The organism is Massilia cavernae, from assembly GCF_003590855.1.
GTDB lineage: Bacteria > Pseudomonadota > Gammaproteobacteria > Burkholderiales > Burkholderiaceae_D > Telluria_A > Telluria_A cavernae.
Genome location: NZ_QYUP01000154.1, coordinates 1 through 48464 on the forward strand (window position 1 = coordinate 1; position 48464 = coordinate 48464).

The 48464-nt window shown below is 64.9% G+C and carries 45 protein-coding genes and 6 pseudogenes; 16 read left to right on the top strand and 35 right to left on the bottom strand.

Annotated features, from left to right (window positions below; genetic code table 11):
• The 9 genes and pseudogenes from D3872_RS21150 to rfbB all read right to left on the bottom strand — a co-directional run.
• Positions 1–962: pseudogene (locus tag D3872_RS21150) on the bottom strand (phosphomannomutase/phosphoglucomutase); the annotation flags it as partial.
• A gap of 189 nt (positions 963–1151) precedes the next feature.
• Positions 1152–1462: pseudogene (locus D3872_RS21155) on the bottom strand (H-NS histone family protein).
• Between the two features lie 80 nt (positions 1463–1542).
• A pseudogene (locus D3872_RS27665) lies at positions 1543–2629 on the bottom strand (MraY family glycosyltransferase).
• A 323-nt stretch (positions 2630–2952) separates the two neighbouring features.
• Complete coding sequence (tnpC, locus tag D3872_RS26745; protein ID WP_229459454.1) at positions 2953–3951, bottom strand: IS66 family transposase; 999 nt, start codon at positions 3949–3951, stop codon at positions 2953–2955.
• Positions 3882–4523, bottom strand: coding sequence for a DUF6444 domain-containing protein (locus D3872_RS26750; RefSeq protein ID WP_229459455.1), 642 nt, complete (start codon positions 4521–4523; stop codon positions 3882–3884). The genes tnpC and D3872_RS26750 overlap by 70 nt, the downstream gene beginning before the upstream one ends.
• 157 nt (positions 4524–4680) lie before the next feature.
• A complete protein-coding gene (rfbD, locus tag D3872_RS21175; protein WP_119812654.1) occupies positions 4681–5535 on the bottom strand; it encodes a dTDP-4-dehydrorhamnose reductase in 855 nt (284 codons plus the stop codon).
• Positions 5532–6077, bottom strand: a complete 546-nt coding sequence (gene rfbC, locus D3872_RS21180) for a dTDP-4-dehydrorhamnose 3,5-epimerase (protein ID WP_119812594.1) — start codon at positions 6075–6077, stop codon at positions 5532–5534. Before rfbC ends, rfbD begins: the two co-directional genes overlap by 4 nt.
• Positions 6078–6971 (bottom strand): glucose-1-phosphate thymidylyltransferase RfbA, encoded by an 894-nt coding sequence (rfbA, locus tag D3872_RS21185; protein ID WP_119812655.1) that lies wholly within the window; start codon positions 6969–6971, stop codon positions 6078–6080.
• The gene (gene rfbB / locus D3872_RS21190; RefSeq protein WP_119812656.1) at positions 6968–8035 is read right to left on the bottom strand and encodes a dTDP-glucose 4,6-dehydratase; all 1068 of its coding nucleotides are present in this window, start codon (positions 8033–8035) and stop codon (positions 6968–6970) included. Before rfbB ends, rfbA begins: the two co-directional genes overlap by 4 nt.
• A 96-nt stretch (positions 8036–8131) precedes the next feature.
• On the opposite strand from rfbB, the gene D3872_RS21195 reads away from it, so the two are divergent.
• A complete protein-coding gene (locus tag D3872_RS21195) occupies positions 8132–8983 on the top strand; it encodes a symmetrical bis(5'-nucleosyl)-tetraphosphatase (protein ID WP_119812657.1) in 852 nt (283 codons plus the stop codon).
• On the opposite strand, the gene D3872_RS21200 is transcribed toward D3872_RS21195, so the two are convergent.
• From D3872_RS21200 to D3872_RS21225, 6 genes and pseudogenes are all read right to left on the bottom strand, one after another.
• Positions 8984–9718, bottom strand: coding sequence for a lysophospholipid acyltransferase family protein (locus tag D3872_RS21200; RefSeq protein ID WP_119812658.1), 735 nt, complete (start codon positions 9716–9718; stop codon positions 8984–8986).
• 66 nt (positions 9719–9784) lie between these two features.
• Entirely contained in the window at positions 9785–11089 is a 1305-nt protein-coding gene (locus D3872_RS21205) for a dihydroorotase (protein ID WP_119812689.1), read from the bottom strand.
• Between the two features lie 9 nt (positions 11090–11098).
• Positions 11099–12049: pseudogene (locus D3872_RS21210) on the bottom strand (aspartate carbamoyltransferase catalytic subunit); the annotation flags it as partial.
• Entirely contained in the window at positions 12042–12560 is a 519-nt protein-coding gene (pyrR, locus tag D3872_RS21215) for a bifunctional pyr operon transcriptional regulator/uracil phosphoribosyltransferase PyrR (protein ID WP_119812659.1), read from the bottom strand. The gene pyrR and the pseudogene D3872_RS21210, both read right to left, overlap by 8 nt.
• Positions 12544–12939: a Holliday junction resolvase RuvX gene (gene ruvX / locus D3872_RS21220; protein ID WP_119812660.1), complete on the bottom strand. Its 396-nt coding sequence runs from the start codon at positions 12937–12939 to the stop codon at positions 12544–12546. Before ruvX ends, pyrR begins: the two co-directional genes overlap by 17 nt.
• Positions 12939–13517, bottom strand: a complete 579-nt coding sequence (locus tag D3872_RS21225; protein WP_229459456.1) for a YqgE/AlgH family protein — start codon at positions 13515–13517, stop codon at positions 12939–12941. The genes ruvX and D3872_RS21225 overlap by 1 nt, the downstream gene beginning before the upstream one ends.
• Before the next feature lie 239 nt (positions 13518–13756).
• Between D3872_RS21225 and D3872_RS21230 the strand changes: the two are divergent.
• Positions 13757–15198 (top strand): annotated as a pseudogene (locus D3872_RS21230) (cryptochrome/photolyase family protein).
• Here the strand turns inward: D3872_RS21230 and D3872_RS27305 are convergent.
• From D3872_RS27305 to D3872_RS21270, 8 genes are all read right to left on the bottom strand, one after another.
• Positions 15177–17975: a response regulator gene (locus D3872_RS27305; RefSeq protein WP_119812662.1), complete on the bottom strand. Its 2799-nt coding sequence runs from the start codon at positions 17973–17975 to the stop codon at positions 15177–15179. The pseudogene D3872_RS21230 and the gene D3872_RS27305 overlap by 22 nt on opposite strands.
• Positions 17975–18160, bottom strand: a complete 186-nt coding sequence (locus D3872_RS27310; protein WP_119812663.1) for a hypothetical protein — start codon at positions 18158–18160, stop codon at positions 17975–17977. Before D3872_RS27310 ends, D3872_RS27305 begins: the two co-directional genes overlap by 1 nt.
• A 150-nt stretch (positions 18161–18310) precedes the next feature.
• Positions 18311–20629 (bottom strand): FimL-related protein, encoded by a 2319-nt coding sequence (locus D3872_RS27315; protein WP_119812690.1) that lies wholly within the window; start codon positions 20627–20629, stop codon positions 18311–18313.
• A 37-nt stretch (positions 20630–20666) separates the two neighbouring features.
• Positions 20667–23000 carry a methyl-accepting chemotaxis protein gene (locus D3872_RS21250; RefSeq protein ID WP_119812664.1) on the bottom strand — a complete coding sequence of 778 codons (2334 nt, stop codon included), beginning with the start codon at positions 22998–23000 and terminating at the stop codon, positions 20667–20669.
• Between the two features lie 69 nt (positions 23001–23069).
• A complete protein-coding gene (locus D3872_RS21255; RefSeq protein WP_119812665.1) occupies positions 23070–23633 on the bottom strand; it encodes a chemotaxis protein CheW in 564 nt (187 codons plus the stop codon).
• Between the two features lie 4 nt (positions 23634–23637).
• The gene (locus tag D3872_RS21260) at positions 23638–24006 is read right to left on the bottom strand and encodes a response regulator (protein WP_119812666.1); all 369 of its coding nucleotides are present in this window, start codon (positions 24004–24006) and stop codon (positions 23638–23640) included.
• Between the two features lie 25 nt (positions 24007–24031).
• A complete protein-coding gene (locus D3872_RS21265; protein WP_119812667.1) occupies positions 24032–24436 on the bottom strand; it encodes a response regulator in 405 nt (134 codons plus the stop codon).
• 175 nt (positions 24437–24611) lie between these two features.
• Complete coding sequence (locus D3872_RS21270; protein ID WP_119812668.1) at positions 24612–24764, bottom strand: rubredoxin; 153 nt, start codon at positions 24762–24764, stop codon at positions 24612–24614.
• A 95-nt stretch (positions 24765–24859) separates the two neighbouring features.
• Between D3872_RS21270 and thiD the strand changes: the two genes are divergently transcribed.
• The 4 genes from thiD to D3872_RS21290 are packed head-to-tail and all read left to right on the top strand — an operon-like array spanning position 24860 to position 28857.
• Entirely contained in the window at positions 24860–25693 is an 834-nt protein-coding gene (gene thiD, locus D3872_RS21275; protein WP_119812669.1) for a bifunctional hydroxymethylpyrimidine kinase/phosphomethylpyrimidine kinase, read from the top strand.
• 3 nt (positions 25694–25696) lie between these two features.
• Positions 25697–26989, top strand: a complete 1293-nt coding sequence (gene hemL / locus D3872_RS21280) for a glutamate-1-semialdehyde 2,1-aminomutase (RefSeq protein ID WP_119812670.1) — start codon at positions 25697–25699, stop codon at positions 26987–26989.
• Between the two features lie 9 nt (positions 26990–26998).
• Positions 26999–27346, top strand: coding sequence for an alpha/beta fold hydrolase (locus D3872_RS21285; protein ID WP_119812671.1), 348 nt, complete (start codon positions 26999–27001; stop codon positions 27344–27346).
• Positions 27343–28857 carry a hybrid sensor histidine kinase/response regulator gene (locus D3872_RS21290; RefSeq protein WP_229459457.1) on the top strand — a complete coding sequence of 505 codons (1515 nt, stop codon included), beginning with the start codon at positions 27343–27345 and terminating at the stop codon, positions 28855–28857. Before D3872_RS21285 ends, D3872_RS21290 begins: the two co-directional genes overlap by 4 nt.
• A gap of 92 nt (positions 28858–28949) precedes the next feature.
• On the opposite strand, the pseudogene D3872_RS21295 reads toward D3872_RS21290, so the two are convergent.
• The 8 genes and pseudogenes from D3872_RS21295 to mpl all read right to left on the bottom strand — a co-directional run bounded on the left by D3872_RS21295 (position 28950) and on the right by mpl (position 37182).
• A pseudogene (locus D3872_RS21295) lies at positions 28950–29926 on the bottom strand (CorA family divalent cation transporter).
• Positions 29927–30039: 113 nt separating this feature from the next.
• Positions 30040–30762 (bottom strand): monofunctional biosynthetic peptidoglycan transglycosylase, encoded by a 723-nt coding sequence (gene mtgA, locus D3872_RS21300; RefSeq protein ID WP_119812672.1) that lies wholly within the window; start codon positions 30760–30762, stop codon positions 30040–30042.
• Between the two features lie 11 nt (positions 30763–30773).
• A complete protein-coding gene (aroE, locus tag D3872_RS21305; RefSeq protein WP_119812673.1) occupies positions 30774–31580 on the bottom strand; it encodes a shikimate dehydrogenase in 807 nt (268 codons plus the stop codon).
• Positions 31580–32464 (bottom strand): energy transducer TonB family protein, encoded by an 885-nt coding sequence (locus D3872_RS21310; protein WP_119812674.1) that lies wholly within the window; start codon positions 32462–32464, stop codon positions 31580–31582. Before D3872_RS21310 ends, aroE begins: the two co-directional genes overlap by 1 nt.
• Before the next feature lie 116 nt (positions 32465–32580).
• A complete protein-coding gene (locus D3872_RS21315; protein WP_119812675.1) occupies positions 32581–34635 on the bottom strand; it encodes a ribonuclease catalytic domain-containing protein in 2055 nt (684 codons plus the stop codon).
• 8 nt (positions 34636–34643) lie between these two features.
• Entirely contained in the window at positions 34644–35216 is a 573-nt protein-coding gene (locus D3872_RS21320) for a chorismate--pyruvate lyase family protein (RefSeq protein ID WP_119812676.1), read from the bottom strand.
• Complete coding sequence (locus tag D3872_RS21325; RefSeq protein ID WP_119812677.1) at positions 35213–35806, bottom strand: YqiA/YcfP family alpha/beta fold hydrolase; 594 nt, start codon at positions 35804–35806, stop codon at positions 35213–35215. The genes D3872_RS21320 and D3872_RS21325 overlap by 4 nt, the downstream gene beginning before the upstream one ends.
• Positions 35803–37182, bottom strand: coding sequence for a UDP-N-acetylmuramate:L-alanyl-gamma-D-glutamyl-meso-diaminopimelate ligase (mpl, locus tag D3872_RS21330; RefSeq protein WP_119812678.1), 1380 nt, complete (start codon positions 37180–37182; stop codon positions 35803–35805). Before mpl ends, D3872_RS21325 begins: the two co-directional genes overlap by 4 nt.
• 79 nt (positions 37183–37261) lie before the next feature.
• On the opposite strand from mpl, the gene D3872_RS21335 reads away from it, so the two are divergent.
• The 8 genes from D3872_RS21335 to D3872_RS21370 all read left to right on the top strand — a co-directional run bounded on the left by D3872_RS21335 (position 37262) and on the right by D3872_RS21370 (position 44301).
• Positions 37262–37891 (top strand): hypothetical protein, encoded by a 630-nt coding sequence (locus D3872_RS21335; protein ID WP_119812679.1) that lies wholly within the window; start codon positions 37262–37264, stop codon positions 37889–37891.
• 3 nt (positions 37892–37894) lie between these two features.
• On the top strand, positions 37895–38455 hold the full coding sequence (locus D3872_RS21340) for a TlpA family protein disulfide reductase (protein ID WP_229459459.1): 561 nt from the start codon (positions 37895–37897) through the stop codon (positions 38453–38455).
• A gap of 98 nt (positions 38456–38553) precedes the next feature.
• Positions 38554–38991, top strand: coding sequence for a type II 3-dehydroquinate dehydratase (gene aroQ, locus D3872_RS21345; protein WP_119812680.1), 438 nt, complete (start codon positions 38554–38556; stop codon positions 38989–38991).
• A gap of 91 nt (positions 38992–39082) precedes the next feature.
• On the top strand, positions 39083–39547 hold the full coding sequence (accB, locus tag D3872_RS21350; protein WP_119812681.1) for an acetyl-CoA carboxylase biotin carboxyl carrier protein: 465 nt from the start codon (positions 39083–39085) through the stop codon (positions 39545–39547).
• 94 nt (positions 39548–39641) lie between these two features.
• Entirely contained in the window at positions 39642–41030 is a 1389-nt protein-coding gene (gene accC / locus D3872_RS21355) for an acetyl-CoA carboxylase biotin carboxylase subunit (RefSeq protein ID WP_119812682.1), read from the top strand.
• Positions 41027–41977: a 50S ribosomal protein L11 methyltransferase gene (gene prmA / locus D3872_RS21360; RefSeq protein WP_119812683.1), complete on the top strand. Its 951-nt coding sequence runs from the start codon at positions 41027–41029 to the stop codon at positions 41975–41977. Before accC ends, prmA begins: the two co-directional genes overlap by 4 nt.
• A 3-nt stretch (positions 41978–41980) precedes the next feature.
• On the top strand, positions 41981–43351 hold the full coding sequence (locus tag D3872_RS21365) for a zinc-ribbon and DUF3426 domain-containing protein (protein WP_119812684.1): 1371 nt from the start codon (positions 41981–41983) through the stop codon (positions 43349–43351).
• 8 nt (positions 43352–43359) lie between these two features.
• A complete protein-coding gene (locus D3872_RS21370; protein ID WP_119812685.1) occupies positions 43360–44301 on the top strand; it encodes a carbohydrate kinase family protein in 942 nt (313 codons plus the stop codon).
• Positions 44302–44411: 110 nt separating this feature from the next.
• On the opposite strand, the gene D3872_RS21375 is transcribed toward D3872_RS21370, so the two are convergent.
• Together D3872_RS21375 and D3872_RS21380 are read right to left on the bottom strand one after the other, a co-directional pair.
• Entirely contained in the window at positions 44412–44729 is a 318-nt protein-coding gene (locus tag D3872_RS21375) for a DUF167 domain-containing protein (RefSeq protein WP_119812686.1), read from the bottom strand.
• Positions 44726–45256: a YggT family protein gene (locus D3872_RS21380; RefSeq protein WP_274381754.1), complete on the bottom strand. Its 531-nt coding sequence runs from the start codon at positions 45254–45256 to the stop codon at positions 44726–44728. Before D3872_RS21380 ends, D3872_RS21375 begins: the two co-directional genes overlap by 4 nt.
• Before the next feature lie 244 nt (positions 45257–45500).
• Between D3872_RS21380 and D3872_RS25840 the strand changes: the two genes are divergently transcribed.
• Positions 45501–46493, top strand: coding sequence for a hypothetical protein (locus D3872_RS25840; RefSeq protein ID WP_182915886.1), 993 nt, complete (start codon positions 45501–45503; stop codon positions 46491–46493).
• 368 nt (positions 46494–46861) lie between these two features.
• On the opposite strand, the gene D3872_RS25365 is transcribed toward D3872_RS25840, so the two are convergent.
• The gene (locus D3872_RS25365; protein ID WP_147373953.1) at positions 46862–47182 is read right to left on the bottom strand and encodes a hypothetical protein; all 321 of its coding nucleotides are present in this window, start codon (positions 47180–47182) and stop codon (positions 46862–46864) included.
• Positions 47183–47238: 56 nt separating this feature from the next.
• Between D3872_RS25365 and D3872_RS25370 the strand changes: the two genes are divergently transcribed.
• Complete coding sequence (locus D3872_RS25370) at positions 47239–47613, top strand: hypothetical protein (protein ID WP_147373954.1); 375 nt, start codon at positions 47239–47241, stop codon at positions 47611–47613.
• On the opposite strand, the gene D3872_RS21395 is transcribed toward D3872_RS25370, so the two are convergent.
• Positions 47599–48464 (bottom strand): tetratricopeptide repeat protein (locus D3872_RS21395; protein ID WP_147373955.1); only part of this gene is annotated, 866 nt, incomplete at its 5' end. The two genes, D3872_RS25370 and D3872_RS21395, sit on opposite strands and share 15 nt — an antisense overlap.

The following is a 48464-nucleotide window of genomic DNA, read 5'->3' on the forward strand; positions in this document are numbered from 1 at the left end:
TCACCGCCCAGCGGTGCGCCGGTTTCGCGCAGCTTGGCCTTGACCAGCGAGTGGCCGGTCTTCCACATCAGCGGCTTGCCGCCGTGCTTCGCGATCCACGGCGCCAGGTGGCGGGTGCATTTCACGTCGTACAGGATCTCGGCGCCGGCGTTGCGCGACAGGACGTCGGCCGCGAACAGCATCATCTGGCGGTCGGGATAGATGATCTGGCCGTCCTTGGTCACCACGCCCAGGCGGTCGCCGTCGCCGTCGAAGGCCAGGCCGATCTCGGCGTCGGTCTCCTGCAGGCAGCGGATCAGGTCCTGCAGGTTTTCGGGATGGGCAGGGTCAGGGTGTGGTTCGGGAAGGTGCCGTCCACTTCGCAGAACAGTTCGATCACGTCGCAGCCCATGCCGCGGTAAAGCTCGCCCGCGAAGGCGCCGGCCACGCCGTTGCCGCAATCGACCGCGATCTTCATCGGGCGCGAAATCTTCACGTCGCCCACGATGCGCTCGATGTATTCGGCGCGGATGTCATGGGTGCTGTAGCTGCCCGCGGTGGCCGCGGCGGCGAAATCGCCGGCGGCGATGGCGTGGTACAGCGCCTGGATGGTCTCTCCGTGGATCGCTTCGCCGGCCAGCACCATCTTGAAACCATTGTAATCCGGCGGTTGTGGCTGCCGGTGACCATGATGCCCGACGCCGCTCCCAGCACATTGGTGCCGAAGTAGACCATCGGGGTCGCCACCATGCCCAGGTCGATCACGTCGACGCCGGCTTCCTGCAGGCCGGCGGCCAGCGCCGCGGACAGGCCGGGACCGGACAGGCGGCCGTCGCGGCCGATCACCACCTTGCGCTCGCCCTTGGCCAGCGCCGCCTTGCCGAAGGCGTGGCCGATCTGGCGCGCCACGCCCTCGTCGAGGGTGCTGCCGATGACGCCGCGATGTCATAGGCTTTGAAAATCGTCTTGGAAAGGGAAACCATGTTGTTTTTTTACCTTGAATGAGCGTGGCGCGATCGGCCCGGCCGCCCCGGCCTGGAAACCGGCGACGCTGGAGGAAAACCGTCGTAAGCCTGGGGGAGTTGGATTGAATGGAACACATCATATTGTAGCGGCAAGCGGGGCGCTTGGGAATTGCGCCCGCAGCTCTCGCCGCTACATTCGGGCCGGGATCAGACGCGCAGCTTGTCCAGCGACTTGCCGCCTTCGACCCACTCCTTGACCCATTTCGGCTGGCGGCCGCGGCCGGTCCATTGTTGCGCCGAATTGTCAGGGTGGCGATAGCGCACCGCACGCTGCCCGTTTTACCGCCGCGTGCTCCGGTGGCAATCAGGTCTTTCAGGGGAACGCCCACGCTTTGGGCGATTGCCATGATTTGTTCACGCGCTTTCGCGACTTCCTGGTGTTCGCGCTTCTTCATTTCCTGCTTGATTTGCTCCTGCAGGTTACGCAAATCACCAACGGACATATTTGACAGATCCATCATGGTTCCTTAGTTGTGGGTTTGAACGAATAAATGAAATATCACCAATTGTCGCAATATACTACATTTCCGATCAAATGCTAGTCCTTCCTGTACATAATCAACCAGCGCGGTGACTTGAATCGAACAATACGCGCATACAACCATGTAGCTGATAACGAACAATAAACAGAAACAAATCAAAATGCCGGTACTCTTCCAGAACACCGTGGCCGGGATAACCGCCATCAGGGAGAACGTCCACAGGTAGGGCGATGTTAGCGAATTGCGGCGCATCAGCGCGCGCGCTTTTTTCGACCTACCGCCCATTGCACAATGCGCCGGAAAATCAGGCTATGCAAGTGGATACCGTCCGGCATTGCCGGGGATTTGCCGCGCACAAACATGCGGCGATAGGCCGAGAATATCGTTTCGAAAGCGGGATAAATCAGCAGCAGCGCCGCGTACCAGGTCGACACCTCGGATTGCGCATCACCAGCAGCAGCGCCAGTTCGCCCAGCATGAAGCCAATGAAATAGGCGCCGCCGTCGCCCAGGAAGATAAGCCCGACCGGGTAATTCCATATCAGGAACCCGGCTGTGGCGCCCCCACCATCAGTGCGGCCACCAGCACAAACACATCGCCGACCTGGAATGCGACATAAGCCAGCGAAATTAACATGCATATGGTAACGACGCTGGCCAGGCCATTGAACCCGTCGATGATATTGACCGCATTCGCAATACCGGCGACCGCCAGCACCGGTGACCGGCAGCGCCAGCCAGACATAATCGAACACGAATACGCCGAATGCGTATCCAGGCGCGCCAGCTTGGCGTCGAGCAGGAAATAACCGAGCAGTGCGGCCGCCATGGTCAATATCAGGCGGCGCAGCGCGCTGACATTCCCCGTATAGTCCTCGACGATACCGCCGATGAAAGCAAGCGAGGAACACAGCATTAGCGCCAATACCATTGCGCCATCTGCGGCACGCGCCACACCGAAATGCAGGCGCTGGTCAGCACCGCCAGAAAGATGGGAAGCCCGCCAATGCGCGCCACCTCGTGCGAATGCACCTTCTGGACGCCAAGGAAGTCGGAATCGAGGCGGGACCGTGCAGCTTTGCCTGCTTGATTACAAGAAGGGTCAGCAGGCGGAGGCGACGAAACTCACGAGGAAAGAAAACATTATTATCTTATTATTCTAATGACGACATTTCCGACAGCTCGTGTGCCCCGCCGTGCGCAACTGGAGTTCGAATGACGCGGGCATTTGCCTGCCCGCTATTGCCGTGATTGTACCGGATGGGGACAATAACCCCAGCCGCAATAACTCTGTATAGACCAACTGGTAATCACTATTGTTTCTGGGTAACTGTTCAGCCTGAATGGCCAAAGCAATCCGCGTCATCCGCATCGGTGAACGCGATGTCGCCTTGTTCGGCCTCAGCTATGCATTCCCACAGGCCGTCTTGATGCAGCGCGATCGAATCGGCATTTCGCAAGTAGAACTCATCGGGATCCAGGCCATCGATCAGGACCGGACGACGTACCCGCCTTTGTTTTCCGTTGATGAAGATAGTCATGAACTGTGCCTTCTCCCTCTTCTGGGCGACGGTCAGTTTGCGCTTCGGGGCCATGGTATTGAATGCGATTGTTAACTGTTCGGCCGCTACGCAGCTGCATGATCGGATCGCCAGTAAATGCGCGGCGTAGCACTTCCAGCATGCTGTGCCCCTGTTTGCGTAGCGTGTCGAGGCAGGAGCGAATGATGCAGAAATTGTCGGCGCCGGCAATGGTGCGGAAGCATCCCGATATTTTTTGTTTGACCTTGGGCATGCGGACGGCCCGCTCGGCAATATTGTTGGAGAACGGGACGGTCGGATCGGCGATGAAGCGCAAGATAGCATCGGCGTGCAGCCGGAAGCGGCGCAGCAAGTTATAGGCGTCGGATTGCTTGCAGCGACCGGATGATCCGTCTGGTTTGAGTTGGGGAGGGTTCAATTGCTCCCCTTGGCGCACGATGTCGTTGTAGACGATGGTGAAGGCGGCGATGGCATCGGCATCAAATGGCCGGCCCTGCTGTCGCGCCGCCGCGCTCAGTCGTTGGGCGTTGAGCAGCAGTTCCGTCATGGCGGTCGGCCATTGCTGGCCAGTCACTTCCTGCGCATACACCAGTTCTCGAAGGAGATGGGCATTGCACAAGGCATGCAGGCCATCGTCGAGTTTCCAGTAAGGGGCCCAGCAATCATGCACCAGAACGCCGATGCGTTTGGGGAGAATGCCATGCGCGACGATGGCATCCAGGCCGCGCTTTGCGTGCATGCCATACCAGGTCAGTTCCGCCGTGGCCGCCACATGCATCCAGTGCAGTTTGCCATCCACGCGCAAGCCCGATTCGTCGGCGCACAGCACTGGCGCGTGGTGCAATTGCCGCGCTATCAGGTCGGCTGTACCCTGCAGGGCCAGGCTCGCTTCGCCAACCCAGGCAAGCAGGGTTGCTGGCGACACAGACAGCCCGTCATCTCGCCAATCAACTCGGCGGCGCGGGCATATGGCAGCATCTGGCCCTGGGTCAGATGCACGCCCAGTGCGCGCACGTTCGGGCCGTATTGCGCAAGGTCGCCGACCGCAGCCGGGAATACGCTGTCGTGCCGCTGACCGCAGGCGCAGACCACCGTGTAGACACGGTGTTCCACCACCTCGAAGCTCATCGCAGGCACATCGAATACCTGGCGGCGCTCCAGCACCTGCGCCTGTTCGAGCGCCAGCGCACTGTGGCAGCGGTTGCAATGCGACGGCGGCGGATAATCCTTCGTACTGGTGGGCTCGGCCACCCGCTTGAGTGTACTGCCTTTATGGCCCGGTTGGCCGCCAACCGCCTTGCCAGACTTGCCGCGCAACGAGCTAGTCTTCTGCTTCTTGGCCAGTCCATCCGAGGATGGTGGCTTGCTCGAATTCTGGCTGTTCATTCCCAGCTTTGCCTCAAGCGCATCCATGCGTGCAAAGAGCACGTCGATGAGACGATCCTTGTCGGTATCGGACAGCTGCGTGAGGTCGGGACGAGGCGGTTTCGGTGGCATGCCGACATGATGCGGCAATAGCCAATAGTTTACAACTGCTCATTGCCGTGTTCATTCAGGCTGAATAGTTACGTTTCTGGCAACCAACGATTGTGCCCGGATCATCGGGCCATGCCGAGGTTATTTACATTTGGAAATATTGAACCGGCAGCAGCAGCTAGGTCATGCACAGCGCCAGCGCTTCACGCCAGTGCGGCAGGCGGCAGATCGCCCCAAGCTTTCCGGTATCCAGCCGCGAATTGCGGGGGCGGCGTGCGGGTGCGCCATACTCGGCGGCGGTGATCGGCGTGACCCGGCACTCCAGTCCGGCGATATCGACAATCGCTTGCGTGAATTCGCACCAGCTGGCCTCGCCCTGGCTGCTGAGGTGATAGATGCCGCCGTGCGCGTCCCACCCGGCGCTCCCGCCGGCATGCACGTGCGCCAGCAGCAAGGCGGTGGTGTCCGCCACCGTCCGGCTCCAGGTCGGTGCGCCGTGCTGGTCGCACACCACGCGCAGCACGTCGCGTTCCTGCCCGAACTCGAGCATCGTACGCAGGAAGTTCTTACCGCGCATGCCGTACATCCAGCTGGTGCGCAGGATCAAGTGAGGGATGCCGGCCGCGGCGACCGCCTGTTCAGCCTCGAGCTTGGTGACGCCATAGACATTGACCGGATTGGCCACGTCGCTTTCCAGGTAGGCGCCCTGCTTGTTGCCATCAAACACGTAATCGGTGGAATACTGGACCATGGCGGCGCCCAGCTTGCGCGCCTCGTCCGCCATGACGGCGGGCGCCTCCGCGTTGATGCGGCGCGCCACGGCCGGCTCGGTTTCCGCCTGGTCTACCGCCGTGTATGCCGCCGCATTGACGACCAGGCCGGGGCGGACGGCGCGGATCACCGCGCGCACCTGCGCCAGGTCGGCCAGGTCCATCTGCGCACGTCCGGGCGCGACGACCTCGCCCAGCCCCTGCAGGCTGCGCTGCAGCTCGTAGCCAAGCTGTCCGCTACCGCCGGTCAGCAATATCTTCATGCGAATACTTCGGCGTCGGCAAGCAGCACGCCATGGCTGTCCTTGCCGGAAAGCATAGGCTCGCCAGACAGCGGCCAGTCGATGGCGAGTTCGGGATCGTTCCACAGGATCGAGCGTTCATGCTCGGGCGACCAGTAATCGGTGGTCTTGTACAGGCATTCGGCGCTGTCGCTGGTGACCACGAAGCCGTGCGCGAAACCCGGCGGCACCCACAGCTGGCGGCAATTCTCGGCCGACAGCTCGACGCCGATCCAGCGGCCGAAAAATGGCGAGGAGCGACGGATATCCACCACCACGTCGAAAATCGCGCCGTGGATAACCCTGATCAGTTTTCCCTGCGGCTGGCGGATCTGGTAATGCAAGCCGCGCAGGACATTCCTGGCGGAGCGCGAGTGATTATCCTGCACAAAATTTGCGTTCTGGCCGGTCTGTTCGAAAAACTCGCGCGCATTGTAGCTTTCGTAGAAAAAGCCGCGGCTGTCGCCAAATACCTTCGGCTCAAAGACCAGGACTTCCGGCATCGCGGTTGGCGTAGCTTTCATTTAGAACACCCTATCGTTGAGGACGCGCAGCAGGTATTGGCCGTAGCCGTTATTCTTCAGGGGTTCGGCCAGCTTGGCCAGCGCGGCGGCGTCGATATAACCCTTGCGGTAAGCCATTTCTTCAGGCACGGCCACCTTCAGGCCCTGGCGTTTTTCGATCGTCGCGATGAATTGCGACGCTTCCAGCAGCGATTCGTGGGTACCGGTATCGAGCCAGGCCATGCCCCGGCCCATTACCTCGACCGACATCGATCCGGCATCGAGATAAGTCCGGTTAACATCGGTAATTTCCAGCTCGCCGCGCGCCGATGGCCTGATGCCGGCCGCGATATCGCACACCTGCCCATCGTAGAAATACAGGCCCGTAACCACGTAATTCGATGTCGGCGCCAGCGGTTTTTCCTCGATCGACACCGCGTTCTGGTGGTCGTCGAATTCGACCACGCCATAGCGTTCAGGATCGAGCACATGATAGGCAAACACGGTGGCGCCATCGATGCGCGCATTTGCCATGGCCAGTTTCTGTTCCAGCCCATGGCCATAATAGATGTTATCGCCGAGGATAAGCGCCGACGGCTTGCCGCCGAGGAAATCGCGGCCAATCACAAAGGCCTGTGCTATCCCCTCCGGCGCCGGCTGCACCGCATACGACAGGCTGATTCCCCACTGCGAACCATCGCCCAGCAATTCCTGGAAGCGCGGCGTATCCTGCGGCGTCGTAATAACCAGGATATCGCGGATGCCGGCCAGCATCAGGGTCGTCAGCGGATAATAAATCATCGGCTTGTCGTAAATCGGCAGCAGCTGTTTCGACACGCCCACAGTGACGGGATACAGGCGCGTGCCGGAGCCTCCCGCCAGGATGATTCCCTTGCGCGCTGCCTGGCTGATCATGCATTCCCCCGGTTCACATAGTTTTTCTCGACCCAGGACATATACGCGCCGGTTTGTACATTGGCCACCCATTGCTGGTTATCGAGGTACCACTGCACGGTCTTGCGGATACCCGACGCGAAAGTCTCAAGCGGGCACCAGGCGAGTTCGCGCCCTATCTTGCCCGCATCGACAGCATAGCGGCGATCATGGCCGGGACGGTCGGGAACAAAGCTGACCTGGCTCGCATAACTGCCTTGCGCTTTCGGCGCCAGCGTATCGAGGATAGCGCACAAGGCGTGCACCACATCGATGTTTTTCATTTCGTTCCCGCCGCCCGCGTTATACACCTCGCCCGGCCGTCCCGCTTCCAGCACGCGGCGGATTGCGCGGCAATGGTCGCCCACATACAGCCAGTCGCGCACCTGGCCACCGTCGCCATATACCGGCAAAGGCTTTCCGGCGAGCGCATTGGCGATCACCAGCGGAATCAGCTTTTCGGGAAACTGGAATGGCCCGTAGTTATTCGAGCAGTTGATGGTCAGCGCGGGTAAACCATATGTGTGGTGGTATGCCCGCACCAAGTGGTCGGACGACGCTTTCGACGCGGAGTAGGGGCTGTTGGGCGCGTAGGGCGTGGCTTCGGTGAATGGCGGGTCGCCAGGGCCGAGCGAGCCGTACACCTCGTCGGTCGAGATATGCAGGAAGCGGAAGGCGCCGCGCTGCCCAGCATCCAGTCCGCCCCAGTAGGCGCGCGCCGCCTCCAGCAAGGCGAAGGTGCCGTTGACATTGGTGGTGATGAAGTCGCCCGGCGCGTGGATCGAACGGTCGACGTGGCTTTCGGCCGCGAAATGGACAATGGCGCGCGGTGTGTGCCGCTGCAGCAGCGCCAGCACGGCATCGCGGTCGCAGATATCGCCGCGCACGAACTGGTGGCGCCGGTCACCCTCAAGCCGCGCCAGGTTGTCCATGTTGCCGGCGTAGGTGAGCTTGTCGAGGTTGAGCACCAGCTCATCCGACTGTTCCAGCCAGTCGAGGACGAAGTTCGACCCGATAAAGCCGGCGCCGCCGGTAACAAGAATCATGGAATATGCCGCCCGCGTGTGTGATCCGAAGGCATAATTCTATGCGAAACTTGCGGACTTCTTAATATTCTCATCACGCGCGCGGGCAGGAACGACATGAAGACTTACGCCATCGGCGATTTGCAGGGCTGCGCCCACGAGGCCGGGGTGCTGCTGGAACGGATCCATGCCGATGCCGGCGGCGAGGCGCGCGTGCTCTACGTGGGAGACCTGATCAATCGCGGCCCCGACTCGCTGGGCGCGCTGCGCCGGGTGCGTGCGCTGCAGGTACAGGGTGGCGGCCGCGTCGAAGCCCTGCTCGGCAACCATGACCTGCACCTGCTGGCGGTCGCCGCGGGCGCCCAGGCGGTGTCGCCATCGGACACGCTGGACGAGATCCTGGCCGCGCCCGACCGCGAGGAGTTGATCGCCTGGCTGCGCCAGCGCCCGCTGGCGATGTTGGCCGGTGGCCACCTGCTGGTGCACGCCGGCGTGCTGCCGCAATGGACCGCCGCGCGCACGATGGAGCTGGCCGGCGAAGTGCAGGATGCCTTGCGCGGTGACGGCTGGGTCGAATTCCTCCGCCAGATGTACGGCAACAAGCCGGACCGCTGGGACGAATCGCTGGCCGGCTACAACCGCCTGCGCTGCATCGTCAACGCCCTCACGCGGATGCGCCTGTGCACACCGGATGGCGTGATGGACTTCAAACAGAAGGAAAGCGCCGGCGCGCCGGAAGGATCCGGGCTGGTGCCGTGGTTCGAGCTGCCGGGGCGGCGGACGCAGGACGTGACGGTGGTGTTCGGCCACTGGTCCGCGCTCGGCCTGCTTTTGCGCGACAAGGTCATCGGCCTCGACAGCGGTTGCGTCTGGGGCGGCAAGCTGACCGCCATCTGCCTCGACGACCGCAGCCTGCTGCAAGTCGACTGCCCCGAGTACAAACCGCACAGCGGCAAGCAGAAAAAATAGTCAGGCGGCTTTCAGCGCGCCGGCAATGGCATCATGCGCCTGTTCGGCCACCGCGCGGCGATGGGCGCCGGCGCCGTCGATTGGCTGCAGACAGGTTAGCTGCGCGCGGATCGGCGGGCTTGACAGGATCTTCACCACGCTCTGCACAAACGTCGTGCCGCCAGTGTAGTCGACCGCCTCATGCAAGGCGCCGCGCGCGTCGACGTACTTCAGCGCGTAAGGCTGCACCATCACCTTCGAATCCACCGCCGCCTCGAACAGGTTGGCGTGGAACGGCAGCACCGTTCCCTGCGGCGCGGTGGTCCCTTCCGGGAAGAAGGCGACGCGCTGGCCCATTTCGAGCGCGGCCACCAGCCCCTTGAACACGTGGCGCAAATCGCGCCGGCTGCCGCGCGCGATGAAGACGGTGCCTGCCTGCGCGACCAGCCAGCCGAGCACCGGCCATGCGCGGATCTCCGACTTTGCGACAAAGCGGCAGGGATGCACGGCGTTGATGACGAAGATGTCGAGCCACGACACATGGTTGGCGACGATCAGCGCGTGCTGCAGTGCCGGCACGCCGCCCGGCGCTTCGACCGTGACGTTGCAGATCGCCAGCAGGCGGCGCGACCAGTTCAGGATGCGCGCGTTGCGGCGCCCCGTTCCCACCCACGGGAACAGCAGCGCGCAGGTCGCGAGGCCCTCGAACAGGTGCACGAGGATACGGAAAAGGCGGAAGGCGAAGATTGGTTTCAAGATGCACCGACTGGGCGCGCATCGGCGCGCCGCCCGGTGGCGTGCGCGGCGATGCGTGCCTGAGGATTACTGGCGTTCGAAGGCGACGTGCCCGGCGACGATGGTTGCCTTCACCTGCCCCGCCAGCTCGTAGCCGACGAATGGCGTGTGCTTGCCCTGGCTGGCCAGCGCCTGCGCTTGCACCGTCCAGCGCGCGCCTGCGTCGAACAGCACCACGTCGGCGGTTGCGCCCGGCGCCAGGTGGCCGGCATCGAGTCCCGCCACGCGCGCGGCGTCGCAGGTGATGCGTGCCAGCGCGCGCGACAGCGGCGCCTGTTCTTGTGCCCCGCCCTGCCCGGCCGCATGGTCGTCGGCCCATTTCAGCGCCAGCGACAGCAGCAGCTCCAGACCGGTGGCGCCGGGCGAAGCTTCCGCGAACGGCAGCAATTTCTCGTCGTCGTCGACCGGCGTGTGGTCGGAGCACATCGCATCGACGGTGCCGTCGAACAGCCCGGCGCGGATCGCGTCGCGGTCGCGCTGGCTGCGGAACGGCGGATCGATGCGCGCCCGCGAATCGAAGAAGCCGATGTCGGCGTCCGTCATGTGGACGTGGTGGGCGCCGACGTCGCAGGTCACCGGCAGGCCTTCCTTCTTGGCCGCCCGCACCAGCTCCAGCCCCGCCGCGGACGACACGCGGCACAGGTGCACGCGTGCGCCGGTGCCGCGGACCAGTTCGAAGATCGTATGCAGCGCGATGGTCTCGGCCATCACCGGCACGCCGGACAGGCCCAGGCGCGATGCCAGCGGGCCGGCGTGCGCGATGCCGCCCTTGCCGATGTGGGCGTCCTGGGGGCGCAGCCAGACGGTGTAGCCGAAAGTTTTCGCGTACTGCATGGCGCGCATCAGCACTGTGGTGTCTTCGATCGGATGCTCGGCCTGGGCGAAGCCGATGCAGCCGGCTTCGGTCAGTTCCGCCATCTCGGTCAGCGCCTGGCCCTTCAGGCCCATGGTCAGGGCGCCCAGCGGGTGCACGTGGGCCTGGTTCAGGTTGCGCGCGCGGTACTTGAGCATCTCGACCAGGCCCGGCTCGTCCAGCACCGGGTCGGTGTCGGGCGGGCATACCAGGCTGGTGACGCCGCCCTGCACTGCCGCCTGCATCTCCGATTCCAGCGTGGCCTTGTATTCGTAGCCCGGCTCGCGCAGGCGCGCGGACAGGTCGACCAGGCCGGGAGCGACCACCAGGCCGGTGGCGTCGATGATGCGGTCGGCGGCGAAGCCGGCCGGCGCGGTCCCTAGGGCGGCTACCTTGCCGTCGGCGATGAACAAATCCCTTACCGCGTCAATCTTGTTTGCCGGGTCGATCAGCCGGCCGTTCTTGATATGTAGTTTCATCCGTGTGTACGCCAAAATACTCATCACCGCCATGCGGACCGCGATACCGAAGGTTACCTGCGGCAGGATCACCGCCTGCGGGCCGTCCGCCACCGCCGAGTCGATCTCGACGCCGCGGTTCATCGGGCCGGGGTGCATCACGATTGCGTCCGGCTTCGCCAGCGCCAGCCGCTCGGGCGTCAGGCCGTAGCTCTTGAAGTACTCCTGCGCCGACGGCAGCAGCGCGCCGCTCATGCGCTCGTTCTGCAGGCGCAGCATGATGATCACGTCGACGTCCTTCAGGCCTTCTTCCATGTTGGTGAACACGCGCACGCCCATCTGTTCCAGGCCGCCCGGCAGCAGCGTATGCGGGCCGATGGCGCGCACTTCGGGCACGCCCAGCGTGGTCAGCGCGTGGATGTCCGAACGCGCCACGCGGCTGTGCAGGATGTCGCCGACGATCGCCACCCGCAGGTTGGTGAAGTCCTTCTTGTAGTGGCGGATCGTGTACATGTCGAGCAGGCCCTGGGTCGGGTGCGCGTGGCGGCCGTCGCCGGCGTTCACCACGTGGACGTGGGTCTGCTTCGTGTCGACCAGGTGCTTGGCGATCAGGTAGGGCGCACCGGACTGCGAGTGGCGCACCACGAACATGTCCGCACTCATCGCAGACAGGTTGTCGATCGTGTCGAGCAGCGACTCGCCCTTGCTGGCCGAGGAAGCCTGGATGTTCAGGTTGATGACGTCGGCCGACAGGCGCTTCGATGCGATCTCGAAGGTGGTGCGGGTGCGGGTGGAGTTTTCGAAGAACAGGTTGAACACGCTCTTGCCGCGCATGAGCGGTACCTTCTTCACTTCGCGGTCCGAGATGCTCACGAAACTCGACGCGGTGTCGAGGATGTGATTGATGATCGATATCGGCAGGCCCTCGATCGTCAGCAGGTGCTGGAGTTCGCCGTTCTTGTTCAGTTGCGGGTTAAGCATTGTCGTCTTCAATGGTTAGCGTAAGTTGTCCTTCAGGGCCGCGCGCCAGCGCCAGCGACTGGTTCGCGCCCAGCGTCACGCGGGTGGCGACGAACTCGGCGGCCACCGGCAGCTCGCGCCCGCCGCGGTCGGCCAGCGCCGCCAGCATGATGCGCGCCGGGCGGCCGTAGTCGAACAGCACGTTGATCGCCGCGCGCGTGGTGCGGCCGGTGTACAGCACGTCGTCGACCAGCACGATGGTGGCGCTGTCGACCGGGAAGCCGATGTGGGTCGGCTTGACGTCCGGGTGCAGGCCCTTCTTGGCGTAGTCGTCGCGGTAGAACGAAACGTCGATGAAGCCGAGCCGGTTTTCGACGCCTAGGTCGTGGGCGAGGCGCTGGGCCAGCCAGGCGCCGCCGGAGTGGATGCCGACGATGGCGGCGTTCTCCACGTCCTGCAGGCCGGTGCGCACCTGCTGCAGGAGCTCGCGGTACAGCGCCTCCGCGTCGAACTGTTCAGTTGTTGTTGGCATGATCGTCAAAGTATTGTTGCAAAATGATGGAGGCCGCTTTCGCGTCGATGACTTCGCCGCGCCTGGACGATATCACGGCCGACGAGTAGCGCTCGTCGACCAGTTCGACCGGCAGCTTGAAGCGGCCATGCAGCTGGTTGGCGAAGCGGCGGCAACGCAAGGTCATGTCGTGCTCGGCGCCGTCGGGATGGCGCGGCTCGCCGACCACCAGGCGGCTTGGTTTCCACTCGGCGATCAGCGCGCCGATCTGCTGGAAACGGGCGGCGTTGTCGATGGCCTTGATGACGGCAAGCGGCTGGGCCTGGCCCGTCAGGGTGTTGCCCATGGCCAAACCGATGCGCTTGATGCCGAAGTCGAAGCCGAAAACGAGCTCAACCATTACGCATGGCCGGCCTCGGAGGCGAGCATCAAGGGGTCGATGCCCAGCAGTTTGATGGCGGCGGTATAGCGCTGCTCGATCGGCAGGTCGAACAGCACATGGGCGTCGGCGCCGACGGTCAGCCAGCCGTTGCGGCTGATCTCCTCTTCAAGCTGGCCAGGGCTCCAGCCTGCGTAGCCGATCGACACCAGCAGGCGCTGCGGGCCATCGCCGGCGGCGACCGCTTCGAGCACGTCGATGGATGTGGTGAAAGCAACCTCGTCGGTCACCGCCAGCGAGGACGAGTAGCGCCCGCCCGGGGAATGCAGCACGAAGCCGCGGTCGTCCTGGACCGGGCCGCCGAACATGATAGGCTCGTTGACGACGTCGGAATGCAGCCCTTCGGATACCTTGAGGTCGATGCGGTCGAACAACACGTCCATGGTCATGTCGGTCGGCTTGTTGATGACCACGCCGAGCACGCCCTTGTCGTTGTGTTCGCAGACGTAAACCACGGTGCCGCCGAAAATCGGATCCTGCATCGATGGCATTGCGATGAGGAAATGATTGGCGAGATTGAGCGTCGATGGTGTCGTCATGGCGCTATGCTCCTGTTCGACAGGCGGATGTGGTGCAAGCCCGTGGATAGGCAGAGATTTGCCGATTTTGCTCTTCTTCATACGCGTACTCTCTCTTGGCTCACTCTCTGGTGTTTTTTACAAAACCGGGCTACAACGATGCTCTTTTCGATAGTTTACACTGATTTGCCTGATCGGCCATTGGAAGCGCCCAGCCGCGCGCGGTTAAACGGCACATCCTTGACCCCGGACACGTATAAATGAGCTTCAAAAAATCACTGGTCTGGTTCCGCCGCGACCTGCGCAGCCTCGATCATGCTGCGCTGCATCACGCGTTGATTGCATCGGAAAAAGTGTATTGCGTATTTGTCTATGACAAGGCCTTCCTCGATGGCTTGCCGGCCGGCGACCGCCGCATCAGCTTCATCCACGCCAGTATTGCCGAGCTGGATGCGGAGCTGCGGCACCTTGGAGGACAGCTTATCGCGCTCCACGCGAACGCGGCGCAGGCTTTGCCGGCGCTGGCTGCCGAGCTGGACGTGGAAGCGGTGTTCACCAACCGGGACTACGAACCGGAAGCCATCGCGCGCGACGCCGAGGTGGCGGCGCGGCTGGCAGCGGATGGCCGCGCGCTGCACACTTTCAAGGACCAGGTGGTGTTCGAGCAGGATGAGATCCTGACCCTGGCGGGCCAGCCGTTCACCGTGTACACGCCCTACAAGACGCGTGGCTCAAGCGCCTGGGCGCGGAGCCGCACAGCGTCGATCCGTGGCCGGTCGAGCCTTACGCGCCGCGGCTTGCCAAACCGCCGCATGCGCCCGTCCTGCCCTCGCTGGCGCAGCTGGGTTTCACGCCGGCCGATCCCGGCGTCCCGGCCGGCATGAGCGGCGGCGCGCACGTGTTCGACGCCTTCCTCGACCGGATCGCCGGCTACGCCCATGCGCGCGACTATCCGGCGCTGCCCGGCACTTCCCGGCTATCGGTGCACCTGCGCTTCGGCACCGTGTCGATCCGCCACCTGGTCGCCAAGGTGAACAAGATGATCGGCTATGGCGGCGGCAGCGGCGGCGCTCCGGTATGGCTGTCTGAACTGGTGTGGCGCGAGTTCTACGCGATGATCCTGTACCGGAATCCGCACGTCGCCGGGCATCCGTTCAAGCCTGCCTACGAGCGGGTGGGGTGGGAATCGGGGCCGGAGGCCGATGCCGCCTTCGCCGCATGGTGCGAAGGCCGCACCGGCTATCCGCTGGTCGATGCCGCGATGGCGCAGATCAACCAGACCGGGTTCATGCACAACCGCCTGCGCATGGTGACGGCGAGCTTCCTGGTCAAGGACCTGGGCATCGACTGGCGCCTGGGTGAACGCTATTTCGCGCGCCAGCTGGTCGACTACGAGCTGGCGTCGAACAACGGCGGCTGGCAGTGGGCGGCGTCGAGCGGATGCGATGCGCAGCCCTTTTTCCGCATCTTCAATCCGGTCACGCAGTCGGAACACTTCGACAAGGATGGCGAATTTATCCGGCACTACCTGCCGCAGCTGTCCGCGCTGGATGCAAGGGCGATCCACGCGCCGTGGCTGGTGCTGCGGCGCGTACTCGAGGAGAAGGGAATACGGCTCGGGGAGAACTATCCCGAGCCGCTGGTGATGCATGATGAAGCGCGCAAAAAAACGCTGGAACGCTACGCCGTGGTCAAGTCCTGACGGTCCAGCAGGCCGGCGATCGCCGCCAGCAGCGCGTCATCCTGGTAGGGCTTGCCGAAGTAGGCGTTCACGCCCAGGTCGAGCGCGTAGTTGCGGTGCTTGTCCGCGGTACGCGAGGTGATCATGATGATCGGCACCGACTGCGTCGCCTCGTTGCCGCGCACGTTGCGGGTCAGGTCGAAGCCGTCCATGCGCGGCATCTCGATATCGACCAGCATCAGGTCGGGACGAGTTTCCTGCATGTGCTCCAGCGCGTCCACGCCGTCCTTGGCCAATACCACCTGGTAGCCTTCGCGCTCGAGCAGGCGCTGGCTGACCTTGCGCATCGTGAGCGAATCGTCCACCACCATGATGACGGCCTTGCGCGCATGCGCATCGAACCGCGCCGGCTGCGCCACGCGCGGCGCATGGCCCGCGACCTGGTGCACCAGCGCCACCGGATTCAAGATCAGCACGATGTCGCCGGAACCCAGCACGGTAGCGCCGGCGATGCCGGCCATGCGGGCAAGCTGCGGGCCGATGTTCTTGACCACCACCTCGCGGTTGCCCAGCACCTCGTCGACGTGGATCGCCACGCGCTCGGCGCCGCTCTTGAGGATCAGCACCGGGCACGAACGCTGCGACGCAGGCTGCGCATCGGCGTCGCCCAGCAGCGCGGGCAGGTAGTGCAGCGCTACATCCTGGCCCTGGTAGCGAATCACGCCCGTATCGTGGGCCTGGCGCAGGGCGTCCTCCTTCACCTGCAACACCTGCTCCACCAGCACCGACGGCAGTGCGAAGCTGTTGCCCGCGCTGGCGGTCAGCACCACCTGGGTTACCGCCAGCGTCAGCGGCAGGTGGATGGTAAAGCGTGCGCCCTTGCCCGGCTCCGTGGCGATCGCGATGCGCCCGCCCAGCGCCTGGCTTTCGGAACGCACCACGTCCATGCCGACGCCGCGGCCGGCCAGCTCGGTCAGCGATTCCGCCGTCGAGAACCCGGGTTCGAAGATCAGGTCCGCCGCTTCCGCGTCGCTCACTTCGACGCCGGGCGCCAGCAGGCCGCTGGCGCGCGCCTTGGCGCGGATGCGCTCGAGATCGAGCCCGGCGCCGTCGTCGCTGAACTGGATCACCACTTCATTACCCTGCTGGCTGGCCTGCACCAGCAGTTCGCCGGTCTCGGGCTTGCCGCCTGCTGCGCGGCGCTCGCGCGCCTCGATGCCGTGCACGATGGCGTTGCGCAGCAGGTGTTCGAACGGCGCCGCCATCTGCTCGAGCACGCTGCGGTCGATCTCCACCGCGCCGCCGCGGATGTCGAGGTTGACGCGCTTGCCGACTTCCTTGGCGGCCTGGCGCGCCACGCGGTACAGGCGCTCCGCCAGGCTGGCGAAAGGCACCATGCGCACGCGCATCAGGTCGCGCTGCAGGTCGCGCGTCAGGCGCGACTGCACGCCCAGGTCGGAGGTCGCGGCATCGACCGTGCGGGTCAGGCTTTCGTGGAAGGAAGCGACGTCGCTGACGCTTTCCGCCATCATGCGGGTCAGCTCCTGCAGGCGCGTGAAGCGGTCGAACTCCAGCGGGTCGAATTCGCGCTCGCCGGCGATCGACATGCGCGACGCGATCTGCGTTTCCGCCTGCATCTCCACTTCGCGCAACTGCTCGCGCAGGCGCTGCAGGTTGTCCGAGAAGTCGGACAGCGAGGTTTTCAGCACGCCTACCTGGTTCTCCAGCTTGGAGCGGGTGATCGACACTTCGCCGGCCTGGTTGACCAGGCGGTCGAGGATGTCGGCGCGTACCCGCACCAGCGGCGTGCGGGCCTGCGTGGCAAGCACCTCGTCCACCGTTTCCGGGGCCTGCTGCTGCGCCTGGGCCGTCGCGGGCGCCGGCGCTGCCGGGATGGCGGGCTGCTGCAGCTGCTCGAACAGCACCAGCGCCTGGTCGTAGTTGACCATCAGCTCGTCGAACGCGGCAGGCGCGGTGGTCGCCGCGTGCACCATGTTCTCGACCTGGGTTTCGATTTCGTGGGTGTGCTGGCCAAGGCGCATCGCGCCGGCCATGCGCGCGCTGCCCTTGACGGTATGCAGGGCGCGCAGCACCGCCTGAGCGGGCGCAGGGTCGTTTGGATTGCCCTGCCACTGGCGCAGGTTCTGGCCGATTTCCGGCAGCAGGTCGGTGGCTTCTTCCAGGAACACCGGCAGCAGGTCGGCGTCGATGTCGTCGGCGAAGGCGAGCGGTGCTGCCGCCCCGGCTTCGGCTGCTTCAGGTTCCAGCAAGCCTTCCGGCCCAGGCTCAGGTTCAGGTTCAAGTTCAGGCACGAGTTCCACTGCCGCGCCCGTCAATTCCGGCGTCGGCGCCTCGGCGATCAGTTCGGGAACCAGGACTTCGTCTTCGTCCTCGACTTCCTCGCCGGCCGGTTCCACGGCGGGTTCCGTGGCTGGCGGGGCGGCCTGCTCCAGTACCGGCGCGTCGAAGGCAAAGGCGTCGTCGAAGGCGGCGTCGAACATGTCGTCGATGTCGGTGCTGCCGGCTTCGGCCTGCGTGCTGGCGCCGGCCTCGCGCGTGGCCGATTCGGCCAGTGCCGGCGGCTGGTCGATCAGGCCTTCCAGCGTCGCGGCGAACAGCGCATCGAGGCGGGACGCCAGTTCGCTGTCGGCGCCGGGATAGGCCGATGCCGCTTCCTGCGTTGCCAGCTGCTCGCGCAGGGCATTCAGGCGCGACACCAGTTTCCGGCGCTCGCGGGCGACAGTTCGCCAGCGCGAAAACGCTGCAAACAATCGGTGGCGCGCGCACCAGGGTTTCATCAGAGGTCGCGCTGTGCGCCGTCCAGCACCGGCGGCGGCGGCGCCACGCTTGCAGCACCATTCCAGCGCGTGGGCCAGTTCACGCAGCGCGCCGAGCCCACCACGGTGGCCGACGGTGCGCCGGCCAGCGTTCGGTGCGAGGCTTCAGCGCTTCGGGGTCCCGGACGCTGCGGTTCATGGCGCATTTCGCCGGAAACCTGGTCAGGCAGGCGCGTTAGTTCATCGGGCTCGGCGAGCGTAATGTTATACAGCGGCAGCGGTGGCCAGGTTCGCGCCGATCCGCTTCATGTTGTCCTCGAGCGGCGCCGCAGGCGGTGCGTGCCGGGGGGAACCGATCACGTTGCGACGGCGGCCGGGCGCGCGGTTTCAGGCGGCGGAGCGCTTCGACCAGGCTCGGGCCAGCTCGAACGCGCCGCATCTCCTGCACGCGGGCGGCGGCAAGCACCGCGCCTTTTGCGCCCGTGGCGGCGCGAGAAAGGCCTTCGATCGCCGAGCTGGTCCACCCAGGCCGCTCTCGCCGCGGCATGCGACAAGCAGGGCAAGCAGGTCTCGCTGGCTGCGCGGGCTTCAGACAGCCACACGTTCATCACGCGCTCGACTGCGGCGGCGGCATCGGCAAAGCTGTCCAGGCCGACCATGCGGCCGCTGCCCTTTAGCGTGTGGAAGGAGCGGCGCAGCAGCGTCAGCGTTTCCTGGTTCGACGGTTCGCCGCGCGCAGCAGGCAGCGTGGCGTGGACGAAGGCCAGCACTTCCTGCGCTTCGCCGATGAAGATCTCCAGCAGTTCGGCTTCGATCGCGGCGTCGCCCTGCGGCGTCGCCTCCGGCTCCGGCTCGGCTGGTTCGGCTGCATGCGCCTCGGCATGCGCCTCGGCAGGCGCAGGTGCGGCCTGGATCTCCTCGGCCTCCTGGTCGAACGGGGTATCGGCGACCGGAGCCTTTTCGAACGGCACCGGGCGGAACATGCCTTCCTGCTGGTCGAACTCGAAACGCTCGCGCGCGTCGTCGACGTTCTGGCCCAGCATGTCGGTAAAGAAGCCGAGCGCGCCCACGTTCCGGGCGATGTTCTGCAGCGACGCGGTTTCCGCCGCGGGATCGGAATCGTCGCCGGCGGCCAACGCAGCCACGCGCGTGCGCACATGGGCGGCGGCGCGCATCGCGGCATCCTGGTCGAGCACCGCCAGTGCGCCGTACAGCTGGTGCAGCACAGGGTCGATCTGGGCCAGCGTCGGCCGGCGCGAAGCGTCGGCGTAGTAATCGTCGAGCACCTTCTCGACCTGGCGCAGCCCTGCTTTCAGTTCGCCCGCCACCACGGCCACGGTCTGGCCCTGCTGGATCTGGCGCGACAGGTCGCCCTGCCACTCGGGCGCGGCCGGCGGCGTTTCGCCGGCGGCCAGCGCCAGCAGGCGCGCGCCGACCACTTCGGCCTGCGCTTCGAAGCCGGGCGGCAGCTGGCGGATCTGGTCCAGTCCATGTTCGACGAACAGCAGCGCGGTCGCCATCTCGAGGCCGAATTGCTCGCTGCGGCCGGATGCCAGGGAATCCTTGGCTACCCGTCCCAGCTCGCGCAGCAGCTGCGCCAGCGCCGCGGCGCCGAGGCGCGCGCTGGCGTCTTCCAGCACCAGCAACGCATTCTCGAAACCCGATTCCAGCGCCGGATCGATCCCGGCCGCCACCTTGTCCCAGGTGGACTGCGCCTGCGCCAGCGCTTCGCGCGCTTCCTTCAGTGCCTGGGCGTCGATGCGGCCGTAGCGGCGCGCGTCGTAGTCGGCCGGCACCATGCCGTCGAGGCGGTAGGCGCGGCGCAGCGGCCGCGCCGTTTCCAGCGGTTCGGGCGCGGCCGCGATGAAGAACAGCGCGTCGCGCAGCATCGCTTCGGGCAGGCTGCCCTGTCCCTGCGACAGGCGCCGCATCTGCAGGTTGATCAGGCCGAACAGCTGCTTGACGTACAGGTCGCCGGCCAGCTGGCCGGCTGCCGCCAGTTCCGCGAAGCTGCGCATCGCCAGCCAGAAGCTGCGCGCGGCGGGATCCTGCTGCGCTTCCTCGACTTCCGCGACTGCCTGCGCCATCACGCTGGCGTGGCTGCGGCGGGTGGCTTCATCGCTGCTTTTCAGGAAAGGCAGCAGGTTCTTTTCGAAACGCGCGCGGGCCGCGGCGTAGTCGGGCGCGGCGCCGGGCGCGCGCGCCGGCAGCGCCACCGGCGCCGACAGGTCGGTGAACAGCAGGTCGGACGGATGAATGCGCCCGGCGTCCAGCAGCGCCAGCACGTCGCGGTAGTAGGGGAACAGGCGGGCCGGCTGCGGCGGCGCGCCGGACAACAGCTCCTCGAGGTATTCGATCACGGCCTGGTACAGGCCGGCCACCGCCTGCGCGCCGGCGGCGTCGCATGGCAGGGTGCCGTCGCGGAAACGCCCCAGCGCCTCCTCGGCGGCCTGGGTCAGCGTGCCGACGCCGTCGACGTCGACCATCTGCAGCGCGCCGTGGGCCTGGTGCAGGTGGGCGCGCGCGTGCTGCAGCGACGTGGCCTGGCCGTCGCGGCCGCGGGTGGCCGCTTCCAGCAGCGCATCGCGCGAACGCACCAGCGCATCGCGGATTTCGCTCATGACCCAGGACAGCGGCCCGGTGTCGAAGCGCGGTGCGTGCGAAGAATCAGTCATGGTCATGCTAGCCTTGAACAGTCAGGGTGTGCGCGGTTCACGCAGCGATGCGGAAGCGCGACACCGAATTTTTCAGCTCCTGTGCCAGCACGCTGAGCTGGCGAATCGATTGGGCGGTCTGCTGGGTGCCGTCCTGGGTATGTTCGGTCACCGACAGGATCTGCTGCATGTTGTGGGCGACGCCGTTAGCCGACGTGGCCTGCAGTTCGGTTGCGAACGAAATCCCCTGGATCAGCTCCGCAAGGCGGTTCGAGACGCGCGAAATGTCCGACAGCGCGGCGCCCGCCGCATCCGACAGCCTGGCTCCCTCGACCACGCCCTGGGTCGATTTTTCCATCGCGGCCACCGCGTCATGGGTGTCGGTCTGAATGGTGCGCACCAGCGCGCCGATCTGCTTGGCTGCTTCGGCCGAACGTTCCGCCAGCCGCTGCACCTCTTCCGCAACCACCGAGAAGCCGCGTCCCGCTTCGCCGGCCGACGCGGCCTGGATCGCCGCGTTCAGCGCCAGCACGTTGGTCTGTTCGGTAATGTCGGAAATCAGCTCGGTGATCTCGCCGATCTCCTGCGACGATTCGCCCAGGCGCTTGATGCGCTTGGAGGTTTCCTGGATCTGCTCGCGGATCTCGTGCATGCCCTTGATGGCGTTTTCCACCGCGGTCGAACCCTGCTGGGCCGCGGCCACCGACTGGCGCGCCACGTCGGCCGATTCGTTGGCGGAGCGCGACACGTCGTTGATCTCGCCCGCCATGCGCAGGACGGTGGACGACGCGTCCTGGATCTCGCGCGATTGCTGTTCGGTCGCGTTCAGCAGTTCGCTGGAAATGTCCTGCGCATTGGTCGATGCCGAGGTCACCTGCTCGGCGGTCGCGGTGACGCGCTCGACCAGCCCGCGCAGTTCTTCCACGGTGTAGTTGACCGAGTCTGCGATCGCGCCGGTGATGTCTTCCGACACCGTGGCGTGCACCGTCAAGTCGCCGTCCGCCACTTCCTGCAGTTCGTTCATCAGGCGCAAAATCGCGGCCTGGTTCTGTTCGTTGGTGGCCTTGGCCTCTTCTTCCTTGGCCTGCGCCATCAGGCGCATCGCTTCGGCTTCCTGGCGGCGCTGGTCGGCGCCACGGGTACGGATGCGCGAGTCCTGCAGCATCACGCGGCTGACGCTGCCCGCGACCATCAGCGTGAACACCGACGACACCACCAGCACCCATAGCCAGATGTTGGCCGAATCCTGGTCGCTGCGGAAGCCGCCCTGCAGGTCGGACAGCAGCTTGCGGACCTCTTCGTTCTCGTAGAAGATCGACTGTTCGGCGGCCTTGGCGGCGGCGAACTTCGGCAGGTCCCGCAGGACCGACGTCATCAGCGGCTGGTAGGCGTCGAAGGTCGTCTTCAGCTGCACGACCTTGTCGCGGGTGTCGGCGTCGCGCACCGGCGACAGCTGCATCTGCGCGTTCCCGTTCAGGAAGCCGTCGATGGTGTTGCGCACCACGGTGATGTCGCGGCCCAGCTGAAACGCGGTCTCGGAGCGAATGCCGGCGGCGGTCAGGAACTCGCCCGAGCTGCGCGCCATGCGCTGGGTCAGCATCATCAGGCGGCCCAGCGCGGCCAGTTCGCGGGCGCTGCCGCCCGACTGCATTTTTGCGTTCAGCAGCTCTTCGCTCAGCGACAGCAGCTGCGGCGACAGTGTGTCGAGCTGCTTGAAGGTCTTCTCGAAGCCGGTCAGCTCGGGCTTCATCTTCAGGATGGTGCCGGCCGCGTTGTCGGAACTGACCCATTTGGCGCGCACCGCCGCCAGCGGCTTGTTCATGCTGCCTGGGGCCGCGGGAATGGCCTGGCCGGCGTACTCGCCGCCGCGCGACAGCAGGTTCAGGTCGCGCGTCAGCATGGCGCGGCTCTCCTGCAGCTGGTCGAAGGAGGCGGCATTGCCCTGCACCGCGTTCGGTGCGGCCTTGCCGATACGCTGCGAGTGCATCAGCGCGTCACTGGCGATCTGGGTCTGGGCCGACGCCACCTCGTTGCTGGCGGCGTTGCGCCACAGCGCGAAAATGGTGACCAGGATGCCGGCGCCGAACACCATCAGCAGGATGCGCAGCTGGCGCGGCAGCGACAGGTGGCCGATGAAAGGCAGCGGGTTGTCGAGCGTATCGTCGCCTTCCAGCGTCGCGCCGCGCTTGCGGCGGATGGCGCCGCCGATACTGAGCGGGCTGGCGTCGTCGGCGGCGTCCGGCTGCATGGGAGCTTCCGCCGCCGGCGTGGGCTGCGCTGCGGCTTCCAGCGGCGCCGGGCCGGCGCCGGTTTCAGGCTCCGCCAATACCGCTACGGCGTCATGCTTTTCCTCGGAGAGAACTCCGGCTGAACCTTTCCACGCAAATCCCATTACAGCTCCCCATCCCTAATAAGCGGCCGCTATCTGTGCGGCCTTCAGTGTTGCTTGTTGATCGATGAATCAGGCTGCGCCCACGTGCAGGAAGCGCGGCTCGCGTGTCAGTTCGGCCAGGTCGAGCGGCGTCCATTCGTTGCCTTCGCCGTCGCGCAGGCGTTCGCCGGCCGCTTCCATGCCCGCCGCCTGGCGCAGGCCGAGCACGCGCGTCACCAGCAGGCCGCAGTTGAAGCCAAGGCCGGCCGCGAAGGTCAGCACCCGGCTGCCCGGAGCGGCGGACGATTCGCCTGCGTCGAGGTAGCGCGCATAGTCGATGATGCCAACCAGGTTGCCGCGGATGTTGGACAGCCCCAGGTACCAGGGCTGGGTCAGGGGCACCGGGCACACCGTCCCGAGCGGCACGATCTCGCCGGTCTGGGCCAGGTCGACCAGGAAGCGCTCGTTCCCGATCATCACGCCCAGCTGCTGCAGGCGTGCGCCGCCGCTGGTGCGGGCGGCCTGCATCCGTTCGAGCAGCTGCTGCTGGTAGACGCGCAGGCGCTCGCGGCGCCCGGCCGGATCGCTCCGGCGCGGGCTTTCCAGGCCGGGCGTCGCCACGCCGGCCGCCGCGCCCTCGTCGCGCACGTTCATCGGATCAGGCGCCGAGGCTGGCGATGCGCGCCAGCAGCTGGGCCGGGTCGACCGGCTTGACCAGGTAGTCCCTGGCGCCCTGGCGCAAGCCCCAGATGCGGTCGGTCTCCTGGTTCTTGCTGCTGCAGATAATGATGGGGACGTCCGCCAGTTCCGGGTCGCGCGCGATGGCGCGGGTCACCTGGAAGCCGTTCGCTCCCGGCATGACCACGTCCATCAGGATCAGCTCCGGCTTGTCTTCCTTGATCCGGGCCAGTGCTTCCTCGCCGTTGTCGGCGGTGGTGACGGTGAAGCCGTTGCGCACCAGGATGTCGGTCAGGTAATAGCGTTCGGTCGGCGAATCGTCGACGATGAGGATTTTTTGAATGGCCAAGGGGCGCTCCGGGATTCGTATCGGTTCAAGACTGGGCAGGGACGGCGGCCGTATGCTCGCGCACCGCGGCCAGCAGGCTGTCCTTGCTGAATGGTTTGGTCAGGTAGGCGCTCGAGCCGACCATGGCGCCGCGCGCGCGGTCGAACAGGCCGTCCTTCGAGGACAGCATCACCACCGGGGTGGCGTGGAAGCGCGCGCTCTTCTTGATCAGGGCGCAGGTCTGGTAGCCATCCAGGCGCGGCATCAGGATGTCGCAAAACACCAGCGCCGGATGGTGATCGTTGATCTTGGCCAGGGCGTCGAAGCCGTCTTCGGCCAGCACCACCTGGTATCCTGCCTGGCCAAGGAAAATCTCGGCGGATCGGCGAATCGTACTGCTGTCGTCGATTACCATGATTTTCAGGGCTGTCGGTTGCGGCGATGTCGTCATATTCGGTTCACTCGGCTGATGCAGCAAGATACCATAGGGCAACGCCGTTGTGCGCATATGTGTTGCAGCACGTCAACTTATATGGAACCACGATGGCTGCACGACGTTGCTGGTACGCGGATGCGGCCTCGGCGGCAGCCCGCTTATCCGCCGTACAGGGCGCCGCTCCCGGCCGTCAGATATCGGTCATTTCAAAGTCGTCCTTGCGGGCGCCGCATTCCGGGCAGGTCCAGTTCATCGGGACGTCGGCCCAGCGGGTGCCGGGGGCGATGCCCTCTTCCGGCGCGCCTGCCGCTTCATCGTATACCCAGCCGCAAATCAGGCACATCCAGGTCTGATAGGCGACGGTTGATTCTTTGCTACTCACGTTGTTGATCCTTCTATCTAGTAAAATGCCGAATCAGGTATCTTAATCTACCCGCCGTGCAAAACCAATCTCCACCTCTCATCCTGTGCTTCGGCGTCTCCGATCCGATCGGCGCAACAGGCATCCAGTCCGACCTCGCGTGCTTCGCCGCGCTGGGCTGCCACGGCCTGTCCGTCACCACCGGCATCTTGATCGCCGACACCGCGCGCGTCGACGACATGCACGAAATCGACTCCGGCTGGGTGATCGACCAGGCCCGGGTCCTGCTCGAGGACATGCCGGTTTCCGCCTTCAAGGTTGGCCCTTTGGCAAGCGTCGAGCAGGTGGCGGCGGTGGCCGAAATCGTGTCCGACTACCCGCACATCCCGCTGGTGCTCGATCCCTTCATGTCCGGCCTTCCCGATTCCGGCCTGCTGGACGACGACATGCTGACCGCGGTGCGCCAGATCCTGGTGCCGCAGGCGACGATGCTGCTGCTGTCGCAGGTCGAACTGGCGCGCATGGCCGAAACCTGGCGCGAGACGCCCGGCGCCGTGGCCGAGCACGTGGCCGAACTGACCGGCACCGGCTGCGCCTACGTGCTGGTGACCGGCACCGAGGCGCCGCGCGGCACGCTGGCCAATACCCTGTTCAACGACGAAGGCGTGGTGGCCAGCTACAGCACGCCGCTCCTGCCCGGCCCCTTCATTGGCGCCGGCAGCACCATCTCGGGCGCGCTGGCGGCACTGCTGGCGGCCCAAACCGAGCCGCTGCAGGCGGCGCGGCAGGCCCAGGACTTCGCCGCAGGCGCGCTGGCCAATGCCCAGCGCTTCGGCATGGGCAAGCTGGTGCCCAACAAGTTTTTCGCATCGGCCCAGGCGGCCGCGACTCCAACCCAAAACATCGAGTAATCCATGACTGAGCAAATTTCCAAGAACGACACGCTGTTCGCGCGCGCCCAGAAAACCACGCCAGGCGGCGTCAATTCGCCGGTGCGCGCCTTCCGCTCGGTCGGCGGCACCCCGCGCTTCATCACGCGCGCCGAAGGCCCTTACTTCTGGGACGCCGACGGCAAGCGCTATATCGACTACATCGGCTCCTGGGGCCCGGCCATCGTCGGCCACGCCCACCCTGAAGTGGTGAAGGCGGTGCAGGAAGCGGCCGCGCGCGGCCTGTCGTTCGGCGCGCCGACCGAAGCCGAAGTCGAAATGGCCGAGGAAATCTGCCGCCTGGTGCCGTCGATCGAGCAGGTGCGCCTGGTATCGTCCGGCACCGAGGCCACCATGAGCGCGCTGCGGCTGGCGCGCGGCGCCACCGGCCGCGACAAGATCATCAAGTTCGAAGGCTGCTACCATGGTCACGCCGACTCCCTGCTGGTCAAGGCCGGCAGCGGCCTGCTCACCTTCGGCAACCCCACCTCGGCCGGCGTGCCGGAGGACTTCGTCAAGCACACCCTGGTCCTCGACTACAACAATGTGTCGCAGGTCGAAGACGCGTTCGAGTCGATGGGCGACACCATCGCCTGCGTGATCGTCGAGCCGGTGGCGGGCAACATGAACCTGGTGAAGGCCTCCCCTGAATTCCTGCAGGCGCTGCGCGACCTGTGCACCCGCCACGGCGCCATCCTGATCTTCGACGAAGTGATGTGCGGCTTCCGCGTCGCCCTCGGCGGCGCCCAGGAACTGTACGACATCCAGCCTGACCTGACCGCGCTGGGCAAGGTGATCGGCGGCGGCCTGCCGGTGGCGGCCTTCGGCGGCAGCGCGGAACTGATGCACAACATGGCGCCGCTGGGCGCGGTCTACCAGGCCGGCACCCTGTCCGGCAACCCGGTCGCGGTGGCGGCCGGCATGACCACGCTCAAGCTGATCCAGCAGCCGGGCTTCTACGCCCGCCTGGCGGCGCAGAGCGCGCGCCTGGCCGCCGGCCTGACCGAAGCGGCGAAGGAAGCCGGCATCACCTTCTGCGCCGACTCGGTGGGCGGCATGTTCGGCCTGTACTTCAGCGAAGACGTCCCGGCCAGCTACGCCGAGATGATGGCGGGCGACCGCGCCATGTTCAACGCCTTCTTCCACGGCATGCTGGACGAGGGTGTGTACTTCGCGCCGGCCGCCTTCGAAGCGGGCTTCGTCTCTGCCCAGCACGACGACGCCGTGATCGACGAAACCATCGCCGCCGCGCGGCGGGTGTTCGCGAAGCTGGCCTGATCCGGCGCCATGTCGGTCCAGTCCAGGAACAAGGTGCAGTGCTACGGCAGCGGCCCGGTGTCGCTACTGTTCGCGCACGGTTTCGGCTGCGACCAAAGCATGTGGCGGCTGCCCCGCGTCACCTTCCTCGCCGACCATCGCAGCGACCTGGCCCGGCCGCCCGTGCCGGCGCTGATCCTGCAGTGCAGCGACGACCCGATCGCGCCGCGCACGGTGGGCGGCTACCTGCACCAGCACCTTCCCGGCAGCACGCTGGAGATCATCGACAACGTCGGCCATTGCCCGCACCTGAGCGCGCCGGACGCCACCGCCACGGCCATCGATGCCTTCCTGGCGCTGGTACTGGAGCGCCAATGATGGGCGCGTGTCCGCCCGATGACGCGCTCTACGAGCATGCGGCCTGCGGGCTGTTGCTGGCCGGGACGGACGGACTGATACGGCGCGCCAACGCCACGATCTGCCGCTGGCTCGGCTACGAGGCCAGCCAGCTGGTCGGCCAGGTCCGGGTCCAGGACCTGCTCACCATCGGCGGACGCCTGTTCCACCAAACCCATATCACGCCGATCCTGCAGTTGCAGGGATCGGTCGCCGAAGTCCAGGTCGAAATGCGCCACCGCGACGACACGCGCATACCGCTGTTGATCAATATCGTGCGGCGCCGCCACGGCGATGCCGCTTTCGACGAGTTCGCGCTGCTGGTGGCGGACGACAGGCGCGCCTACGAACGCGAACTACTGGCGGCGCGCCAGGCTGCCGAAGCCGCGCTCGAGGCGCGATACGGCGCCGAAGCCAGGCTGCACGCGCTCAACGAACAGCTGTCGCTGGCCGACCGCAGGAAGGACGAATTCATCGCTACGCTGTCGCATGAGTTGCGCAATCCGCTCGCGCCCATGCACAGCGCACTCGAAGTGATGAAACTGAAATCCGCCGGCTACGCCGCGCTCGAACCTGTGCTGCCGGTGTTCGAGCGCCAGCTGAATCATATGAGGCACCTGGTCGACGACCTGATGGAAATCTCGCGCATCACCCAGGGGCGCATGGAACTGCGGCGCGCGCCGCTCGACCTGGCCACGGTGGTCAGGGCGGTTGCCGCGGACGTGGCTCCGCTACTCGATGCGTCGGGCCATACGCTCACCGTGTCGCTGCCGGCCGAAGCGCTGGTGGTCGACGGCGACGCCACCAGGCTCACGCAGGTGGCCGTGAACCTGCTCACCAACGCGGCGAAGTACACGCCGCGCGGGGGGCATATCCGGCTGGAGGCGGCCCGCCAGGACGGCGAGGCGGCCATCTCGGTGCGGGATAACGGCATCGGCATCCCGGAACGCTCGCTTGCCTCGATTTTCGATATGTTCTCGCAGCTCGAACCGGCGCTCGACCGGTCCCAGGGCGGCCTCGGGATCGGCCTGGCGCTGGTCAAGGGCATCGTCACCCTGCACGGCGGCAGCGCCCGCGCGTTCAGCGAGGGCGTGGGCCTGGGTTCGGAGTTCGTGGTGCGCCTGCCCTTGAGCGCCGCTGCCATCGTCGGCGAAACCGGCGCGCCAGGGGCAGGACGAATCGACGCCTTGCGCGTGCTGGTCGTGGACGACAATGCCGATGCGGCCGATACGCTTGCGATGGCGCTCGAACTGCTTGGCTGCGAGGCCAGGACCGTCTACACGGCGGCGGCGGGTATCGCGCAATTGACGGCGTTCGCGCCGCAGGTGGCGCTGCTCGATATCGGCCTGCCGGACATGAATGGCTACGACCTGGCGCGCCAGGTCCGCGCCCTACCGGGCGGCGCGGCGGTCATGCTGGTCGCGGCTACCGGCTGGGGCCAGTCGGCAGACAAGCAGCTCGCCATCGAAGCCGGGTTCGACCACCCCACCTGACAAGCCGGTCGATTCGACAAGCTGCAATCATCCTGGCGCTTGTTGCACCGCCTGGGTGATCCACAGCCCTGGTACCGTCTGACCTGCGGCGCTTACTTCAGCCAGCCGCGGTGCCGAAGTACGGAAGCGGCGCGATTCGCCGAGGTCAGCATTCGCCCCAGCGCCCACGGGATAGCCGAACGCCCCGTCCAGCTCAGTGAACCAGCGGCGGAGTTCATGCCGTAGATGCTCGCGATCAGCGTCCGGCGGCTAGGAAGCCACGAGGCCACCGAGAAGAATCTTGATGATCTTGTTCTGGTTAATGTTGATGAAAACGACGGTGGCATCCATCAGGGAAGTTGATTCTTGTCGAACAGGAAGGACGTGTCCGTTCCGCTATTCGATTTGTCGCGCAAGATCTGGCGCGCTTCCTCGAACTGGTACGCATTGAGCCAGCCGTCCGCGCCATCAGGAAGCTGACCGCGCGCGCGTGTCCATCATGTTGCGGCGGCATCCGGCCCGTTCAAGTCTTCCTCGCGTGCGATCTTAGTTCCAGCGCTTGCCGCGCGTCGTGGTCGGTGAATTCTTTCTGCAGCACGCGCTGGCTGACTTCCTCGAGGTCGAGGTAGATGCCTTCGAGCGCATCCGCCGAGTACTCGGCGTCGGTGGCGTACAGGTCCAGCAGCACGTCCATGTAGTCGGCGATCGAGCCGGGACGCGAGCGCGCGCGCATGCGCACCAGCCGGAACACCGGCAGGTCGTCGGTGTGCATCGAGAACAGCATCTTGCGCGCCAGGATGAACGCCACGGTCACGACCCGCGACGGGCCGTCGTCTTCTTCCAGCAGGAAATCGGTGCGCAGGTGGAGGTCGCCGTTTTCCGCTTCGTAATAGCGCGCCGACGCTTCGATGTCCTTGACCTCGTCCTCGCCAGGCAGGATCACGCCGTAGATCGCCTTGACCCAGGCCCGTTCGTCGTCGTTCGGGTCGGTCAGGTCGACCCAGACGGGCGTGGCGTTTTCGAGATCCTCGCGGGTCTCGATCGGTACCTGGTTGAGTCGGCCATTCTGTAGGACGAATACGTTGATCATGCGCTTTTCTCGGCCGTGTTGCGGAACAGCGCAAGTGTACCCGTTAGGCCATTGCCCGGCCACCCCGAAACGTAAATTTTGGCTCGGGGAAGCTGTTTTTCCGGCAATTTATGCTAAGGCAAGTCGGCCGAGTTCATCCGGATCAGGATCAGGCTGGTGCGGCGCGCCAGGTAGCGGGTGTCGCGGTGGCGGTCGTAGTAGCGCGGGTTGGGCAGCATCACGGCCAGCTTGGCGGCCTGGGCGGTGCCGAGCCCGGCGGCGCTGGTCTTGAAATAGTGGCGGGCGGCCGCTTCGGCGCCGAACACGCCGCGCCCGAACTCGACCACGTTCAGGTAGATCTCGAGGATGCGCTCCTTGCTCATCACCGTTTCCAGCATGAAGGCGATCACCATCTCCTGCGCCTTGCGCACGTAGCTGCGCGAACCCGACAGGAACAGGTTCTTGGCCAGCTGCTGGGTGATGGTGGAGCCGCCGCCGACCACCTTGTGGCGGCGCGTGTTCTTCTCGTAGGCCTTTTGCAGCGCGACCCAGTCGACGCCGTCATGTTCGTTGAAATTGGCGTCTTCGGATGCGATCACCGCGCGTTTCAGATGGTTCGAAATGCGCTGGTACGGCACCCACTGGTGGCGCATCTGCGCCTTCGGGTTGGTCTCTTGCAGGGCCGACATCTGGTGGCGCATCATGCTGGTCGAGGATGGATTGAACACCGACCACCAGCAGATCATCAGGAAGAAATAGAGCTGCAGTAGCAGCACGATGGCGATGGGCCCCAGCACGAGCCACTTGATCCAGGGCCGGCGCGCTTTGGCAGCCTTGCCCCCTCTTGCTTTTGGCATACGTAATGTCGTTATAGTTGTGAACGCATGTGCAGCAGCACGCCGGCCGTATCCGGGCGCACGCCGCGCCAGGTGGCAAACGCCTCGGCAGCCTGCTCGACCAGCATCCCGAGCCCGTCGCGCACCGTGGCGCCATGCCGGGCCGCGAACTCCATGAATACGGTCGGCTGCTTTCCGTACATCATATCCAAAGCAAGTGTTTCTGGGCAAAAAGTTTCAGGCGGTATCGGCGGCAGGTCGCCGGCCAGGCTGGCCGAGGTGGCGTTGACGACGATGTCGAACGCCCCGGACAGGCGCTGGAATTCGCTGGCGCGCAGCAGCGGCGAACCGAACTGCTTCACCAGCGCTTCGGCGGTCGCAAGGGTGCGGTTGGCGATCACCAGTTCGGCCGGCGCCTGTTCCAGCAGCGGCAGAATGACGCCGCGCGCCGCGCCGCCCGCGCCCAGCAGCAGCACGCGCTTGCCGGCGATCGCCACGCCCGCGTTATGCAGGATGTCGTTGACCAGGCCGGCGCCATCGGTATTGTCGCCGGCGATGCGGCCGTCGCGGAAGCTCAGGGTGTTGACGGCGCCGGCCGCGCGCGCGCGCTCGGTCAATGTGCCGGCAAGTTCCGCCGCGGCGATCTTGAACGGCACGGTGACGTTGGCGCCGCGGTAGCCGCTGTCGATCAGCTTGTGTACGGTGTCGGCGAAGCCGTCGAGCGGCGCAAGGCAGGTCTCGTAGCTGAGCGCCTGGCCGGCCTGCCGGGCGAAGGCCGCGTGGATCGCGGGCGACTTGCTGTGGCCAATTGGATTGCCGATGACGCAGTAGCGGTCCATCATTGCGCCCCCCCGCGCAGGTCGGACTCCAGCCGCTCGTCGCGGGTGAACTTGAAGCGCGTGATGACCACCCACAGGTCATCCTTGTCGGACGACAGCATTTTGGGCGGGAACTTTCCGAACGGCGCCGCGCGGCGCACGATGGCCAGCGCCGCCTTGTCGAGGTCCGGGTTGCCCGAGCTTTTTTCGACGCGCGCGCCGCCATCCTTTTGATAGATGGTGCCATCCTGGAAGATAGGAATATAGACCACCAGTTCTCCATAAATTTTGCGTCCGTTTACCTGCGGAAAATTCAACGTGCCGATTTCCTCGATGCGGCGCTGCAAGGTCTTGTAGTACATCGCGTAGCCGACTTCGCGCGTGGCCGGCGACAGGAAGGTCTTGCGCGGGCGCTTGTTCTCGTCCTCGATGCGCTGGGTGATTTCGGCGGCGGCGCGCGCGATCGCCTTGCTGCTCTCCAGCAGGTCGGCGCCAGTGCGGCTGGGGTCGGGCTTATCGCGCTCCGTGACAGGCGCGGCGTTGAAGTCGGATTTGCGCGCGCGGGTCAGCAGGTTCTGCTGCATCTGTTCGAGTTCGGCGATGCGGCGCTGGGTGGCCTTGACGCTCTCGCCCGCTTCCATGCGGCGCAGATCGGGCAGCGGGGATTTGGAGCGGCCTTCGGCAGCGTTGCCGCCGCCTTCCAGATTGGCCTGCGCCAGCGCCTGGGCCTTGGTCGGCTTCTTGTCGTGCTTGGCGTTGACCAGGATGACTTCGAGGCCGGGATCGGTAGGTTCGAGCCGGAACGCATCCGGCGCGGCGAAGCGAACTGCAAGCAGGGCTGCATGGACTGCGACCGACACCGCAAGCGCGATTGTCAGGATGCTATGTTGTCGAAAATACTTCACGCAGTGCTTCGCTGTTGAAACTAAGAATGGGCAATTCTAACCCGCACGAGCGCGGATGGCGCAGCGAAATTATCGCCGTCGTTCCCGCTTTCGCGGGAACGACGAGCTAACAATAGTTATGGTGCCTCGGGCGTTTTCTCCGGCTCGGGTTCCGGATCAGTCGTCACAACAGCGACAACGCCCTCGGCCTCAACCACCTCTTCAGTCTTGGCTTCACCCGCATCCGCTTCCTCTTCATCGAACTCCAGGTCCACCTCGGCCGGCTGCACCGCCGCCACTTCCAGCAGGCGCGCTTCGATCGACAGGTCGACCTCGTCCCAGCGCAGGATATCCAGCGTGACCTGCGCCCCGCGCGCCACCTGCGGCATGCCCGGCAGGCGGATGATCAGCGGGATGTCGACCAGGCGCAGTACGTCCTCCTTCAGCACCACCGCATCGACCTGCTTCGCATCCTCCTGTCCCAGCCAGCGCAGGCACCAGTAGCGTTCCATGTTCTGCTGGTGGTCGCTGTAGGCCGCATAGGCCGCATCGAAGGCCGACACGATGGCGAACAGGTTGGCGTCGCGCGGCTTGAACGGCGCCACCAGCGGCGCGGTCACGCCATGCTCGGCGCAGGCCAGGATCTGCCACTGGTTCACCAGGTCGGTGTAGCGGCGCAGCGGCGAGGTGCTCCACGCGTACTGGTCGACGCCCAGGCCCTGGTGCGGCGCGGCGTGCGTCACCATCCGCACCTGCATCTTGGCGGCCCAGCCGGCGCCGCTGCCCGCGCCCTGCGAGCGGTAGATGCCCGGCACGCCGGTGTCGTGCATCAGCTTGCCCCAGGTGCTGTTCGCGAAGATCATCAGCTCGGCCACGATCTTGTCCAGCGGCGCGCCGCGCTTGCGGCGTACCACCGACACCACGTCGTCCTCGACATAGAAGTTGTAGTCGACGCGGTTGTTCTGCTCCGGCTTCAGGCCGAAGCCTTCGCGCTTCTTCATGCGCCCTTCTTCCAGCTGCAGCGCCCATTTCCACAGCAGCGCCAGTTCGGCCTTGTGCGGGTACTCGCCCTCGCCGCTGGCCAGCGTCTCCTCGTTGACCAGGTCGTCGAGGTCGTTGTGGCGCAGGTTGCTCTGGATCGGCACCAGTTCGGCGCGGGTAACGGTCGACAGCACCGACCAGTCGGCCGGGTTCAGGGTGGCGTACAGCGACAGCGCCGGGCAGGTCTTGCCTTCGGCGAGCGTGAAGGCGTCGACGATATCGTCCGGCAGCATGGTGATCTTATCGCCCGGCATGTACACGGTCGACATGCGGCCGCGCGCCATCTTGTCGATCGCGTCGTCCGGTTTCACTCCCAGGCCGGGCGCGGCGATGTGGATACCCACGCGTACCATGCCGTCGGGAAGCGTAACGACCGAGAAGGCGTCGTCGATCTCGGTGGTGGTGACGTCGTCGATCGAGAACGCGGCTACCTCGGCCAGCGGCAGGCCGCCCGGCGCCGACGGCGGCGCCACGTTCGGGAAGCCGGCGCCGCGCGGGAAATTCTCGAACAGGAAACGCGCCATGTGCAGGTCCTTCGGCGACGCGACGCCGCCCACCTGCAGCATCAGGCGCTGCGGCGTGGTGTGCAGTTCGTCGGCGGCCGCTTCCAGCGCCTTGTATTCGATGGTGTTCTTGTCGGGCTTGAACAGCAGCAGGTTCACCAGCGGCTGCATCGCGGCCGGCAGCTTGCCGGCCTTGAGCTCGTCGACGTAGGCAGCCTGGATCACCAGCTGCTGCTTCTTCTTCTCGATGCCGGCCTGCGCGGCGCGCAGCGCCTGCTCGGGCGCGGCCTTGTAGCGCCCACGGCCTTTCTTGTAGAAGTAGATCGGCGAACCATGCAGCGCCAGGATCAGGCCCGCGGCTTCCACCGGCAGCGGTGCGTGGCCGAAGTATTCGGCGCCCAGTTCGGCGAAGCCGAATTCTTCCTGGCCCGCGACTTCCCACAGGAACTCGAGGTCGGCGTCCTGCGCCACCACCTTGGCCTGCTCCAGCAATTCGGACGGATCCGGCTTCTCGAACTGCAGCAGCACGTCCTTGGCCTTGACCTTGGTGCGCTTGCCGCTGGCCAGTTCGACCTGGTAGGCCTCGCCGGCGTGGGACAACACGGTGCCGGCCTTGAAATCGCCGGACTCTTCGAAGAATAGATTCATGATGCCTTTTATTTGTTATGTGTATTGGGCGCCAGCTCGGTCACCTCGGGCATGAAAACCTCGGTGACCAGCAGCGTTCCATTGCGGCGCCGGTACAGGCAGCGGCGCGCGTAGTAAACAGTGTCTTCCATCCCGCCCAGCGCCGCGCGTGCGCGCGCCAGCAAGGGGTGGCCCGGCCGCAACCGCGCAAATTCCAGTTCGCCGCGCTTGACCAGCGGGTCGTAGAACAGCGTGCTGCCCAGCGAACGCTCGCCCAGCGCCGAAAACAGCGGCCAGTCGCTGGCCGTGCTGCTGATCGTGACGACAGTGTGCCCGAACACGACCGGCACGCCGTCGCAGCGCAGCACCACCTCGCGTTCCAGCACGCGGCGCGGGCGCGCCATGCCGATCGCGCCCGCCTCGTCGGCCAGGCAGGTGCTCGGCCCCTGATGCAGCCGCTGGACGCGAAACGCCTTGCTGTGCGCGACCAGGCGCGCGGTCAGCGAACCTTCGGTGGTCAGCCAGCCGCGCATCGCGGCCGGCGCGCCCACGCCATTGACGTGCCGGTGCCACAGGGCCCGGCGCAGCGACGCAATCCTCACCGCGCCGCTTCCGCCGTGCAGAAGGCCAAAACCTCGTCCACATACCGGGGAAACTCCGAAATCGCGTGGTCGCTGCCGTCGATGACGTGCTGGCGCGCGCCCGCGTAGTGGGAAACCATGTCGCGGTAGTCGAGCACCTCGTCGCCGGTCGCGGCCAGCAGGAAGTAGCGTTCAGGCTTCGTGATGGCGGCAATCTTCAGTTCGCGCAGTTCGTCGATGTATTCGCGCTTGAACTCGAACGGCTTGTCCGAGTGGTATTCGGTGGTGACGCCGATGTGCTGGTCGAGGTCCTTGAGCGGGTCGACGGCCGGGTTGAGCAGCGCCGCGCGGCAGCCCATCTGCTCCGCCAGCCAGGTGGCATAAAACCCGCCCAGCGAGGAACCGATGATGGACAGCCGATCGGCCGGGTAGCGGTCGACCAGCGTGGTCACCAGCGCCATCGCCTCTTTCGGCGATGCAGGCAGCTGGGGTAGGATCAGTTCATCGACGCGGCCCAGCTCCTTCAGCCGCTCATGGACGACGCGCGCCTTGAACGAGCGCGGCGAGGAGCGGAAGCCGTGCAAATACAGAATGTGCGCGTCCGCGATCATGCCAGCGCGTCCAGCAGTTTCTGGTGCACGCCGCCGAAGCCGCCGTTGCTCATTACGAGGATATGGTCGCCCGGCTGGGCCGCGTCGACCACCGCGCCGACCAGGTAGTCGAGCTGGTCGAAGCTGTGCGCGATCTTGCCCAGCGGGTGCAGCGCGTCTGCCAAGCTCCAGCCCAGCGCCTGCTGGCTGCCGAAGCCGAACACCAGGTCGGCGTCCTTCAGGCTGCCTGGCAGCGCATCCTTCATCGCGCCCAGCTTCATGGTGTTCGAGCGCGGCTCCAGCACCGCCAAAATGCGTCCGCCCGCGCCGCCCGCCGCGCCCAGTTTCTGGCGCAGGCCGCCGACGGTGGTGGCGATCGCGGTCGGGTGGTGGGCGAAGTCGTCGTAAACGGTAATGTTGTTTACCACGCCGCGTACTTCCATGCGGCGCTTGACGCTTTCGAAGCGCGACAGCGACTCGGCCGCCTGCGCCGGCGTTACGCCGACGTTGCGGGCGGCGGCGATCGCGGCCATCGCGTTGGAGCGGTTGTGTTTACCGGTGAGCGACCAATTGACGGCGCCCACCACGTCGCCGTTGAACAGCACGTCGAACGAGGCGCCGCCCGGATGCTCGACGATGGTCCAGTTGACGCCGGCCGATGCGCCGAAGGTCTCCTTCTCGCTCCAGCAGCCGCGCTTCATCACGCGGCCCAGCGAGGCTTCGTCGCCGTTGACGACGATGCGGCCCACGCCCGGCACGGTGCGCACCAGGTGGTGGAACTGGGTTTCGATGGCACCGATGTCCGGGAAGATGTCGGCGTGATCGTATTCGAGGTTGTTCAGCACGGCCGTCTTGGCGTGATAGTGCACAAACTTGCTGCGCTTGTCGAAGAAGGCGGTGTCGTATTCGTCCGCCTCGATGACGAAGAAGTCGGACGGCGCCGCGCCCTGCAGGCGCGCCGAAATGCCGAAGTTCATCGGCACGCCGCCGATCAGGAAGCCGGGCGAATAGCCCGCGTCTTCCAGGATCCAGGCCAGCATGGCCGACGTCGTCGTCTTGCCGTGCGTGCCGGCCACCGCCAGTACCCACTTGTCGCGCAGGATATGTTCGCCAATCCACTGCGGGCCGGATACATACGGCAGGCTGCGGTTCAGGATTTCCTCGATCAGCGGATTGCCGCGCGAAACCACGTTACCGATCACATACAGGTCCGGGTTCAGCTCGGTCTGCTCCGGGCCGAAGCCGGTGATCAGTTCGATACCCTGGGCTTCGAGCTGGGTGCTCATCGGCGGGTAGACATTGGCGTCGCAGCCGGTCACTTTGTGGCCCGCCTCCTTCGCCAGGACCGCGAGTCCGCCCATGAAAGTGCCGCAAATACCGAGGATGTGAATATGCATGGTGAGTAGGAGGCAAAAGTCGGAATACGCGATTTTACCTGACGCGCTGAAATTTCCTGTTCCAGAGTATGATCGAAATATGATGGCAAACCAGAAAGACGATCAACAGCAACTGCGTACGCAGGTCGCTGCTGTCGCTGCGCGCATGATCGCGCAGGACGGCGCGGAGTACGGCAGCGCCAAGCGCAAGGCCGCGCGCCAGGTGCTGGGCGACCACCAGCCCAATTCCAACCTGATCCCGGACGACCTCGAAGTCGAGGAGGAAGTGCGCAAGTACCATGCGCTGTTCCACGCCGACACCCAGCCCGGACGCCTGCTCGAACTGCGCAAGGCGGCGGTACAGGTAATGGAGGCGCTGTCCGAGTTCTCGCCCTACCTCACCGGCGCCGTGCTCAACGGCAGCGCTGGGGAACACGACGATATTCATTTACAATTGTTTGTTGACAGCCCGAAGGATGTCGAGATCTTCCTGCTGAGTCGGGACGTCAATATAGAGATCTCGGAAACCCCGCACTTCAAAGGCGGCCGCCACGATCCGGTGGAAACGGTGAGCTTCATGTGGCGGCGCGAAGGCGTGCATGCCGAGCTGTACGAAACGCGCGACCTGCGCGGCGCGCTCAGGCCGCGCGCGGACGGCAGCATGCCGCGCGCCGGCATCGATGCAGTGCGCGCGCTGGTGGCGGAAACTAACAATGTGAATGAAGAATAAATGATCAACAAGAAGGCAGTAGTTATTTACGGCGGCATGGCCCTGGCTTTCCTGGCAATCGGCATGTATGCCGGCGTCAAGCATAAACAACCCGGTCCTGTGACCACCACCATTGCGCAGACCGACGGCGGCGCGCAGACCCCGGTCACCGCACTGTTCGCCGAGTCGATGAACGATGCCGCCGGCAAGCCGCAGGCGCTGGCCCAGTGGAAAGGCAAGGCGCTGGTGGTGAACTTCTGGGCCCCGTGGTGCGCGCCGTGCGTCGAAGAGATGCCCGAACTCGACAGCCTGGCGAAGGAATCGGCAGCAAAGAACATCAATATCATCGGCATCGGCATCGATTCGCCAACCAACATTGCCGACTTCGCGCAGAAATTCAAGATTTCCTACCCGCTGTATGTGTCCGGCATCCGCGGCACCGAGCTGGCGCGCAACTTCGGCAACAAGGCCGGCGGGCTGCCGTATACGGTATTGATCGGCGCCGATGGCCAAGTGAAAAAGACTTATCTCGGGCGTTTGAAATTCGAGGAGTTGAAGGCCGACCTGGCTGCACTGGGGTCTTAAACGCACGATCGTACGATTCCACACTGGAAATTTTTTCCCTTGCCAATGCTGATAGTTGGCGGCAAAATGCCTGACTTTCGCGGAAAACGACCTTCAAGATGGCAAAAAAGCTACTGCTGCTCAACGGCCCCAACCTGAATTTGCTGGGAACCCGCGAGCCCGAGGTGTATGGCTCTGCAACGCTGGCCGACATCGAAAGCGCCGCGTCGGCCCAGGCTGGCGCAGCGGGTGCGACGCTTTCCTGCTTTCAAAGCAACCATGAAGGTGCGCTGATCGACCGCATCCACGCCGCCAGGGCGGAGGGTGTGGACATGATTGTCATCAATCCGGGTGGCCTGACGCATACCAGCGTTGCGCTGCGCGACGCCCTGGCGGGTGTAGCGATCCCCTTTGTCGAGGTGCATATTTCCAATATTTACCAGCGCGAAGAGTTCCGTCATCATTCCTTTTTGTCAGCCGTGGCGCAGGGCGTCATCTGCGGGTTTGGCACGGAAGGATATCGCCTAGCCATCGACTTCGCGCTTAAAAAGCGTTAATCTTCGCCATCTTCACCTATTTTGCGCGGGCCGGCCGATGGCTGGGTGTACCGCATACTCTTAAAACACCAATAATTCCAAGGGGTTTCACATGGATTTACGAAAACTCAAGACTCTGATCGACCTCGTAGCCGAGTCCGATATCGCCGAACTCGAAGTCACTGAGGGCGAGAGCAAGGTTCGCATCGTTAAGTCGTCCGCAAACCCGCAAGGCCAGATGGTCATGATGCAGCCGCAGCAGATGCATCAGCAATACTCCGCCCCTGCCCCGGCCGGCGCGTCGCTGGAAGCGCCTGCCGCCCCGGCCGCTGCCGTGGAGACCGGCCACATCGTCAAATCGCCGATGGTCGGCACCTTCTACCGTTCGTCCGCGCCAGGCGCGCCGGCCTTCGTCGAAGTGGGCGCCACCGTCAAGGAAGGCGACACCCTGTGCATCATCGAAGCAATGAAGCTGTTGAATGAAATCGATTCCGACGTTTCCGGCACCGTGACCAAGATCCTGGTCGAGAACGGCCAGCCTGTCGAATTCGGTCAACCATTGTTCGTGATCGGCTAAGGGGAGCCTTGCGCGGCACCCGGTGCCGCAGCCATCCTGGCGTTACCATGTTGTTCCGGCCCCGGCCGGCATTCACAGAAACACCGAACCTACCATGTTTGAAAAAATTCTAATCGCCAACCGCGGCGAAATCGCGCTACGCATCCAGCGCGCCTGTCGCGAAATGGGCATCAAGACGGTTGTCGTTCACTCCGAGGCGGACAAAGACGCCAAGTACGTGAAACTGGCCGACGAGTCCGTCTGCATCGGCCCTGCGCAATCGACGCTGAGCTACCTGAACATGCCTGCGATTATCAGCGCGGCCGAAGTGACCGACGCCGAAGCGATCCACCCCGGCTACGGCTTCCTGTCCGAGAACGCCGACTTCGCCGAGCGCGTCGAGAAATCCGGCTTCGTCTTCATCGGCCCGCGTTCCGACTCGATCCGCCTGATGGGCGACAAGGTCTCGGCCAAGCAGGCCATGATCCGCACCGGCGTACCGTGCGTGCCAGGCTCGGACGGCGCACTGCCGGACGACCCGAAAGAAATCATCCAGACCGCCCGCAAGGTGGGCTACCCGGTCATCATCAAGGCAGCCGGCGGCGGCGGCGGACGCGGCATGCGCGTCGTGCACACCGAAGCGGCCCTGCTGAACGCCGTTGCGATGACCAAGACCGAAGCGGGTACCGCCTTCGGCAATCCTGAAGTCTACATGGAGAAGTACCTCGAGAATCCGCGCCACATCGAGATCCAGGTACTGGCCGACGAACACAAGAACGCCGTCTGGCTGGGCGAACGCGACTGCTCGATGCAGCGCCGCCACCAGAAAGTGATCGAGGAAGCACCGGCGCCGGGCATCCCGCGCAAACTGATCGAAAAGATCGGCGATCGCTGCGCCGAAGCCTGCCGCAAGATCGGCTACCGCGGCGCCGGCACCTTCGAATTCCTGTACGAGAACGGCGAGTTCTACTTCATCGAGATGAACACCCGCGTCCAGGTCGAACACCCGGTCACCGAGATGATCACCGGTATCGACATCGTTCAGGAGCAGATCCGCATCGCCGCCGGCGAGAGGCTGCGCTTCAAGCAGCGCGACATCATGCTGTCGGGCCACTCGATCGAATGCCGCATCAATGCGGAAGATCCGTTCAAGTTCACCCCGTCGCCGGGCCGCATCAATGCATGGCACCCGCCGGGCGGCCCTGGCATCCGCGTCGACTCGCACTCCTACGCCGGCTACTACGTGCCGCCGCACTACGACTCGATGATCGGCAAGGTCATCGCCTACGGCGCGACCCGCGAGCAGGCGATCCGCCGCATGCAGATCGCGCTGTCCGAGATGGTGGTCGAGGGCATCCTCACCAACATCCCGCTGCACCGCGAGCTGATGGTCGATGCCCGTTTCATCGAAGGCGGCACCAACATCCACTACCTGGAGCAGAAGCTGGCCAACAAGCCTGACCTGCCGAAGGCGGCCAGCATCGCCAAAAAGGGCGAAGCATGAGCTGGACCGAAGTCGTCATCGAAATCGCCCGCGACAACGCCGAAGCACTGTCTGACGCGCTGATGGAGGCGGGTGCGCTGTCGGTTTCGGTGGAAGACGCGGACGAAGGCACCGACCAGGAGAAGCCGCTGTTCGGCGAACCTGGCATGGAGCCGGCGGAAGCCGCGTGGGAGCATAGCCGCGTGGTGGCGCTGACAGATGTCGACGCCGACCAGGCAGCCATCGTTGCCGAAGCGGCAGCGGCGATCAAGCTGGACAAGGTACCCCTGTTCACCACCCGCGCGGTGGCGGACGAGGACTGGGTGCGCCTGACGCAGTCGCAGTTCGCGCCTATCCACATCGGCAAGAACATCTGGGTGGTTCCGAGCTGGCACGAAGCGCCGGACCCGGATGGCCTGATCCTCGAGCTGGACCCGGGCCTCGCGTTTGGCACCGGCAGCCACCCGACCACGCGCCTGTGCATGGAATGGCTCGAAGCCCATCCGGCGCCGGGCAAGAGCGTGCTCGATTACGGCTGCGGTTCCGGCATCCTGGCGATGGTCGCCAAGAAGATGGGCGCCGGCGACGTCGCTGGCGTGGACATCGACCCGCAAGCGATCGAATCGGCCAAGGACAACGCGCAGCGCAACAACTGCGAGATCAGCTATTACCTGCCTGATCAACTGGCCACCGCCAGGCCGGAGCACGCCACCGGCCGCTTCGACACCGTGGTCGCCAACATCCTGTCGAGTCCATTGAAGCTGATGGCGCCGATGCTGGCAGGCCGCGTGGCCGAAGGCGGATCGCTGATCCTGTCGGGCGTGCTCGCGCGCCAGGCCGAGGAAGTGGCCGAAGCCTACGCACCATTCATCAAACTTGGCGTCTGGGCCGAGCAGGACGGCTGGGTCGCCCTGCAAGGCCGGATGGGCAGCGACACCGTACCACCGGCACGTTCCGCCGGCGAGTAAGGCATGGCGCTCGCCACCCGGTGCCCCCACTGCAACACGACCTTCAGGGTCGCAGCTGACCAGCTCAAGCTGCGTGGGGGCATAGTCCGCTGTGGCACCTGCCACGAGGTCTTCGACGGCAATGCCACCCTGATCGACCTGGATGCGCCGACTGCGGCGCCCAGCGCGGCGCCGCCGGTTCCCGAAGCCGAGCAGTTTTTCCCCGTCACACCCGAGGCCGAAGTTCCGGCCGTTGAACCTGAAGTTCCCGTTGCTGAAGCCGAGCCTGAAGCTGAGCCTGAGCCTGAGCCTGAGCCCGAGACCGAACCCGAGGCTGCGGAACCGCCGGCCGATTCCGGCGGCGACCAGTTCTACACGCTCGATTTCGACCTCTCGCTGACTCCACCGCCAAAAGCGGAACCTGAACCCGCGCCTGAGCCGGAAGCTGTCCCGGAACCGGAAGCCGTTGCCGAACCCGAGCCAGAACCGCAGCCTGAACCCGAGTCCGAGCCGCCGGCGGATGCCGAAATCCGCCTGCGGACCACGCCGCTGCCGGAAGTCGAATCCGCGCCTTTCGACCTGGCGCCCGACGAGGAAATCGTCGCCACCGCCCTGCCCGACGACGGTCATCCGCACGACGACCACCGTGTGCATCCGGCCCCTGACGCACCTGACTCCGCGCTGCTGCTGACGCGCGAATCCGCGCCCGGCGACGAAATCGAGGTGACCGAGTCGCAGCCGCTGCCCCCGGCGCCGCCGCTCGCGCGCAAAGGCGGCCGCAGGAACAGGCCGCGTCCCGCGCCGCGCCCTGCTCCGGAACCCGAGCTGGAGCCGCAGGCGGAACCGGAACCGGAACTGGCCGAACCTGAACACGAAGAACCCGAATTCGTCCGGCGCGTGCGCCTGAAGGAAGAAAAAGGCCGCACGCGGCAAATGATGATGGCCATCGGATCGGTGGTGCTGGTCCTGGCGCTGTCGATCCAGGGCCTGACCACCTTCCGCAACGTGCTGGCGGCGCAATTCCCGTCCCTGAAACCGCTGCTCGTCACCGGCTGCGCCATGCTTGGCTGCCGCGTCGAACTGCCGGCGCAGATCGACGAACTGGCGATCGAGACGGGCGAGCTCGAAACCATCGCGGGCAGCACCTACCTGTTCACCACCATCCTGCACAACCAGGGCAGCCTGGCGCAGGCCTGGCCGCACGTCGAACTGGCGCTCACCGACGCCGACAACAAGACCGTGCTGCGCCGCGTGTTCGCGCCCGCCGAATACCTGCCGAAGGACGTCGCGCCGGCGAAAGGCTTCGCAGGCAAGTCCGAGCAGCCGGTGCGCATCTATTTCGAACTCGACCAGGTCAAGGCATCTGGTTACCGTATTGCCGTTTTCTATCCATAAGGCCACTCATGTCCAAGACTTCGCTGATCTGCGGCTCGCTCGCATTCGACAAAATCATGCAATACCACGGCCGCTTCGGCGAAACGCTGCTGGCCGACCAGCTGCATAAAGTGAACGTATCGTTCCTGGTGCCGACGCTGAAAACCGAATACGGCGGCTGCTCCGCCAACATCGCCTACAACCTGAAGATGCTGGGCGGCGAACCGCTGATCATGGCCACTATCGGCCAGGACGGCGCCGAATACCTCGACCGCTTCGGCCAGCTGGGCATCGACACGCGCGCGATCCGCACCATCGGGAACGCCTACACGGCGCAGTGCTTCGTCACTGCGGACCTCGACAACAACCAGATCAACGCCTTCCACCCAGGCGCGATGCAGTTCTCGCACGAGAACTACGTCGGCGACCATGGCGCGCTGGCGGTGGCGATCATCGCCCCTGACGGCCGCGAAGGCATGATCAAGCACGCGCGCGACTGCGCCGCGCTGAAGGTGCCGTTCATGTTCGACCCGGGCCAGCAGTTGCCGATGTTCAGCGGCGCGGAGCTGATCGAGTTCATCAACGAGGCAAGCTATGTGGCATGCAACGACTACGAATTCGAGATGCTGATGGACCGCACCGGCCTGACGCTGCCGCAGATCGCGGAGCGCCTGGACGCGCTGATCGTCACGCGCGGCGAGAAGGGTTCGGAGATTTATGCGGCGGGCGAGCGTCACGCGATCCCATGCGTGCCTGCGGCGGCGGTGGTTGACCCGACCGGTTGCGGCGACGCATTCCGCGCCGGCCTGCTGCACGGTATCGTCAATGGCTGGGATTGGCCGACCACGGGCCGCCTGGCAAGCCTGCTGGGCGCGATCAAGATCGCGCACCAGGGTGGACAGAACCACGCATTCACCGCCGACGAGATCGCCCATAAGTTCGAAGCAGCGTTTGGGTACAAGCACCCGTAAGCAAGGAATATCGCAATAAACCCGTAGGGCGGATAAGCGCGAAGCGCGCATCCGCGTGCATGCGTCAACGAGGCGCAAACACGCGGATGCGCGCAAACCGCTTATCCGCCCTACGATTTCAAAAAATCGATCGGAAGCAGCAGCTTTTCGACGGCATCCACCGTCAACGTCCCCGATTTCACGTCAATCAGCTTGCGCTTGCTGGTCTGGCCGTGCGTGATGACGACCGCACTGCGCGGCACCGACAGCACCTCGGCCAAGTAGCGCATCAGTGCCTCATTCGCCTTGCCCTCGATCGGCTGGGCCTGCAGCTTGAGCTTCAGCGCGTCATCCAGTACCCCAATCACTTCGGTCTTTTTCGCATTCGGCGTGATCTGCACCGCCAGGCGCACACCGCCCGGCAGTGCGGAGCACCAGGCACGGTTCATCGAGTTCCGAACACCATGCCCAGCACAACCAGCGCGATCTGCAGCAGGATCAGCGCCACCAGCAGCGACAGGTCAAGCCCGCCGACCAGCGGCACCACGCGGCGCAGTGGACGCAGCAGCGGGTCGTTCAGCGCGCGTACGAGGGGCGCCAGCGGCGCATGCGGGTTCACCCAGCTGAAGATCGCTTCGATGATCAGGAGCGCGATGAAGCCGTAAATAATCCAGGACAGGAAGCGGTGCAGCGCAAGCAGCAGCACCGATTCAAAGGCGAGGCCGCCAATCAGGAGCACCGAGGTGGCCAGCAGCACCACCAGGAAGGCACCGATCAGGCTTGCCCAGTCGTAGCCGCCCACACCCGGCACAATGCGGCGCAGCGGACGTACCAGCCAGTCGGACAGCGTGAAGGTGAACTGCGCCACCGATTGTGGTGGTCGGACACGGATCGCCTGCATCCAGAACCGCAGCAAGAGCACGCCGCCGAGGATGGCGGCGGCAGCGTCGACGATCAACTTGAGAATTACCAGCACGCGGACTCCTTGATAAATGAAAGACCGCGCGCGTGCGCGTGGTCACGGTAAATCCAATTCCTGACCCACAAAAAAAACCGCCGTGTGAAACAGATCACACAGCGGTATTTTGCCTTATCCAGGCACAGCTGGCTATTACGGACGGCTGCTGGTCGGGAAAGGCCATGCTGCTGCTGGAGCCAGGACGGTCTTGGCAGCTGGCGCTGGAGCCGCTGCTGGAGCCGCTGCTGGCGCTGCTGCTGGCTTGGCTTCCGCTGCCGGCTTAGGAGCTGCTGCCTTCTTAGGGGCTGCTGCTTTCTTCGCGACAGGCTTGGCTGCTGCCGGTGCTGCTGCTGGCTTTGCCGCCGCTTTCGCTGCTGGCTTGGCTGCTGCCTTCTTTACTACTGGCTTCGCTGCTGCCTTGGTGGCTGCTGGCTTAGCTGCCGCTTTTTTTGCCGCTGGCTTGGCTACGGACTTTTTTGCTGCTGGCTTAGCCGCTGCCTTTGCTACCGTTTTCTTCGCTGCTGGTTTGGCCGCGGCTTTCTTTGCTGCTGGCTTGGCTGCTGCCTTCTTGGCTGCCGGCTTTGCCGCCGCCTTCTTGGCTGCTGGCTTTGCCACTGCCTTCTTGGCTACCGCCTTTTTAGCTGCTGGCTTGGCTGCTGCCTTTTTAGCTACTGGCTTGGCTGCTGCCTTTTTAGCTGCTGGCTTGGCTGCTGCTTTCTTTGCTGCCGGCTTTACTGCTGCCTTGGCGGTGGTCTTCTTCGCTGCTGGCTTTGCGGCTGCCTTCTTCGCTACTGGCTTTGCTGCTGCCTTCTTCGCTGCTGGCTTAGCTGCTGCTTTCTTTGCTACTGGCTTCGCTGCTGCCTTCTTGGCTGCTGGCTTAGCTGCTGCTTTCTTAGCTGCTGGCTTCGTCACCTTGGTGGCCGGCTTGGCTGCTGCCTTCTTCGCTGCTGGCTTAGCTGCTGGCTTAGCTGCTGCCTTCTTCGCTGCTGGCTTGGCTGCTACTTTCTTGGCTGCTGGCTTGGCGGCTGGCTTAGCTGCTGCTTTCGCTGCTGGTTTGGTGGCGGCGGCTTTCGCGGCCGGCTTCTTTGTTTCTGATTTCTTAGCGGCTGTTGCCATTTGGGTTCTCCTTCATCTGCGATGGGAAAGATTCACGCTACAAGATTTAAACCCGTCCGACCTGTCATGCAGGCCAGGCGAATTATTCATCGGCACAAACCAGTTCTGTGTTTATGCTAATGAATTCGGCACCAGCTGAACTGCTGCAACTCCTCACGATTGCAGCACTTCAGCCATAGTCGTTCCGTCCAATCTTGCGGGGACGGTGAACATCTGAAAATCAGATACGACGAATTCTTTGTTCAGGGACGCTGTCCGCGTGAGGCGCCTGCGCGATGCGCGAAACGAAAAAGCCGCCATGCCTGAACAAATTCAGGCAGTGCGGCTCAGTTTTCGCGGCGTCGTTCAAGTGCATATCTGTTGGAATCAGCTTCCCATTTTTGTCTGTTAGTTCGTCTCCGCGCGTGGCACAAAAACCCACATTCACGTTTTGACAAATTCAATCACGTAAAGTACACGAAAACCTTGTCAGTGCGCAACTGGCGCACTGAAGTTTCGTACGACTTTTTAGAACGCGATGCGCGCGATGCGTTTGCGCTTTACGCGCGAACGATTCAAATGCGCTTCAACACGCATCGCGATCGGTGTGCAAACGCACGCAGCCTGTCGCTGCAACGAGCGCTTTTCGATCGCATGTTTTGTTCGGCCGCGCACGCCGAACCGGATGCGCATCGTCGCGCGATTCGTGTTCATTCGACGAACGATACGCCATTTGAAAATGCGCGGCGCCTGCCTCATCGCGGTGTTGGAATCGAGCGAGAGTGGCCACGTGCGGCGCGCGTCGCAACGTGCCGAACACGCGATGCGTTCACCGATCGAAAAACGCAATGCATTGATTCGTCACGAAAAATAGTCTCGCGCGTGTCGCCGGATAGCGCTCGCGCATGCACCTGAAGGCATTGCGCGAAGTCCCCTGCGCTTCGATTTCAGTGCGCAGTGCGCGCGCGAAAATCGTTGGAGGGCTTGCGGATTTTTTGCGACGGCCATCGCGCGCGGCGGCACGGATTGCGAGCGCATTTTTTGGAGTTCAACGCGCCCTGTTCGACCGTTCGATGCTTGCATGGGCCGCGTTAAGTAGCGCACACATCAGCGCGTCGATGGAGCGATGCGCGCGTGCGATGATGCGCCTTCGTTCATCGCGCGAACCGTTGGGATTTTTCCACAACATCGCACGCATCGCGCGCAGTGAATCGTGCGCGCCGATCGCCGCGCGGATTTTTCGCGGCGATCGGCGCGATGCTTCGTCAGCCTTTCAGTGACTTGAGCTGCGCTTCGGCGTCGGCGCGCGACGCCTTGCCCAAGCCGTTCTTGAACGACATCGCTTTCTCAAATGCAGCGACCGCGCGCGCTTTCTCGCCCAGCGCCTGCAGCGACTTCGCCATGCGGTAGTGGACATGCGCGTACGGCGTCTTGACGAGCGCCTGCTCGAAGGCGGCGAGCGCCTCGCGGTGCTGGCCCTGCTCCTGCTGCACGCGTCCCATCATGTACACGACGTCGGGACTCTCGGGGTAGCGCTTCTGCGCTTCGCGCAGCACGCGGCTGGCGTCGGCGAACTTCTTGCCGCTCATGTAGCTGCCGCCGATCGCGTTCAGCAGGCTCTCCTGGCGCTGCTGCAGGTCGCCGTCCGCGCCCGGCTTTGCGGCCAGCACGGCGGCCTCCGCCTTCGCCACCTTGTCGTCGTTCAGGTCGAGGTGGGCGAGCATCATGCGGCCGGCTTCGGGATTGATCGCAGCGGTTTCCTTCGCGAGCGCCTCGGCCTTGCCGGTGCCGCCGCCGACGATGAACGGCGCCATCATGTAGTACTCCATCAACGAGAAGCGCGCCTCGTAATCGCGCGGGTTCAGCGCCACCGCTTTCTTGAACGAGTCGCGAATCGTGCCGGCGTAGCCGATCGCCGACGAAATCCCGCCGGCCATCGCCTTGGTGCCGAGCGCCTTGCCCAGCGCGAGATGGCAGCCGCCGTTTTCAGGGTGCGCTGCGATGCACTTCTCCGCTTGCGCGGCTGCCTCGTCGAAGCGGCCGTCACGGGTACCGAGGATAGCCTGGGTGCGCGCGATCATCGCGGCGGCGTCCGACGGATCCTTCGCCAGCTTCGCGGCCGCGGCCTTCT

Coding starts and splice junctions, on each gene's coding strand:
- D3872_RS21225 (WP_229459456.1), bottom strand. CDS start 13,517: ATGACGACACCATCGACGCTCAATCTCGCCAATCATTTCCTCATCGCA.
- D3872_RS21270 (WP_119812668.1), bottom strand. CDS start 24,764: ATGTGCCTGATTTGCGGCTGGGTATACGATGAAGCGGCAGGCGCGCCG.
- D3872_RS21375 (WP_119812686.1), bottom strand. CDS start 44,729: ATGAACCGTGCCTGGTGCTCCGCACTGCCGGGCGGTGTGCGCCTGGCG.
- D3872_RS21290 (WP_229459457.1), top strand. CDS start 27,343: ATGATGGGCGCGTGTCCGCCCGATGACGCGCTCTACGAGCATGCGGCC.
- D3872_RS27305 (WP_119812662.1), bottom strand. CDS start 17,975: ATGAAACCCTGGTGCGCGCGCCACCGATTGTTTGCAGCGTTTTCGCGC.
- D3872_RS21250 (WP_119812664.1), bottom strand. CDS start 23,000: ATGGGATTTGCGTGGAAAGGTTCAGCCGGAGTTCTCTCCGAGGAAAAG.
- D3872_RS21265 (WP_119812667.1), bottom strand. CDS start 24,436: ATGACGACATCGCCGCAACCGACAGCCCTGAAAATCATGGTAATCGAC.
- D3872_RS21325 (WP_119812677.1), bottom strand. CDS start 35,806: ATGATCGCGGACGCGCACATTCTGTATTTGCACGGCTTCCGCTCCTCG.
- D3872_RS21370 (WP_119812685.1), top strand. CDS start 43,360: ATGTCCAAGACTTCGCTGATCTGCGGCTCGCTCGCATTCGACAAAATC.
- D3872_RS21195 (WP_119812657.1), top strand. CDS start 8,132: ATGAAGACTTACGCCATCGGCGATTTGCAGGGCTGCGCCCACGAGGCC.
- D3872_RS25370 (WP_147373954.1), top strand. CDS start 47,239: ATGCACCTGAAGGCATTGCGCGAAGTCCCCTGCGCTTCGATTTCAGTG.
- rfbA (WP_119812655.1), bottom strand. CDS start 6,971: ATGATCAGCCAGGCAGCGCGCAAGGGAATCATCCTGGCGGGAGGCTCC.
- rfbB (WP_119812656.1), bottom strand. CDS start 8,035: ATGATTCTTGTTACCGGCGGCGCCGGCTTTATCGGGTCGAACTTCGTC.
- pyrR (WP_119812659.1), bottom strand. CDS start 12,560: ATGCCAACAACAACTGAACAGTTCGACGCGGAGGCGCTGTACCGCGAG.
- rfbD (WP_119812654.1), bottom strand. CDS start 5,535: ATGAAGATATTGCTGACCGGCGGTAGCGGACAGCTTGGCTACGAGCTG.
- D3872_RS27315 (WP_119812690.1), bottom strand. CDS start 20,629: ATGACTGATTCTTCGCACGCACCGCGCTTCGACACCGGGCCGCTGTCC.
- accC (WP_119812682.1), top strand. CDS start 39,642: ATGTTTGAAAAAATTCTAATCGCCAACCGCGGCGAAATCGCGCTACGC.
- aroQ (WP_119812680.1), top strand. CDS start 38,554: ATGGCAAAAAAGCTACTGCTGCTCAACGGCCCCAACCTGAATTTGCTG.
- D3872_RS27310 (WP_119812663.1), bottom strand. CDS start 18,160: ATGCGCCATGAACCGCAGCGTCCGGGACCCCGAAGCGCTGAAGCCTCG.
- rfbC (WP_119812594.1), bottom strand. CDS start 6,077: ATGAAAGCTACGCCAACCGCGATGCCGGAAGTCCTGGTCTTTGAGCCG.
- D3872_RS26750 (WP_229459455.1), bottom strand. CDS start 4,523: ATGCCACCGAAACCGCCTCGTCCCGACCTCACGCAGCTGTCCGATACC.
- accB (WP_119812681.1), top strand. CDS start 39,083: ATGGATTTACGAAAACTCAAGACTCTGATCGACCTCGTAGCCGAGTCC.
- prmA (WP_119812683.1), top strand. CDS start 41,027: ATGAGCTGGACCGAAGTCGTCATCGAAATCGCCCGCGACAACGCCGAA.
- hemL (WP_119812670.1), top strand. CDS start 25,697: ATGACTGAGCAAATTTCCAAGAACGACACGCTGTTCGCGCGCGCCCAG.
- D3872_RS21335 (WP_119812679.1), top strand. CDS start 37,262: ATGATGGCAAACCAGAAAGACGATCAACAGCAACTGCGTACGCAGGTC.
- aroE (WP_119812673.1), bottom strand. CDS start 31,580: ATGGACCGCTACTGCGTCATCGGCAATCCAATTGGCCACAGCAAGTCG.
- D3872_RS21255 (WP_119812665.1), bottom strand. CDS start 23,633: ATGAACGTGCGCGACGAGGGCGCGGCGGCCGGCGTGGCGACGCCCGGC.
- mpl (WP_119812678.1), bottom strand. CDS start 37,182: ATGCATATTCACATCCTCGGTATTTGCGGCACTTTCATGGGCGGACTC.
- D3872_RS21315 (WP_119812675.1), bottom strand. CDS start 34,635: ATGAATCTATTCTTCGAAGAGTCCGGCGATTTCAAGGCCGGCACCGTG.
- ruvX (WP_119812660.1), bottom strand. CDS start 12,939: ATGGTTGAGCTCGTTTTCGGCTTCGACTTCGGCATCAAGCGCATCGGT.
- mtgA (WP_119812672.1), bottom strand. CDS start 30,762: ATGCCAAAAGCAAGAGGGGGCAAGGCTGCCAAAGCGCGCCGGCCCTGG.
- D3872_RS21365 (WP_119812684.1), top strand. CDS start 41,981: ATGGCGCTCGCCACCCGGTGCCCCCACTGCAACACGACCTTCAGGGTC.
- D3872_RS21285 (WP_119812671.1), top strand. CDS start 26,999: ATGTCGGTCCAGTCCAGGAACAAGGTGCAGTGCTACGGCAGCGGCCCG.
- D3872_RS21205 (WP_119812689.1), bottom strand. CDS start 11,089: ATGAAACTACATATCAAGAACGGCCGGCTGATCGACCCGGCAAACAAG.